Source organism: Brevibacterium daeguense, assembly GCF_021729135.1.
Classification (GTDB): Bacteria; Actinomycetota; Actinomycetes; order Actinomycetales; family Brevibacteriaceae; genus Brevibacterium; species Brevibacterium daeguense.
Map to the genome: position 1 here is coordinate 1 of NZ_JAJTWW010000005.1, position 56,910 is coordinate 56,910.

At 64.8% G+C, this 56,910-nt stretch carries 51 protein-coding genes (1 of these 51 only partly in view); 12 read left to right on the forward strand and 39 right to left on the reverse strand.

Annotated elements, in window-relative coordinates:
• Positions 1–82: 82 nt before the first annotated feature.
• Complete coding sequence (locus LXN01_RS06715) at positions 83–1,378, reverse strand: type 2 periplasmic-binding domain-containing protein (RefSeq protein WP_236863858.1); 1,296 nt, start codon at positions 1,376–1,378, stop codon at positions 83–85.
• 325 nt (positions 1,379–1,703) lie between these two features.
• On the opposite strand from LXN01_RS06715, the gene LXN01_RS06720 reads away from it, so the two are divergent.
• The 3 genes from LXN01_RS06720 to LXN01_RS06730 all read left to right on the forward strand — a co-directional run bounded on the left by LXN01_RS06720 (position 1,704) and on the right by LXN01_RS06730 (position 5,280).
• Positions 1,704–2,744, forward strand: coding sequence for an alpha/beta hydrolase (locus tag LXN01_RS06720; protein WP_236863859.1), 1,041 nt, complete (start codon positions 1,704–1,706; stop codon positions 2,742–2,744).
• The gene (locus LXN01_RS06725) at positions 2,741–4,420 is read left to right on the forward strand and encodes a flavin-containing monooxygenase (RefSeq protein WP_236863860.1); all 1,680 of its coding nucleotides are present in this window, start codon (positions 2,741–2,743) and stop codon (positions 4,418–4,420) included. The genes LXN01_RS06720 and LXN01_RS06725 overlap by 4 nt, the downstream gene beginning before the upstream one ends.
• Positions 4,421–4,578: 158 nt before the next feature.
• Positions 4,579–5,280 (forward strand): SOS response-associated peptidase, encoded by a 702-nt coding sequence (locus LXN01_RS06730; RefSeq protein WP_236863861.1) that lies wholly within the window; start codon positions 4,579–4,581, stop codon positions 5,278–5,280.
• Here LXN01_RS06730 and LXN01_RS06735 read toward each other — a convergent pair.
• From LXN01_RS06735 to LXN01_RS06745, 3 genes are all read right to left on the reverse strand, one after another.
• Positions 5,277–6,101 (reverse strand): alpha/beta fold hydrolase, encoded by an 825-nt coding sequence (locus LXN01_RS06735; protein ID WP_236863862.1) that lies wholly within the window; start codon positions 6,099–6,101, stop codon positions 5,277–5,279. The genes LXN01_RS06730 and LXN01_RS06735 overlap by 4 nt on opposite strands.
• Positions 6,102–6,231: 130 nt before the next feature.
• Positions 6,232–7,740, reverse strand: a complete 1,509-nt coding sequence (locus tag LXN01_RS06740; RefSeq protein ID WP_236863863.1) for a flavin-containing monooxygenase — start codon at positions 7,738–7,740, stop codon at positions 6,232–6,234.
• A gap of 312 nt (positions 7,741–8,052) precedes the next feature.
• Positions 8,053–9,033: a cytochrome b/b6 domain-containing protein gene (locus LXN01_RS06745; protein ID WP_236863864.1), complete on the reverse strand. Its 981-nt coding sequence runs from the start codon at positions 9,031–9,033 to the stop codon at positions 8,053–8,055.
• 451 nt (positions 9,034–9,484) lie between these two features.
• Between LXN01_RS06745 and LXN01_RS06750 the strand changes: the two genes are divergently transcribed.
• The gene (locus LXN01_RS06750) at positions 9,485–10,837 is read left to right on the forward strand and encodes a DEAD/DEAH box helicase (protein WP_236863865.1); all 1,353 of its coding nucleotides are present in this window, start codon (positions 9,485–9,487) and stop codon (positions 10,835–10,837) included.
• A 93-nt stretch (positions 10,838–10,930) separates the two neighbouring features.
• Here LXN01_RS06750 and LXN01_RS06755 read toward each other — a convergent pair whose 3' ends face one another.
• Positions 10,931–12,436 (reverse strand): AMP-binding protein, encoded by a 1,506-nt coding sequence (locus LXN01_RS06755; protein WP_236863866.1) that lies wholly within the window; start codon positions 12,434–12,436, stop codon positions 10,931–10,933.
• Positions 12,437–12,687: 251 nt separating this feature from the next.
• On the opposite strand from LXN01_RS06755, the gene LXN01_RS06760 reads away from it, so the two are divergent.
• Positions 12,688–14,001, forward strand: a complete 1,314-nt coding sequence (locus LXN01_RS06760; protein ID WP_236863867.1) for a type 2 periplasmic-binding domain-containing protein — start codon at positions 12,688–12,690, stop codon at positions 13,999–14,001.
• A 133-nt stretch (positions 14,002–14,134) separates the two neighbouring features.
• Complete coding sequence (locus LXN01_RS06765; RefSeq protein ID WP_236863868.1) at positions 14,135–14,413, forward strand: DUF2277 domain-containing protein; 279 nt, start codon at positions 14,135–14,137, stop codon at positions 14,411–14,413.
• Between the two features lie 109 nt (positions 14,414–14,522).
• On the opposite strand, the gene LXN01_RS06770 is transcribed toward LXN01_RS06765, so the two are convergent.
• From LXN01_RS06770 to LXN01_RS06780, 3 genes are read right to left on the reverse strand one after another with little or no spacing between them, the layout of a single operon-like run.
• Positions 14,523–14,756 carry a biotin/lipoyl-containing protein gene (locus LXN01_RS06770; protein ID WP_236863869.1) on the reverse strand — a complete coding sequence of 78 codons (234 nt, stop codon included), beginning with the start codon at positions 14,754–14,756 and terminating at the stop codon, positions 14,523–14,525.
• On the reverse strand, positions 14,753–15,793 hold the full coding sequence (locus tag LXN01_RS06775) for an alpha-ketoacid dehydrogenase subunit beta (RefSeq protein WP_236863870.1): 1,041 nt from the start codon (positions 15,791–15,793) through the stop codon (positions 14,753–14,755). The genes LXN01_RS06770 and LXN01_RS06775 overlap by 4 nt, the downstream gene beginning before the upstream one ends.
• Positions 15,790–16,902, reverse strand: a complete 1,113-nt coding sequence (locus tag LXN01_RS06780) for a thiamine pyrophosphate-dependent dehydrogenase E1 component subunit alpha (protein ID WP_236863871.1) — start codon at positions 16,900–16,902, stop codon at positions 15,790–15,792. Before LXN01_RS06780 ends, LXN01_RS06775 begins: the two co-directional genes overlap by 4 nt.
• Before the next feature lie 207 nt (positions 16,903–17,109).
• On the opposite strand from LXN01_RS06780, the gene LXN01_RS06785 reads away from it, so the two are divergent.
• Positions 17,110–17,730, forward strand: a complete 621-nt coding sequence (locus LXN01_RS06785; protein ID WP_336885241.1) for an NADPH-dependent F420 reductase — start codon at positions 17,110–17,112, stop codon at positions 17,728–17,730.
• Between the two features lie 70 nt (positions 17,731–17,800).
• On the opposite strand, the gene LXN01_RS06790 is transcribed toward LXN01_RS06785, so the two are convergent.
• On the reverse strand, positions 17,801–18,118 hold the full coding sequence (locus LXN01_RS06790) for a putative quinol monooxygenase (RefSeq protein ID WP_236863872.1): 318 nt from the start codon (positions 18,116–18,118) through the stop codon (positions 17,801–17,803).
• 232 nt (positions 18,119–18,350) lie between these two features.
• Here LXN01_RS06790 and LXN01_RS06795 point away from each other — a divergent pair, with 232 nt between their 5' ends.
• The gene (locus LXN01_RS06795) at positions 18,351–19,259 is read left to right on the forward strand and encodes an SMP-30/gluconolactonase/LRE family protein (protein ID WP_236863873.1); all 909 of its coding nucleotides are present in this window, start codon (positions 18,351–18,353) and stop codon (positions 19,257–19,259) included.
• 42 nt (positions 19,260–19,301) lie between these two features.
• Here LXN01_RS06795 and LXN01_RS06800 read toward each other — a convergent pair whose 3' ends face one another.
• Complete coding sequence (locus tag LXN01_RS06800) at positions 19,302–20,390, reverse strand: NAD(P)-dependent alcohol dehydrogenase (protein ID WP_236863874.1); 1,089 nt, start codon at positions 20,388–20,390, stop codon at positions 19,302–19,304.
• A gap of 333 nt (positions 20,391–20,723) precedes the next feature.
• Between LXN01_RS06800 and LXN01_RS06805 the strand changes: the two genes are divergently transcribed.
• Entirely contained in the window at positions 20,724–22,172 is a 1,449-nt protein-coding gene (locus tag LXN01_RS06805) for an MFS transporter (RefSeq protein ID WP_236863875.1), read from the forward strand.
• Between the two features lie 239 nt (positions 22,173–22,411).
• Complete coding sequence (locus LXN01_RS06810; protein ID WP_236863907.1) at positions 22,412–22,639, forward strand: hypothetical protein; 228 nt, start codon at positions 22,412–22,414, stop codon at positions 22,637–22,639.
• Between the two features lie 28 nt (positions 22,640–22,667).
• Here the strand turns inward: LXN01_RS06810 and LXN01_RS06815 are convergent, their stop codons facing one another.
• Positions 22,668–23,510 carry a sigma-70 family RNA polymerase sigma factor gene (locus LXN01_RS06815; protein WP_236863876.1) on the reverse strand — a complete coding sequence of 281 codons (843 nt, stop codon included), beginning with the start codon at positions 23,508–23,510 and terminating at the stop codon, positions 22,668–22,670.
• Between the two features lie 79 nt (positions 23,511–23,589).
• Here LXN01_RS06815 and LXN01_RS06820 point away from each other — a divergent pair, with 79 nt between their 5' ends.
• Positions 23,590–23,988: a DUF1801 domain-containing protein gene (locus LXN01_RS06820; protein ID WP_236863877.1), complete on the forward strand. Its 399-nt coding sequence runs from the start codon at positions 23,590–23,592 to the stop codon at positions 23,986–23,988.
• A gap of 80 nt (positions 23,989–24,068) precedes the next feature.
• Here LXN01_RS06820 and LXN01_RS06825 read toward each other — a convergent pair whose 3' ends face one another.
• The 4 genes from LXN01_RS06825 to dctP all read right to left on the reverse strand — a co-directional run bounded on the left by LXN01_RS06825 (position 24,069) and on the right by dctP (position 29,235).
• Positions 24,069–25,133 carry a 2,3-butanediol dehydrogenase gene (locus LXN01_RS06825; protein WP_236863878.1) on the reverse strand — a complete coding sequence of 355 codons (1,065 nt, stop codon included), beginning with the start codon at positions 25,131–25,133 and terminating at the stop codon, positions 24,069–24,071.
• Positions 25,130–26,005, reverse strand: a complete 876-nt coding sequence (budC, locus tag LXN01_RS06830) for a meso-2,3-butanediol dehydrogenase (protein WP_236863879.1) — start codon at positions 26,003–26,005, stop codon at positions 25,130–25,132. The genes LXN01_RS06825 and budC overlap by 4 nt, the downstream gene beginning before the upstream one ends.
• The gene (locus LXN01_RS06835; protein ID WP_236863880.1) at positions 26,002–27,777 is read right to left on the reverse strand and encodes a thiamine pyrophosphate-binding protein; all 1,776 of its coding nucleotides are present in this window, start codon (positions 27,775–27,777) and stop codon (positions 26,002–26,004) included. The genes budC and LXN01_RS06835 overlap by 4 nt, the downstream gene beginning before the upstream one ends.
• A gap of 63 nt (positions 27,778–27,840) precedes the next feature.
• Entirely contained in the window at positions 27,841–29,235 is a 1,395-nt protein-coding gene (dctP, locus tag LXN01_RS06840; protein ID WP_236863881.1) for a TRAP transporter substrate-binding protein DctP, read from the reverse strand.
• Positions 29,236–29,279: 44 nt separating this feature from the next.
• Between dctP and LXN01_RS06845 the strand changes: the two genes are divergently transcribed.
• A complete protein-coding gene (locus LXN01_RS06845; protein ID WP_236863882.1) occupies positions 29,280–30,182 on the forward strand; it encodes an IclR family transcriptional regulator in 903 nt (300 codons plus the stop codon).
• A gap of 126 nt (positions 30,183–30,308) precedes the next feature.
• Here the strand turns inward: LXN01_RS06845 and LXN01_RS06850 are convergent, their stop codons facing one another.
• From LXN01_RS06850 to LXN01_RS06965, 24 genes are all read right to left on the reverse strand, one after another.
• Positions 30,309–30,710 carry an 8-oxoguanine DNA glycosylase OGG fold protein gene (locus LXN01_RS06850; protein WP_336885242.1) on the reverse strand — a complete coding sequence of 134 codons (402 nt, stop codon included), beginning with the start codon at positions 30,708–30,710 and terminating at the stop codon, positions 30,309–30,311.
• Between the two features lie 77 nt (positions 30,711–30,787).
• The gene (locus tag LXN01_RS06855; RefSeq protein WP_236863884.1) at positions 30,788–31,300 is read right to left on the reverse strand and encodes a hypothetical protein; all 513 of its coding nucleotides are present in this window, start codon (positions 31,298–31,300) and stop codon (positions 30,788–30,790) included.
• Between the two features lie 638 nt (positions 31,301–31,938).
• The gene (locus LXN01_RS06860; RefSeq protein WP_236863885.1) at positions 31,939–32,685 is read right to left on the reverse strand and encodes an SDR family NAD(P)-dependent oxidoreductase; all 747 of its coding nucleotides are present in this window, start codon (positions 32,683–32,685) and stop codon (positions 31,939–31,941) included.
• A gap of 56 nt (positions 32,686–32,741) precedes the next feature.
• Positions 32,742–33,545 carry an SDR family NAD(P)-dependent oxidoreductase gene (locus tag LXN01_RS06865; RefSeq protein WP_236863886.1) on the reverse strand — a complete coding sequence of 268 codons (804 nt, stop codon included), beginning with the start codon at positions 33,543–33,545 and terminating at the stop codon, positions 32,742–32,744.
• A 797-nt stretch (positions 33,546–34,342) separates the two neighbouring features.
• Positions 34,343–36,682, reverse strand: coding sequence for a hydantoinase B/oxoprolinase family protein (locus tag LXN01_RS06870; protein WP_236863887.1), 2,340 nt, complete (start codon positions 36,680–36,682; stop codon positions 34,343–34,345).
• A complete protein-coding gene (locus tag LXN01_RS06875) occupies positions 36,682–38,823 on the reverse strand; it encodes a hydantoinase/oxoprolinase family protein (RefSeq protein ID WP_236863888.1) in 2,142 nt (713 codons plus the stop codon). Before LXN01_RS06875 ends, LXN01_RS06870 begins: the two co-directional genes overlap by 1 nt.
• A gap of 605 nt (positions 38,824–39,428) precedes the next feature.
• Positions 39,429–40,874 carry an aldehyde dehydrogenase gene (locus LXN01_RS06880; RefSeq protein WP_236863889.1) on the reverse strand — a complete coding sequence of 482 codons (1,446 nt, stop codon included), beginning with the start codon at positions 40,872–40,874 and terminating at the stop codon, positions 39,429–39,431.
• 7 nt (positions 40,875–40,881) lie between these two features.
• Positions 40,882–41,580 (reverse strand): TetR/AcrR family transcriptional regulator, encoded by a 699-nt coding sequence (locus LXN01_RS06885; protein ID WP_236863890.1) that lies wholly within the window; start codon positions 41,578–41,580, stop codon positions 40,882–40,884.
• Between the two features lie 75 nt (positions 41,581–41,655).
• On the reverse strand, positions 41,656–43,347 hold the full coding sequence (locus LXN01_RS06890) for a class I adenylate-forming enzyme family protein (RefSeq protein WP_236863891.1): 1,692 nt from the start codon (positions 43,345–43,347) through the stop codon (positions 41,656–41,658).
• Positions 43,348–43,687: 340 nt separating this feature from the next.
• On the reverse strand, positions 43,688–44,284 hold the full coding sequence (locus tag LXN01_RS06895; RefSeq protein ID WP_236863892.1) for a PilN family protein: 597 nt from the start codon (positions 44,282–44,284) through the stop codon (positions 43,688–43,690).
• 439 nt (positions 44,285–44,723) lie between these two features.
• Complete coding sequence (locus tag LXN01_RS06900) at positions 44,724–45,533, reverse strand: AAA family ATPase (RefSeq protein ID WP_188551922.1); 810 nt, start codon at positions 45,531–45,533, stop codon at positions 44,724–44,726.
• Positions 45,533–46,915: a TnsB C-terminal domain-containing protein gene (locus LXN01_RS06905; RefSeq protein ID WP_236863893.1), complete on the reverse strand. Its 1,383-nt coding sequence runs from the start codon at positions 46,913–46,915 to the stop codon at positions 45,533–45,535. The genes LXN01_RS06900 and LXN01_RS06905 overlap by 1 nt, the downstream gene beginning before the upstream one ends.
• Position 46,916: 1 nt before the next feature.
• Complete coding sequence (locus LXN01_RS06910) at positions 46,917–47,519, reverse strand: recombinase family protein (RefSeq protein WP_236863894.1); 603 nt, start codon at positions 47,517–47,519, stop codon at positions 46,917–46,919.
• A gap of 196 nt (positions 47,520–47,715) precedes the next feature.
• Complete coding sequence (locus tag LXN01_RS06915; protein WP_236863895.1) at positions 47,716–47,874, reverse strand: hypothetical protein; 159 nt, start codon at positions 47,872–47,874, stop codon at positions 47,716–47,718.
• Positions 47,875–48,023: 149 nt separating this feature from the next.
• Positions 48,024–48,260, reverse strand: coding sequence for a hypothetical protein (locus tag LXN01_RS06920; RefSeq protein WP_236863896.1), 237 nt, complete (start codon positions 48,258–48,260; stop codon positions 48,024–48,026).
• Positions 48,257–48,709 (reverse strand): hypothetical protein, encoded by a 453-nt coding sequence (locus tag LXN01_RS06925; RefSeq protein WP_236863897.1) that lies wholly within the window; start codon positions 48,707–48,709, stop codon positions 48,257–48,259. The genes LXN01_RS06920 and LXN01_RS06925 overlap by 4 nt, the downstream gene beginning before the upstream one ends.
• Positions 48,706–49,056, reverse strand: coding sequence for a hypothetical protein (locus LXN01_RS06930; protein WP_236863898.1), 351 nt, complete (start codon positions 49,054–49,056; stop codon positions 48,706–48,708). The genes LXN01_RS06925 and LXN01_RS06930 overlap by 4 nt, the downstream gene beginning before the upstream one ends.
• Positions 49,053–49,916, reverse strand: coding sequence for a slipin family protein (locus tag LXN01_RS06935; RefSeq protein WP_236863899.1), 864 nt, complete (start codon positions 49,914–49,916; stop codon positions 49,053–49,055). The genes LXN01_RS06930 and LXN01_RS06935 overlap by 4 nt, the downstream gene beginning before the upstream one ends.
• The gene (locus LXN01_RS06940; protein ID WP_236863900.1) at positions 49,909–50,610 is read right to left on the reverse strand and encodes a hypothetical protein; all 702 of its coding nucleotides are present in this window, start codon (positions 50,608–50,610) and stop codon (positions 49,909–49,911) included. The genes LXN01_RS06935 and LXN01_RS06940 overlap by 8 nt, the downstream gene beginning before the upstream one ends.
• Positions 50,607–53,042, reverse strand: a complete 2,436-nt coding sequence (locus tag LXN01_RS06945) for a nitric-oxide reductase large subunit (RefSeq protein ID WP_425547656.1) — start codon at positions 53,040–53,042, stop codon at positions 50,607–50,609. The genes LXN01_RS06940 and LXN01_RS06945 overlap by 4 nt, the downstream gene beginning before the upstream one ends.
• 315 nt (positions 53,043–53,357) lie before the next feature.
• Positions 53,358–55,280, reverse strand: coding sequence for a heavy metal translocating P-type ATPase (locus tag LXN01_RS06950; RefSeq protein WP_236863902.1), 1,923 nt, complete (start codon positions 55,278–55,280; stop codon positions 53,358–53,360).
• Positions 55,281–55,486: 206 nt separating this feature from the next.
• On the reverse strand, positions 55,487–55,726 hold the full coding sequence (locus tag LXN01_RS06955) for a heavy-metal-associated domain-containing protein (protein ID WP_007633811.1): 240 nt from the start codon (positions 55,724–55,726) through the stop codon (positions 55,487–55,489).
• A gap of 195 nt (positions 55,727–55,921) precedes the next feature.
• Positions 55,922–56,641: a VIT1/CCC1 transporter family protein gene (locus LXN01_RS06960; RefSeq protein WP_236863903.1), complete on the reverse strand. Its 720-nt coding sequence runs from the start codon at positions 56,639–56,641 to the stop codon at positions 55,922–55,924.
• An 82-nt stretch (positions 56,642–56,723) separates the two neighbouring features.
• Positions 56,724–56,910: the 3' portion of a cytochrome P450 gene (locus LXN01_RS06965; RefSeq protein WP_236863904.1), read on the reverse strand. Its footprint extends 1,046 nt past the window's final position; 187 of the gene's 1,233 nt are visible here — the last part of the coding sequence; the start codon falls outside the window, past its right edge; the stop codon is at positions 56,724–56,726.

Consider the following 56,910-nt stretch of genomic DNA (forward strand, 5'->3'; position numbering starts at 1 on the left):
GGTGCCCGGGCCGGCCGGCCCGGGCACCTCTTCACTGCTTCGTCGGCGCAGTCATCGACTCAGCGTCGGCCTGCTCGCCGCCTCAGTTCGGCCGGTGATCCAGCGCTCCGGAGTTCTCGAAGACGTCCCACGCGTAGTCCGACCAATCCGAGTCCGGGTCGTACCACTCGTTCATCTCGGACATGTCGCCGCCGTCCTCGTAACCGAGGTCCGCGACGCGCTGCTCCCAGGTGCCGGCCAGCTCCTGCACCTGCTCGATGATGTCGTCGGGGAGGTGGCCCTCCTCGATCGACGCCCGCTGCTGCTCCTTGACGAATTCACCGAGCTCGTCCTGGAAGGCATCATCAAATTCCTTGATCGTGCCGTCGACGCTGGCCAGGTCCTCCACGTGGACCGCGTTGGAGTCGACATAGCTCTGGGCGGAGCCGCTGAGCGCGATCGCGCTGCTGTCGAAGATGATCTGCTGGTACTCCAGCGGGAGCGCATCGAAGCTCGGACCCGCGATGTAGGTCGCCGAGAACCGCGGCCAGTTCGCGGTCGTCGAGTACGCCAGGTGGGGTGCGGCCTGGTAGATTCCGCTGATCTCCTTGGCGCTCATCGGCGACAGGTCGCAGTCGACCGTGCCGCGCTGCAGCGCCTCGAACGCCTCGGTGAACTCCAGGCTGGTCGGCACTGCTCCGAAGTGGTCCAGAGCCTCGCTCTGGGGCGCGCTGCCGGCGCGCACCTGCTTGCCCTTGAGCTGCTCTGCGGTGGCGATGTCGGAGTTGCAGTTCAGCGAGTAGGCCCCGTTCGCGAGGATCGGGTTCAGGGTGGTGACGCCCTCGCTCTCGTAGCGGTCCAGCAGTGCCTGGTCGTTCCAGCCGACCGCGGCACCGACCGCGTTGGCCACCATCTCACCGACCATCGGCGAGTACTCCACGTTGCCCAGCGCGGTTCCGATCGCGCTGGCCTCGGGGAAGCGCTGCGGCTCGTAGGAGATCAGGTGATAGGAGATGTCGACGCGGCCGTCGACCACGGCGTCGACCGCCTCGGGGTAGCCCGCGACAGCCATGCCCCAGATGATCTCGACCTCGATCTTGCCGTTGGACCGCTTCTCGATCTCTTCCTTGACCTGCATCGAACGGCGTCCGGACACCGAGTTCTCGGCCGGGGCGCCCACCTGGTAGGTGATCTTCACCGGATCGAGGTCTGCGATGGCCGCGTCGACCTCCTCCTGGCTGGCGCCGTACTCGAAGCCGCCACCGCCCTCCTGCGCGGAGTCGGACGATCCCGCGCTGCCGGCGCATCCCGCGACCGTCAGCATGGCCACGGCAGCGACGCCGCCGGCCAGGGCTTTCGCGCCGCGCGGCACTGTCCGCGAACGTGTAGAAATTTTCACCAAGACCCCTTTGTCGTCGGAAGAAGCTGCGGCTCGGAACTGCTGAGCCGCTCCCAACCGGTGACGGCTGCGTCACCGGAACGGCGCGGGCGGTGCTGCGATGCACCCCACCGCGCCGGCGGAAGTGGACTTATCGAACCACGGCCCGGGGCACTTTTACCAGCACCTTCTCGAAAGATCGTTAAGTTGTTATCAATCAAGCCGTTTCGACTGGTGGTGACGTGCCGTCGGGTGCCTCGCTTCTCCGCAGGGTTGGCGAGGCGATCGGGAGAATCATCGGCTCCAACCATTGACAGAGCGACCGAATGATCGGTAGATGTGATTCATGCCACTTGATGCAACGACGCAGCAGTTCCTGGCAACGATGGCCGAAGCCCGTGCCGTTCCCGTCCACGAATCCACCCCAGCGATCGCCCGCATGTCCGGACCGGCCTTCGCGAGGATGAGCGGCCCCGGTCCTGCCGTCGGCTCCGTGCGTGAGCTCGAGCTCGACGGGGAGGGCGGCACCTTCCGAGTCCGCGTGCTCGCCCCCGAGGCGCCCGCCCGCGCCATCCTCGTGTACTACCACGGAGGCGGCTGGGTGATCGGGGACATCGACCTCCAGTACGACACCCTCGGCCGCGAGCTCGTCACGGCAACGGACAGCACCGTGGTCATGGTCAACTACCGCAAGGCCCCCGAGCACCCCTTCCCCACCGCCATCGAGGACTCCTACACCGCCCTCGAATGGGTCGACGCCCACCGCGCGGAGCTGGCGCCGGAAGGCGTGCCGCTGATCGTCGGCGGGGACAGCGCAGGCGGCAACATCGCCGCGGTCATGACGCATCGTGCCCGTGACCGGAAGGGCCCGATCATCGACTATCAGGTCCTCGTCTACCCGGTCACCGACTGCGACTTCTCCCGCCCGTCCTACAACGCCCCGGAGAACCAGCTGCTGCTGTCGCGGCCCACGATGGAGTGGTTCTGGAACCACTACGCCCCCGCCGCGGAGGACCGCACCCATCCGGACGCCTCTCCCCTGCGCCACGACGACCTCAGCGGTCTCCCGCCGGCATTCGTCTACCTGGCCGAGCACGACCCGCTCCACGACGAAGGCCGCGAGTACGCCGAGCGGCTCGCGCAGGCGGGCACCGAGGTCGAACTCCTCGTCGCCGAAGGGCAGATGCACGCCTTCTTCCAGATGATCAACGTGCTCCCGGGCTGCCGCACGGGACTCGACCTCATCGCCGACCGGATCAACGCTCTGACCAGCGCGGATTCCTCGGAGTCGGCCTCACCGATTTCGCATGCTTGCGCGAACGGGGCACCCACCCCGGGCGCGGCTTCCTCCGACTCCGCACAGCTCACGAAGGGACAGCCGGCATGACGACGGTGACGAACCAGCCCGCAACCGCCTCGGCCGCCGCCGGCGCCCCGGAGACGCAGACGCCCGACTACGACGCCGTCATCGTGGGCGCCGGGTTCTCCGGGATGTACCAGCTGCACCGGCTCCGGCAGCTGGGGATGCGCGTGCGCGTGATCGAGGCCGGCGACGACGTGGGCGGCACCTGGTACTGGAACCGCTATCCCGGCGCCCGCGTCGACATCGAGTCCCGCCACTACTCCTACAGCTTCGATGACGAGCTGCAGCAGGAGTGGGACTGGTCCGAGCGCTACGCCGCCCAGCCCGAGCTGCTCGACTACGCCCGGCACGTCGCCGACCGCTTCGACCTGCACCGGGACATCACCTTCGGCACCCGCGTGAGCGCGCTCGACTGGCAGGACCGGCAGCATGCCTGGACGGTCACCACCGACAGCGGCGAGCGGCTGAGCAGCCGGTTCGTCATCCTCGCCACCGGCTGCCTGTCCGTGCCGCAGGAGCCGACGTTCGACGGGCTGGACGAGTTCCGGGGCGAGGTGCTCTACACCTCCCGCTGGCCGCACGAGGGAGTCGACCTCAGCGGCAAGCGAGTGGCGGTGATCGGCACCGGCTCCTCCGGCCTGCAGACGATCACCGCGATCGCACCCGAGGTCGCCTCGCTCACCGTCCTCCAGCGCACCCCCAACTTCGCGATCCCGGCGCACAACCACCCGCTCACCGATGACGACAGGGCGTGGATCAAGGAGAACTACCCGCAGCTGCGCGGCCAGGACTTCGAGTCCGCGCTCGACTTCTACGTCGACGACAGCCAGGTGCTGTTCGCCGAGCACGACGAAGCCGAGATCGACGCCGTCCTCGAGGAGCGCTGGCGCCGAGGCGGGCTCGGCTACACCCGCGCCTTCGCCGACAGTCTGCTGAGTGCCGAGGCGAACGCGCGGCTGGCCGACTTCGCCCGGGCGAAGATCCGGGAGCGAGTCGCGGACGAGAAGCTCGCGCAGAAGCTCATGCCGTTCGACTACCCGGTCGGCGCCAAGCGGATGTGCGTGGACACCGGCTACTTCGAGGTCTACAACCGGGACAACGTCCGCCTCATCGACATCGGCGAGCAGCCGATCGAAGGCTTCACCGCCTCGGGAATCGTGGTCCGTGCGCCGGAGGGCCGAGGCGGTCGCGAGGAGATCGACGTCGATGTCGTCGTCATGGCGACCGGGTTCGATGCGATGACCGGCGCCGTCGACGCCATCGACATCACCTCGGACGCGGGATCGCTGCGGGACAAGTGGCAGGACGGGCCGCGCACCTACCTGGGCCTGATGACCGCGGACTACCCGAACCTGTTCACCATCACCGGCCCGCAGAGCCCCTCGGTCCTGACGAACATGATGACCTCGATCGAATACCACGTCGACTTCATCTCCCGGATGCTGGAGAAGATGACTGCCGAGGGAACGACCCAGGTGGCGCCGCGACCCGAGGCCGAGGAGCACTGGGTCAACCTCACGAACGACCTCGGCGCGCTGACGCTGATGCCGAAGGCGCAGTCCTGGTACATGGGCGCCAACATCCCCGGCAAGCCGCAGGCGCTGATGCCATTCGTGGGCGGCTCGCACGTCTACATCAACTACTGCGAAGGCATCGTGGTGGGCAACTACCACGGCTTCGCATTCGGGAAGGTGTCATAGCGGGCTGGTGGTTGCGGCGCGGCTCGTGGTCGCGGCGCGGCTCGTGGTCGTGACGGGATTCCCGCCGGGTTCGCCGCGGCGTTCGGCACGGGGCGGTTCCGCGGCTCGCTGACCTCGTGGTGCTTCCGCCGGCGCCGGTTTCGGGTGATGCTTGAGGCATGTGCGGACGTTTCACACTCACGGTCGACGCGGCGAGCCTGGCGCGGATGTACTCCAACGACATCGGCGAGCTCGCCGAATGGCAGCCCACCTTCAGCATCGCGCCGACGGAGCGTGTTCCCGTGGTCCGCGAGCGCCTGGACAAGGACACCGGCACGGTCCACCGGGAGATCTCACCGATGGAGTGGGGCCTGCGACCGTCGTGGGCGACGACCCCGGGGCCCAAGCCGATCAACGCCCGACTGGAGACCGCCGCCACGAAGCGCATGTTCCAGCAGGCGTTCAACCGGCACCGGGCCATCGTGCCGATGAGCGGGTACTTCGAGTGGGTTCCCGAGGACGGCAAGAAGCAGCCCTACTACCTGTTCAGCGAGGACCACCCGATCCTGCACGCGGCAGGCCTGTATGCCATGCGCAAGGACGAGCACGGCGAGTGGCAGCTCACCTTCGCGATCATCACCACCGACGCCACCGACGCCGCCGGCCGCGTCCACGATCGGATGCCGGTGCTGATGCCCGATGAGCTCGCGGCCGACTGGGTCGATCCTGCGCGGCTCGCCTCGGGTGAGGAGATGACGGCCCGGCTGGCCGCGGCTGCCGAGGCGAGCGCGAAGACGCTGCAGGTCAGGAAGGTGTCGCGCCGGGTCAACAGCGTGCAGACCGCGGACCCGCACGACGCCTCCCTGCTCGATCCGGTCTAGCGGCTCATCACGGACACCGACTGGGAATCGAGGAAGCCGGACACGATCCGCAGGAGGTCGTCGAGGCGCTCGACATGCAGCGCATGGCTCGACCCGGGTCCGGTGAGGAGCTCGAAGCGAGCGCCGGGAATCGCATCCGCGACCTTCTTGGCCTGCCGCGGCGGCGTGAGCAGATCCTGCTCCCCCACGACGACGAGGGCCGGCGCGGAGATCGCCCCGATTCTGTCGAGCGAGTCGAATTCCAGATCCGCGTCCCACTGCTCGACGGTCACCTGCATCTGGGCTTCCGTCTGCGGCATCGCCGGGAGCATCGGCGCCATCAGCTCCTCCAGGTCGGGACGGTCGAGGAACTCCGGCGAGTACACGATCCCGGACGCCGCCATCGCCGCTTCCAGGTCCCGATGCACGTAGGGGTAGCGCAGGGCGGCGAGGACCGAACGCTGGAAGCCGTCGCAGCCGGCCCAGGTCGAGTACAGCACCGCCGAGGCCACCTGATCGGGGTGGGCGAGTGCCAGCTCCTGTGCGATGGCTGAGCCGAGCGACCACCCGAGGACATGGGCGGAGGGAATCTCGAGCGCCTCGAGCAGGGCGGAGGCGTCCTCGGCCAGCGAGGCGACGCTGATCGGGCCCTCGCCCCGCTCACTGCCGCCCAGGCCGCGGTTGTCGAAGGCGATCACCTGGTAGTCCTCGCTCAGGCGTGGCGCCAGCTCACCCCACAACGGGATCGACCCCGTTGTCCCCATGATCAGGAGGAGAGGCTCACCGCTGCCGGTGATCTCGTAGTTGAGGGAAACGCCGGTGCGGACTGGAATCTGCGGCATGACTGCTCCTTTGCAGGTCGTGGCTGTGGGGTGGTTCTGTCTGATGGGGTGGATCTGTCTGGTGGGGTGGTGCCGTCTGAGGTGTGCGGGTGGCGTGCCGGGTCGGATCGGCGGTGCTTACGATCGCTGATCAGCTGAACCGCAGCCCGTCGTCGAGGTCGACGATCGGGAACAGCTCTCGCTCGTAGTCGTACTCGAACATCTGCCGCCAGGGATCGCGGTCGCTCTGCTTGTACAGCCGGTCGAGCGCCCGGACCATGTAGCCGGCGCTGACATTCTCCGGGTCGACCCACGGGCGCATGGCCATGCCGTCGTCCTCCGGGTTCACCGTCGGCGTGACGACGTCGGCACCCGCCTCGGCCATCCGCCCAAGGATTCGCGTGACGAGGTCGTTGACGATGTCCACACGCAGGGTCCAGCTGTAGCGGAAGTACCCGAGCGCGAACGCCATATTCGGGATGCCGCTGATCATGATCCCGCGCCACGTGATCCGGTTGCTGAAGTCGACGGGCTCTCCGTCGACGCAGAACGGGATGTTCGCGAACGAGGCCATGTTGAGACCGGTTGCCGCGACGACGATGTCCGCGTCGAGCACCTCGCCCGAGGAGATCTGCACCCCGCTTTCCGTGAAGCGCTCGATCGTGTCGGTCTCGACCGAGAGGTTCCCGGCCTGCATCTGCTCGAAGAAGTCGCCGTCGGGAATCGAGACGACGCGCTGCTGCCACGGGCGGTAGCGGGGGCTGAAATGCCTGTCGAAGTCGACGTCCGCGGGAACGTGAGGACGAATGCTCTCGATCACCAGCTCGCGCGCCTCCTCCGGATTCTCCCGGCACAGAGTGACGATCGCGTCGGTCTGGTGGATGTACTGCCGCCGCAGAATCTCGTGCATCCAGTCATCGGGAAGCTTGAGCGGCGCCAGCGCCTCGGCGAGCTCGTGGACTTTCGGCGCGATGTAGTAGTACGAGGGGGAGCGCTGGAGCATCGTGACGTGCTCGGCGTCCCGGGCCAGCGCCGGCGCGAGGGTGGTGGCGGTCGACCCCGAGCCGATGATCAGGACGCGCTTGCCGGCGTAGTCGAGGTCCTCGGGCCAGTGCTGCGGGTGCAGCAGCACTCCCTCGTAGCGGTCCTCGTCCGGCCAGTGCGGACGGTACGAGGTCTCGTGGTCGTAGTATCCGTGGCACATCCAGAGGAAGCTCGCTGTGATGCGCAGCGTCTGCCCGGTGTCACCGCGGACGACGGTGGCGGTCCAGGTCGAGGTCGGTGAGGACCACTCCAGTCCTGTCACCCGGTGCCCGTAGCGGATGTGGTCGGCCAGACCGTCCTCGTCGATCACCGATTCCAGGTACTCCCGGATCGAGGCGCCGTCGGCGATCGAGGGACCGGTCCAGGGCTTATGCCGGTAGCCGTAGGTGAACAGGTCGCTGTCGGAGCGCGCGCCCGGGTAGCGATGGGTCAGCCAGGTTCCGCCGAACGATTCCTGGGCCTCGAGCATGGCGAACGTGCGGTCCGGGAAGTTGGTGCGGAGGTGGTGAGCGGCACCGATGCCGGAGACTCCGGCACCGACGATGAGCACGTCGAAGTGTTCGGTTGCGGGGCCGTCGGCATCCCTCTGCAACTCCATGGTCGGATTCTGCGTCATTGCATACTCCTGATGAGGTTCACGGCCGATTGCACAGCGACACTGCCGTGGATCGGTGAGCTCACTATATCCACATCGGTTTCCTCCTCGGAAGAGCCGATGTCGACCCATGCCGCTTTCGCAGTGCTTCACCCGAGCGCTCGATGGTGCCTTGCTGAGCGGCCCGTCCGCCCGCCATGCTGACATGCCGCTGAATCACCGAGCGGGCAGCCGGTGCGCCCGGCTGCCCGCTCTGCGGCATGCGATGCTGCCGCGGTGAGGATGACTCCGCCTCAGCGAGGGATCCCCCGCCTCAGCAGCTGAATTCGTGACTCAGCGGCTGGTCACCTTTCCGGTGAGCTGGGCCGCGGAGCGCATGAAGATCGGCCGGGCCAGGATCCAGCCGGCGACCACCACGAGGAGCGCGAGAGCGAACATCACGAAGCCCCACCAGCTGTCGGAGCCCTCGGGCATCCAGCTGAACATGTGGTTGAGGTTGTGACGCATGCCCGTGGTGAACACCAGGACGACGTGGAAGAAGATGAACACCACGAAGTAGAACATCACCGGCAGGTGGATGGCGCGGGCCAGCGGCGCCGGGTAGAACCTGCTGATCTTCCAGTCGTTGTTCCACACCGGGGACATCCGCAGACCGGTGATCGCGGCCAGCGGCGCGGCGATGAAGATCGTCACGAAGTAGGCCAGGACCTGCAGCGCGTTGTAGTTGACCCACGCCATCTCCGCCGGCCAGTCGAGCGAGAGGTACTGCAGCCCGGCTGAGACGGCATTCGGGAAGATGTCCCAGCTGGTCGGCACCACGCGCGCCCAGCGTCCGGAGGCGAACAGCAGGATCACGAAGATCAGGCCGTGGAGCACCCATAGGACGTCCAGGGTCAGGTGCAGCCACAGGTAGAGGCTCATCTTGGTCGGTGGCCTCTTGGTGGTGAACCGGCCGGTGTTGTTGCGGGTCCAGAACGCCTCGGGCTTCCGCTGGGTACGCACCAGCCAGCCCGAGCGGATGATCAGGACGATGAGGAAGAAGTTGAAGAAGTGCTGCCACTGCGCCCACCACGGAAAGCCCTCCGGGGTGCCTTCAGGCAGCTCGGAGTGTCCGGGGTAGTTCGCCAGGAACTCCGCACCGGTCGGGGTCCCCACGAACCAGCGCGCCGCGACCACGGCAATAGCCAGCACCGCGATGAGAATCGGAGCGACCCAGACCACCGTGAACCACGGTGTCTGGCGGAACGGCGTCCGCTTGCCCTTCTTCTTTTTCTTCTTCTTGGTGCTCGCCTTGGTCTTCGTGTCCGTCACCATGGTGCTCGACGGTCTCCTATCTGCTGCGACGCCGGCGACTGCTGTCGACGACGGTTGCGGGTCAGAACCTCGTCAATCGTAGTCGGCGGGCCGGACCGTCTCAGCTGCGGGTCGGCTTTCGAGACGCGCCTCCCAACCAGAGGCGATTCTGCCTCCAGCGGCTTTGCACGTTAGACTGGTGGAACTTGTGAACCCGTTCTCGGGTTCCCTGCGTCGTCAGGACTCCTCGTCATGGGAACCGCGTCATATCCCGGTTCGTGTTTCTGAAGCCACATCCTCGCGGCGATCGAGAGCACCGTCCGGTGCTCCCGCCCTTTGCCAGGACAGGTTCCTTCGCTCAGAACGCGATGCGCTGTGCACTGGCACGTTGAAAGGCACTCTTATCACTGCCACCCAGACTGTTTCACCCGCCTCCCCTTCGACTGCGGCCACCACTTTCGCCTCGCTCGGCGTGCCCGCCCCGATCCTCCGGGCACTCGCGGCCGACGGCAAGACCGATGCATTCCCCATCCAGCAGGACACTCTGCCGGACACCCTTGCTGGCCGCGATGTGCTCGGCCGCGGCAAGACGGGCTCCGGCAAGACGCTGGCCTTCTCCATCCCGATGGTCGCGCGCCTCGGCGAGTCGGCCGGTCGCGGCGCTCGCCGTCCGCGGAGCCCGCGCGGCCTGATCCTCGCCCCGACTCGCGAGCTGGCGACCCAGATCGAAGCCGTGCTCTCCCCGCTGGCCGCTGCGTACGGGATGAAGACCACCACCATCTTCGGCGGCGTCAGCGCGAACCGTCAGATCACCGCGCTGAAGGCCGGCGTCGACATCGTCGTGGCCTGCCCCGGGCGGCTGGAGGACCTGCTCCAGCAGCGGGCCCTGACTCTCGACGCGATCGAGGTCACCGTCCTCGACGAAGCCGATCACATGGCTGACCTGGGATTCCTTCCCGGAGTCACGCGCCTGCTGCAGAAGACCCCGCCCAAGGGCCAGCGGCTGTTCTTCTCCGCCACCCTCGACAACGGCGTGGACAAGCTGGTCCGACGGTTCCTGCACAACGAGGTCCTGCACTCGGTCGACGACCCGACCTCGCACGTGTCGGCCATGACCCACCACGTGTTCCAGGTTGACCGCGACGAGAAGAAGCAGCTCATCGAGAAGCTCTCCTCCGGCACCGGACGCCGCATCCTCTTCACCCGCACCAAGCACCAGGCGAAGAGGCTCGCCCGCCAGCTCACCGGGCAGGGGATTCCCGCCGTCGACCTGCACGGCGATCTCAACCAGTCGCAGCGGAACCGCAACCTCGCCTCGTTCGGCGGAGGGGACGTCCGCGTCCTGGTGGCCACCGACGTCGCGGCCCGCGGCGTGCACGTGGACTCCGTCGAGCTGGTCGTCCACGTCGACCCGCCGGCAGAGCACAAGGCCTACCTGCACCGCTCCGGCCGGACCGCCCGCGCCGGGAGCGCCGGCGACGTCGTCACGGTGATGCTGCCGGAGGAGCGCCGGGACACCCAGGTGCTGCTGCGCAAGGCCGCCGTCAAGGTGACGCCGGTCACCGTGACGGCCGAGTCCTCCGAGGTGTCCGACCTGGTGGGGCCCGAGGCGCCCTACGTCGAGCCGCAGCCCCGCGCCCCCCAGCAGCAGCAGCCGGCTCGTCAGCGCCCGCAGGGCCAGGGCGGCGGCAACGGTGGCGGTCGACGTCGCCGAGGCGGCAGCCCGTCCGGCCGGACCGGCCAGGCAGCCCCGTCCGGGCAGCCCCGCCGCGGCGGCCAGGGAGGACGAAGCGCGTCCGGCAGGTCGCGCAGCGACCGCTTCTGAGGCACCGACCGCTTCTGAGCTCAGATCCAAGGCCGTCCCGGTCACCCCGGGACGGCCGTTCTGCGCTGTGCTCGCCGGGGAGGAGCTGAGAACTCAGCCGCCGAGGAGCTCGGTCTTGATCTCCCGCTTGCGGATCTTGCCGGCGGCGTCGCGCAGCGGTCGGGTGGTCCCGACGACCCTCCTGGGCCGCTTCACCCGGGACAGGTGCTCGGTGAGGAAGTCGTCGAGATCGTCGGGCACCTCGCCGTCGGCCGTCTCCACCACGAGCGCGGGCACCTTGCCGAGCTCGGGATCCTCAAGCCCCACACAGCAGGAGGCGAGGACGGCGGGATGCCGGTCGACCGCCGCCTCGATCTCGGCCGGGTACACGTTGACACCGCCGACCAGCAGCATGTCCGCCCGCCGGTCGGTGAGGTAGAGATACCCGTCCTCGTCCAGCCGTCCGATGTCGCCGACGGTCTCCCACCCATCGTCGGCCGACTCTGCCCGGGCGCCCAGGTAGTGGTAGGACGGCGGTTCGCCGGCGCCTCGGCGCAGCCACACCTCGCCGATCTCACCGACCGGCAGCTCGCGGCCGGATTCGTCGCGGATGCTGACCTCGCCGACCTTCGCCGTCCCGACGGACCCCGGGTGCTCCAGCCATTCGGTTCCGGTGATCGTGGTCGCGGCCTGGCCCTCGGTGGGCCCGTAGAGCTCGTAGATCACCTCGGGGCCCAGCCAGTCGATCCACTCGCGCTTGAGCCACTGCGGGCAGGGAGCCGCCACGTGGAAGAAGGTCTCCACGGATGAGAGGTCGTAGCCGAACTTGACCTCGTCCGGGAGCTTCCAGATCCGCTGCATCATGGCGGGCACCGCGTAGACCCAGGTCGCGCGGTGCTGCTCGATCATCTGCAGCGCGGTCTCCGCGTCGAAGCGCTCCATGAGCACCGTGGTGCTGCCCAGCGTGAGCGCCGCGAGCGCGTCGCTGAAGGGCGCATTGTGGGACAGCGCGGCGGTGATCAGGCAGATGCCGTGCTCGGGCACGCCCATGGCCAGTCCGAGCTGGGCGATGCTCGCAGGATCAGCGGGTGCTCCGGAGAGGATGAGCTTGGGCCGGCCGGTGCTGCCGCCGGAGGTCGGAACCTTGAGCTGCGGGGCGACGACGGCAGGCAGGGGCGCGTCGGAGAGCCGTTCGGCGCCTCGGACGTCGGTGAGGCGCGGCACCGCAATGCTGCGGTCCGTGGTGTCGACGGCGAGCGCGGGGCGCCCCAGCTCGACGATCGCGTTGAGCTCGCCCTGCACCATCCGGTCCGACACCGGCATGGGCACGGCGCCGATCTTCCACGCCGCGATCGCCGAGAGCATCATGAGCGACCCGACCGGCGTGGAGATGAGCACGAAGTCGCCCTCGCCGACCCCCTCCTGAGCGAACAGGCGCGCGAGCTGGTTGGTGCGCGATTCGAGCTCGGCGAAGGCGATCACTCCGGTGGCGTCGATGATCGCGTCGACGTCTCCGCGCTCGGCCGCGTGGTGCGCGAACTGCTCGTGGAAGGTCGGACGAACGTCCGCCTCGATCTCCGGGGAGCTCGGTCCGGGAGTCGCTTCTGCACTCGGTGACATGGGGAACTGAGCCTCCTTGGCCCGGCAGCGGAGGGCCTCCCGAGGCGCCACGCAGCGTCGTCGATGACGCATGCCATTGCGGAGCCCCGGGCAGCATCGGTGCCGCCGTAGTGAACAGTTGAAGTCGACCTCAGAGTAGATTCCGCGGCATGGCGCGTCAATGAGCGGCTCGATCGTTGTTAGTGTCGGAATGCGCGCTTCAATGCCGAGCCGCGCGGAACCCCGCCAACTTCTGATTCAAAGGTGAAGACATGAATAGGCCTGCCCCTCGGACGACCCGGCGAACCCCACGTCGATCGGCCCGCCGCCCCCGGCTCCTCGCGGCTGCCGCCTCGGCCGCTGCCCTCGGACTGACTCTGAGCGCCTGCGCCGGCAGCGCCGGCAGCAGCGGCGGTGATGAAGGCGGCGGTGAGGGCTACGAGTACGGCGCCTCGCAGGAGGAGATCGACGCCGCGATCGCCGACCTCGAGCCGGTGACCATCAAGTACCAGATCCCGGCGACGTCCCAGAACTCCCCGCAGGAGCCCCTGGGCAGCGTGTTCAAGGAGACGGTCGAGGAGCGCTCGGGCGGCAAGATCACGGTGGAGCTGGCCTGGAACCAGTCGATCGCCACCTATGAGGATCTGCACGACGCTCTGGCCGACGGGCGCGTGGACATGGCCTTCACCCTGCCGTCGTACGACCCCGCGCAATTCCCCGCCTTCAACGCCCTCAACGAGCTGCTCGGCGGTGACCCGTCCTCCCCGATGCTCGGCGAGCTCCTGATCAACACCGTTGCCGCCGACGTCAGCTGGCAGACCCCGGAGATCCTGGAGGAGTACGAGGCGATCGACGTCACCCCCCTCGTCCCGGTGATGGCCTCCGGCAACTACTACTCGATCTGCACCGAACCCGCCCCGGAGCTCGAGGACTGGCAGGGCCTGCAGGTGCGGGTCGGCTCCCCGGCGGCCAGCGACATGGTCGAGCACGTGGGCGGTTCCCCGGTGTCGATCGCCGGCGTCGAGGCGTACGAGGCGCTGCAGCGCGGCACGATCGACTGCTCGCTCGCCGTGCTCTCGGACGTGGTGCAGGGCGGCTTCTTCGAGGTCGCGCCCAGCCTGGGCTATCCGACGACGACCAGCTTCCCGCGGGTGTCCGGGGCGATCCTCACCGGCACGACGGTCGAGCAGCTCCCGCTGGCGTACCAGCAGATCATCTTCGACTCCTTCGACGGCTACTACCAGGGCGGAATGGAGGCGACGATCGGCAGCAAGGTCGACGCGATCAGCCAGGCGAAGGAGACAGGAGTCGCCATCGACGAGGCGTCCGAGGATCTGCAGGAGCAGATCAAGTCGTTCGCCGACGGCCGGCGCCAGGAGATCGCGGAGTCCGGGATCATCGGCGAGGACATCCTCGACCGGCTCGACGCGTCGCGAGAGAAGTGGACGACGAAGATCGAGGAGCTCGGCTATTCCGAGGACGGCGGACTGGAGGACTTCGACGAGTGGTACGACCCGGAGACCGACTACCGGCCGGTCGCCCAGGAGCTGCTCAAGGAGACGATGCTGGAGCACCGCCCGAGCTGAGCCTGAGCCGGAACCTGAGCCACGGGACAGGCCTCCGTGCCAGGGCTGAAAACCGTGCCAGGGCTGACAGCTCAAGAGCCGATTCCTCCGGGATCCTCTTGGCGCGGCCCTGGCGCGGTGCCAGACTTGAAGCATGTGCAGGAACATCCGCCCGTTGCACAACTTCGAACCGCACGCCACCTCGGAGGAGGTCCACGCGGCGGCTCTGCAGTATGTGCGCAAAGTTGCGGGCATGACGAAGCCATCGGCCAGGAACGCGGCTGTGTTCGATCGTGCTGTCGCCGAGGTCGCCGAGGCCACCGAACGGCTCCTGGCCGACCTGGTGACCTCGGCACCGCCGAAGGACCGCGACGTGGAAGCCGCAAAGGCGAAGGAACGCTCGGCACGCCGCTTCGGGACGATGACGGCCTGACCTGCGTTTGGCGGGCAGCTCTCACGCCGCCGCCGAGGCGGTTCGCCGCGCGCATTCCGCCGAGGCGGACGACCGCTGGGACCGGGTGGCCGGTCCCAGCGGCCCCGCCTCAGGTGATCCGCGCGATGGGGCTGCCCTGAGCGACCGCCTCGTCCTCCGCGACGAGGAGTTCGATGACGCCGGCAGCCGGGGCGAACACCTCGGCGTCGACCTTGTCGACCTGGACCTCGCCGATCAGCTGGTCCACGTTGACGGTCTCCCCGTCGGCCACGTACCAGGTGGCGAGCACGCCCTCGGCGTCCGGCTTGTCCTCGCTCAGCTGCGGGAACACGATGTCGGTCATGACACCACCTCGCGCACAGCGGCCTCGATCCGGTCCCGCGTGGGCAGCGCCGCGTACTCCAAGTCGTGGGCGTACGGGATCGGCACATCCGGCATCGTCACCCGTTTGACCGGTGCCTTCAGGAGGCCGGGGTCGACGTCGGTGACGGTGGCGACCACCTCGCCGGACACGCCGAACGACAGGTAGTCCTCGTCGACTACGATCAACCGGCCGGTCTTGCGCACGGAGTCGAGGATCGCCTCCCGGTCCAGCGGGACGAGCGACCGCAGGTCGATCACCTCGACGTCGATGCCCTCGCCGGCGAGCGCCTCGGCGACGTCGAGCGAATGGTGCACCGACAGGGACAGCGTGACGATCGTGGCGTCCGAGCCCTCCCGCGCGACGCGCGCCTTGCCGATCGGCACGAGGTGCTCGCCCTCCGGCACGATGTCGATCGACCGCTTGTTCTTCGCCATCCACGGCAGCCCCATGATCCCCTTGTGGAACATGTACACGACGGGATTGTCGTCCCGGATCGCGGAGGTCATGAGACCCTTGGCGTCGGCGGGGTTGGACGGCACGACGACCTTCATGCCCGGCAGGTGGGCGAACGTGCCCCACAGGGTCTGGGAGTGCTGGCCGCCGTCGGAGTACCCGCCGCCCACGGCCGTCGTCAGCACCATGGGCACCTTGACGTTGCCGCCGGAGAAGTAGTGGATCTTGGCCATGTGGTTGTAGATCTGGTCCAGGCACACGCCCAGGAAGTCCGCGAACATCAGCTCGACGATCGGCCGCATGCCCTCGGTCGCTGCGCCGATCCCCAGCCCGATGAACGCGGTCTCCGAGATCGGGGTGTCGATGATCCGATCCTTCCCGAACCGCTCGAGCAAGCCCGTGGTCGAGGAGAAGATGCCGCCGTACTCGCCGACGTCCTCGCCGAGGTAGACGATCGAGTCGTCGCGCTCCATCTCCTGGGTGATCGCCTCGACCATCGCCTTCGAGGTGTTGAGCCGGCGGCGGGCCTGCTGGGTCGCCTGCGTGGTGTCGGTCGAGGTCATCGCTCCTCCTCGGCGAAGATGTACTTCATGAGATCGGCGGGGTCCGGGATGTCGCTGTCCTTGGCGAAGTCGATCGCCTCCTCGACCTGCGTGACGGCGCGCTCCCGGGCGGAATCGACCGCGGCGTCGTCGAGCACGCCGGCCTCGCGCAGCCGGGATTCGTAGCGCGGGATCGGGTCCAGGGCGGTGATGTCGTCGAGGTCGGTGCGGTAGCCCTGGGCGTCGCCCTCGAAGTGGCCCCAGAGCCGCAGGGTCGCCACTTCGATGAGGCTGGGTCCCTCGCCGGCGCGAGCGCGCTCGACGGCGCGTCCGGCCGCCTGGTAGACCGCCTCGACGTCGTTGTCCTCGATCCGCTCGCCGGGGATGCCGTAGCCGGCCGCCCGGACGGCGTTCGAGCTCACCGCGGTCGAGGCGGTCCGGGCCACCGAGATGCCCCATTCGTTGTCCTCGACGATGAACACCACCGGCAGCTTCCACAGTGCCGCCAGGTTGAGGGATTCGTGGAACGCGCCCTGGTTGGCGGCGCCCTCGCCGGCGACCGCAACGGCGATCGCATCAGTGCCCCGCCGCTTGAAGGCGAAGGCCATGCCCAGCGCCGGCGGATAGCCCTCGGCGACGATGCCCGAGCACGAGAAGTGGACGTCGGGGTCGAACAGGTGCATGTGCCCGCCCCTGCCCCGCCCGAGCCCGGTGGTGCGGCCGAAGATCTCCGCCGTCATCTTCTTCATGTCCACGCCGTGCGCGACCGCGAAGTGGTGCGGCCGGTGGGTGGCGGTGACGGCGTCCTCGGCGGTCAGGTGCGCGCAGACGCCCGCCGCCACGGGTTCCTGCCCGGCGGAGAGGTGCATCTCGCCGGGGATCAGGCCCTTGCCGATGTCGAAGCCGGGCCCCTTGTCGGCGTGGTACTCCCGGAGGATCGCCTCCTCATAGGTCCGGGAGAGGACCATGGTCGAATAGAGCCCGAGGCGGGTGTCGTCGGAGAGATCGCGTCCGGGCGCGGAGGTTTCGCGAGTATCCGGGACCGGCGCGTCTGCCGGTGCGGATCGAGTGGTGGTGGATGTGGTCGTGCATTCGGTCGTCGATTCCGATGCGTGCGTGGATTCGGTCATAGCTGCCCCCATTGGCCTCTGCTTCCGTACCGCGAATCCTAGTTCGCCTGACGGCAGCAGGCAATGATCACCGGAGCCGAACACGCCACCGAGAAGACCCCACTTTCGTCCCGAAGAAGCGTCGAAAGTCAAGCTCACTCGCTCTAGCATGGAATCATGATCCGGCGACTGATTCAGAAACTGTTCGGGCGCGACACCAGTCCCGCCATGACGACCACACAGCGCCAAGCCCACCGGGAAGGGGCCGCCATGACCACCTACACCATCTTCGGCACCGGCAACATGGGAACCGCGATCTCCGGCGTGCTCAGCAAGGGCGGCGCCTCCACCGACAACCTCTCCCACGGGGAGGCCACCACCGCGACTATCGAGGGCGAGGTCGTCATCCTCGCCGTTCCCTACCCGGCGGTCGATGAGATCATCACGCGGCACCGTGAGGCCCTCGCCGGCAAGACCGTCATCGACATCACCAACCCGTTGAACTTCGACACTTTCGACGAGCTGGTCGTTCCCGCCGGCTCCTCCGCTGCAGCCGAGATCCAGGGCAAGCTGCCCGACTCCACGGTTCTCAAGGCGTTCAACACCACCTTCGCCGCCACCCTGAACTCCGGGAAGACCGGCGACCTGACGACCACCGTGCTGGTCGCCGGCGACGACGAGGCCGCGAAGAGCGCCCTGATCACCGACATCAATGCCGGCGGTCTGGACGCGCTCGACGCCGGTTCCCTCAAGCGCGCCCACGAGCTGGAAGCCCTCGGCTTCCTGCAGCTGACCCTCGCCGGGGCGGAGAAGATCAGCTGGAGCGGCGGTTTCGGCCTGGTCAAGTAACGCCGCCACCTGCGGCGAGTCCGGCGTCGACCAGCCCGCCCTGAGCCGAGGCGGGTGCCGGCCAGCGTGGTCAGCCGGCGGGCTCCTCGGCCGGCGCCTCTCCGAACAGGGAGCGCGCCTCGGCGACGTCGTACTCCTCCACGGAGACCGAGAGCATCGCCGCGCGCTGCTCGGGGGCCGGTCCGCCCGTGCGGAAGGCGTCGAGCTCGGCCTGCGACTCCCAGCGCTCGAAGATGTTGATCCTGGCGGGATCGACGAGGTCGGCCGAGATCGACATGTCGAGGCAGCCGGACGCGTTGCGCGCCTGCTCGACGATGTTCACGCAGCTGGCGAGGTAGTCCTCGCGCTCCTCGGGCGCGACGGTGATGTGTCCTGCGACGATGATCATGACTGGGTGCTCCTTGTCGGGTTGGCGGGCTGGTCCCTTCGATAGTCCCAAGAGCCGGCACGCGGCGCTTCTCCGAACGTGCGCTCGTGCTGCAGCCTCGACTCGTCGCAAGGTCGGCGGGTTGGCGGACCGGTCGGCTGGTCCCCTTCCGCCGGACCAGCAGCCGTTGACCGGACCTCTGGGTTTCAATACAGTTCGAACATCTGCTCACCCCGCATCAAGGAGGATGTCCATGAGCACCGAACCGACGACTGCCGAGCCGACGATCGTCCTGGACCAGCTCTCGTTCCTCGAGGGCCCGCGCTGGCACGATGGCCGCGTCTGGGTCTCCGACTTCTACACGCATCAGGTCCTGTCCGCCCGCGAGGACGGCAGCGACCGTCGCGTGGAGGCCGAGGTCCCTCAGCAGCCCAGCGGCCTGGGGTGGCTGCCCGACGGCCGACTGCTCATCGTCTCCATGCGGGACCAGAAGATCCTCCGCCGGGAGGAGGACGGCTCGCTCGTCACCCACGCCGACCTGCAGGGCAAGCTCAATGACAAGCTCAACGACATGGTCGTCGACCGCGAGGGTCGGGCGTACGTGGGCGCGTTCGGCTTCGACCTCATGGGCGGCGCCTCGCTGACCTCGAGCAGCATCGTCCGCGTCGATCCGGACGGCACCGTCGAGGTCGCCGCAGAGGACCTGTGGTTCCCCAACGGCATGGTGCTCACCGACGACAACGTGCTGCTGGTGGCAGAGACCTTCGGCAATCGGATCTCGGCATTCGACGTCGCCGCCGACGGCAGTCTGGGGGCGCGGCGCGACTGGGCAAGCTTCGGTCCCGCGCCCAGCAGCGCGAACGTCAAGGAGGCGCTGCAGGCACTCACCGTCGCACCCGACGGCTGCAGCGGGGCGGCGGACGGCACGCTCTGGATCGCCGATGCCGACAGCGCGCGCGCGATCCGGGTGCGCGAGGGCGGCGAGATCGTCGAGGAGATCTCGGTCAGCCCCGGGGTGTACGCCTGCGCGCTGGGCGGCGAGGACGGGAAGACCCTGTTCCTCTGCACGGCGCCGGACTTCGCGGAAGGGCGGCGGAAGAACGCGCGCGAGGCGCAGCTGCAGTCGGTGCGGGTCTCGGTCGAGCACGGAGGACTGCCGTAGGGCCGTCCTCCGTGCTCAGCTCTGCGATCAGCAGTCGATCGGTCAGAAGATGATGATCGGCTTGATCGTCGAGCCGTTTGCTGAGTCTTCGAATGCCTGGTTGATGTCCTCGAGGCTGTAGGTCTTCACGAGTTTCTCGAAGGGGAACCGCCCCTGCTGCCACAGTTCGATCAGGCGTGGGATGAATACGTGGTACACCGAGCTGCCCTGGACGTTCATCTTGAACGTCCAGCCCTTGACCTGGGACTCGCCGATCTCGAATGGCGCTTCCGTGCCGAACTGCGTGTTGCCCACGGCCACGAGGGTGCCGCGGACGGCGAGCGCCTCGACGATCTGGCCCAGCACCGCGGGCACGGCAGTCGTGTCGACAGCGTAGTTCACGCCTTCGCCGCCGGTGATCCTCTTGATCTCCTCGACCATGTCCGTCTTGCCCGAGTTGATGGTATGAGTCGCGCCCAGCTCTCGGGCCAGCTCCAGCCGCGAATCGTGAAGGTCCACGGCGATCACCGTCGTGCACCCGGCAATCTTGGCGGCCATGATCGCCGCCGATCCGACCGCGCCAGTACCAATGACCACGAGAGCCGTCGCCGCTTCCGGTCGCAGATCGTTGAGCACAGCACCGGCCCCGGTCTGCAATCCACAGCCGAACGAGCCGAGCATCTCCAGGGGCGCCTCGGGATCAACCTTGACAACGCTGTTCTCCATCACGTTCGCGTATGTGGCGAAGGACGACTGCCCGAAGAAGTGCGACGCCACAGGTTCCCCGCCGGAGGACAGGGCAGTGTGCCGGCCGCTCAGGTTCAGATCGAGGTAGTGCTCGCAGTACGCCATCTCACCTCTGCGGCACTGCTTGCACGTGCCGCAGGAGGCAGGCGCCATGACGACGTGGTCTCCGGCCGCGACGCTGGTCACTGCGGCACCCACTTCCTCGACGACTCCAGCACCCTCGTGCCCGAGGACGCATGGTGCCGAGATCGGGTAGGCACCATCACGTGCCGTCGCATCGGTATGGCAGATTCCTGTCGCAACCATTCGCACCCGCACCTCGGTGGGCTGCAGGCCACCCAGCTCCAGCTCCTCGACCGATAGCGGTGCGCCGGTCTCCCGAACGACAGCTGCTTGGATCTTCATGATCTCCCCTTGGCGCGTGAGCGGTGCCAACAGCAGCACACGCCAGGACTGCTGCCAGCCTTCCCCCGCAACCATACAGATGCCATCAAGGTGGATTGCTCGAATTGAGCAAGAGGAGGTGTTGGCGACCGCGGAAGACGCATCACGCCCTGCTGTCTTGCATCTCACAGTGCGAAAACTTTGTCCGAATGGTGGTTAAGTCTTAAACTAGTGGGGTTGCTGAACCCGCCCGGCCTGTCCGGCACCGCGCGCGGCCCACTCCCCAAGGCCGGCGGCGCCGTCGGCCCCGCCCGTTCTGCCTCACCGCCATCATCGTCCGAGGAGAGCACTGTCATGTCCACTGACCAGTCCACGAGCAGTTCGACCCCGCCGGAGTCGGTCGACGTCGACGACGACGGCAGCAAGGAACTGGGCGTCCCGCGCTCGCGCGTGGTGGTCGCGTCCCTGATGGGCACGACGATCGAGTTCTACGACTTCTACGTCTACGCCACTGCAGCGGTGTCGGTGTTCCCCCTGATCTTCTTCCCCTCCGGCGACCAGGGCGCTGCCCTGCTGGCCTCGATGGCGACCTTCGGCGCCGCCTTCGTCGCACGCCCCGTCGGGTCGGTGCTGTTCGGCCACTTCGGCGACCGGATCGGCCGGAAGACCACGCTCATCGGCTCGCTACTGACCATGGGCATCGCGACGTTCCTCATCGGCCTGCTGCCGACCTACTTCCAGGTCGGCCTGTTCGCGCCCGCGCTGCTGACGATCCTGCGCTTCTGCCAGGGCCTCGGCCTGGGCGGCGAGTGGTCCGGAGCCGCTCTGCTGGCCACCGAGACCGCCAAGAAGGGCAAGCGCGCGTGGGCGGCCATGTGGCCGCAGCTGGGCGCCCCGTTCGGCTTCCTGCTCGCCAACGGCCTGTTCCTGATCCTCGCGCTGACGTTCAGCCACGACTCGACCAACCCGGACATGGACGGCCCGTTCCTCACCTGGGTGTGGCGACTGCCGTTCCTGCTGTCGCTGGTGATGGTCGCCGTCGGCCTGTACGTGCGCGTCCGCCTGGAGGAGACCCCGGTGTTCCGCCGCGCGGCCGCCAACGACGAGCGCGTCAAGGCCCCGCTGAGCGAGGTCTTCCGCAAGAGCTGGTGGCAGCTGATCCTGGGCACCTTCATCATGCTCGCCACGTACGTGCTGTTCTACCTGATGACCACGTGGATCCTGTCCTACGCGATCGGTGATCCGGAGCAGACCGGCGGGCTGGGTGTCCCGTACGACGACTTCCTCGTCCTGCAGCTGGTCGGCATCCTGTTCTTCGCCGCCTTCGTGCCCGTCGCCGGCTGGCTCGCCGACCGGTTCGGCCGCAAGCCCACCCTGATCGTCATCACCGGGCTGCTCCTCCTCTTCGGCCTGACCTTCGGGTGGTGGCTGAGCGCCGACTCGATCGGCCAGGGCACCGACCTGAACACCATGCAGATGATGCTGTTCCTCATCGTCGGCATGACGCTGATGGGCCTGACGTTCGGCCCGATGTCCGCCATCCTGCCGGAGCTGTTCCCGACGAACACCCGCTACACCGGCTCCGGCATCGCCTACAACGTGTCCTCGATCCTGGGCGCGGCGCTGACCCCGTTCGTCGCGACGTGGCTGGTGCAGAGCTACTCGGTGGCGCACGTCGGCTACTACCTGGCGTTCGCCTCGGTGCTGACCCTGATCGCGCTGGTGCTGTCGCCGGAGACCAAGTCGAAGTCGCTGGATTCCGACAGCGCCACGATCGCTGAGGAGATCGCCTCCGAGCCGTGATCGGCTGAGCCCGGAGCGCCGCTCCGGCACCCACCTCCGCGAGGCGGGGGTACCTCCCCAGGGAAGGTGCCCCCGCCTCGTCGTCTCCCGATGTCTCGCCCGCAGTCCGACGCCGAGGCGGGGGCCGGGTTCTCCAGGTCGGTCACGTTTTCCCGTCGCCGTTCGTCATCACAGTGAAAGGCGCTGAAGCCCATTCCGAGGGCGGCGCACTCGATGAGGGAGGAACAGACGTGAAGACGATGACCTGCAAGCAGCTCGGCGGACCGTGCGACCACGAGCTGCGCGGCGAGAACGCCGACACCGTGATCAAGGCCCAGGACCGCCACCTGCGGGAATCAGTGCGGACCGGGGACGCCGCGCACGAGCCGGCCCACGAGGAGATGAAGGGGCGGTGGCGCCGGCCGGTGGCCGCGATGGGCTGGTATCGCGACACGAAGAGGGCTTTCGCACAGCTGCCGGAGGACTGAGCCGACCCCGGCCGGGCGGGCGCCGCGGTCATTGAACCGCTGCGCCCGCTTTCCGGCGCCGCACCGAGGCCAGGATCTCCGGTGCCGCCCGGAAGGTGATGCCGGAGACCCGGCCGTCGACGATCGTGAAGTCGAAGGCGACGCGCGCCTCCCCGCGGTGGATCCACGCCGCACCGGGCCGGTCGCCGAGGAACACCCCGAAGGCGGCCTTCGCTGCACCGTTGAAGAACTCGGCCACCGGCTGGCGTCCGGTGATCCGCTCCGGGGTGCCCAGCGCCACCGCCGCCTGATCGCCGGTGACGACCACGTCGGGGGCGAGCAGATCGAGCAGGCGGCTGAAATCGCCCTCGCGGGCGGCGACGAGGAAGGCGTCGACGACTTCCCAGTCGGCGAGCTGCGCCTCGGGCGACGGTGGGGTGACCTTGGTTCGAGCTCGGGAGGCGAGCTTCCGGGCCGCGGGGACGCTGGTGTCCAGGATGGCGGCGATCGTCGCGAAGTCGAAGCCGAAGCTCTCGTGCAGGACGAAGGCCACCCGCTCCCGCGGGGTCAGGCTGTCGAGCACCACCTGCAGCGCGGCGCCGACCGCGCCGGCCAGCACCACCTCCTCGGCCGGGTCGGGGTAGGTCTCGGTGCTGTCATGGATCTCGTCGTCCGGGATGGGAGTCTTGGCCCGCAGCCGGTCCAGGCACAGCCGGGTCGTCACCGTGGTCAGCCAGGCCGGGACATTGTCGATCTCCTGGGCGGTGCCGGCCAGCCGCAGCCACGCCTGCTGGACGATGTCCTCGGCTTCCGCGTGGTCGGCCAGGATCCGCTCCGCCAGCCGGAGCAGCCGCACACGCTCGTCTTCGAAAACCGCAGTCAGCTCGTTCATCTCGTCACACTTTCGCCGATTACCCCGTCATAGTAGGTGACAGAACCCCTCGCCCAGGCGGCACACGGAGGAGACAGGCATGACGGAACCGCAGAAGGCTCAAATCAGCGCCCCGGAGAAGATCGACGCGCTCATCGCTTCGCTCGACGACTGGCGTGGAGAGCTGCTGGCCCGAATCCGTCGGCTCATCCGCGCCGAGCTTCCCGACGTGGAGGAGACCTGGAAGTGGATGGGCAGTCCGGTGTGGGAGCACAACGGGATTGTCGCCGTCGGCAACGCGCACAAGGCGAAGGTCAAGCTGACCTTTCCCCAGGGGGCACAGCTGGTGGACAGCGGCGGCGTATTCAATGCAGGTCTGGGTGGGAAGGCGTGGCGGGCGATCGACCTCGGCAAGGGCGATTCCCTCGACGAGGCGGCCTTCCGGGCCCTGGTGCGCGAGGCGGCTGAGTTCAATGCCGCTTCCAAGGGCCGCGGGTAGGAGCCAAGCCGTCCGCTCTCGTGCGGTGCGCCGTCGCCACACGGTGCGCACTCAGCATTCCGCCGCTCACTGGACCTGAGTCAGCTCATAGATGCGAGAATCTTCACCTCGCTGCCGCGATTAGCGATCAGGCGTTCGAAGCCCTTCTCCACAATTTCCTCAGCGCGAATCCGACTGGTGATGAAATCACCGAGGTGAACCCTACCGCTCCTGGCGAGTTCAATTGCCTCGGAGTGGTCGTTCGCATATGCCAATGAGCTGCCGATCTCCCGATCGTGACGCATCAGCTGGGCGGAGATGTCGAGCGGGAACGGCTCCTTGTGAACTGCAACGACTTCCAGCCGTCCCCGCGCGCTCAGCAGGTGGAACAACTGCGACAGCACAGCGCCAGACCCGACCGCGTCGAAGGCAACGTCAGCACCGGCGCCAGAGGTGGCCTCAAGGACCAGCTCACTCAAGTCATCCTGCGTGGGATCGACAACCTCGTCCGCAACACCGGTTGACGCAGCGACAGCGCGCCGTAGATCGGAGACTTCACTGACTATGGTCCTGACTCCATAGGCCTTGAGAACCGCGGCGGTGAGAAGGCCGATCGGCCCCGCCCCGCCGACTACTGCGGTTTGGCCCTCTTTAGCCCTGGCGTGCCTGACGGCATGTACTGCTACCGCCAGTGGTTCGATAAGCGCACCTTCGTCCAGTGGGACGTCACCAATCGGGTGCACCCACCGCACGGGCACCACGACCTGCTCGCTGAGGCCGCCCCCGCCACCCGAGATGCCGATGAATCCGAGTTGATGACACAGGTTGTAGGAGCCGCTTCGGCAGGCAGCGCACGTGTCGTCGACCAGCAGCGGCTCAACGGCAACAGCGTCCCCCGGTGCGAGTCCTTCGACATCTTCGCCGACTTCCGTGACGATCCCTGAGAACTCGTGTCCCAGCACGACCGGAAGCGTCTCACCGGAGAGCGGATGTGACACTTCGCCCGTCGGGGCGAGTGCGTTAGGACCATCGTGATAGAGGTGCAGGTCGCTCCCGCAAATCCCGTTATAAGCCGGCCGGATCCTGACGGAACCAGATAGCAGCGGGGGTGCCGGTACCTCTTCGACACGCACATCATGCTTGCCGTAGTACATCACGGCCTTCATGCTGTGGCTCCCGGGACCTCAGCGGCTTCAGTTGCTCGATCCGTCAACATTGTGCCCGCCGGTACGGCGAACGTCTCCGGGAAGTCGGCACTGCCGACGATATCGGGCTGCGCGGTCCAAGCGGTGAGTCCCCCATCGACTGGCAGTACCGCTCCGTTGATGAACGAGGCCCTTTCCGAGGCGAGAAACAGGATCACCTCGGCGATTTCATCCGGTTCGGCGATCCGACCCAGTGGAATCCGCTGCGCATAAGTCTCACTGAGCTCGGTGCTCCGATCCAGCGCGGGCCGAAGGATCGGGGTGGCTACGGGCCCCGGCGCCACCGAGTTCACACGAACTCCGCGCCTTCCGTAATCCACTGCCATGCTTCGGGTCAGATTGATGACTGCCCCTTTCGCCGCGGCGTAGGCGGCCATCCGCCGATCACCACCCAGTCCGGAGATCGAACTCGTCGTGACAATGCTGCCACCGGTGCTGACGAGGTGAGGCAGCGATGCTCGGCATAGATGGAAGACACCGTCAACCACCACGGACTGCACTGCCCGCCAAGAGGCGTCGTCCAGCTCAGCGACTCCACCAACTCCGCCGATCCCGGCGTTGGCCACCGCGATATCGAGCCGCCCGCTCTGCGCAGTGAAGTCGGCGACCGCCGCGTTCACAGCAGCGGAGTCGGAGACATCGACCTCGACGGCGAGCAGCTGATCAGCGCGCTGCGCGACCGATGCGGCGAACCGCGCGAGGTTCTCCGCCGAGTAGTCGAGTACAGCCACCTGCGCCCCACCCTCCAACAACCGCCGCGTCACGCTCGCGCCAATTCCCGACGCACCGCCGCTGACGATAGCGGCCCGGCCTGTGAAGTCGGCGTCGCTCATCGCCGCGGGAAGTTCGAGTAGTAGGGCACAACAATTTCGTCCGGATTGTTGACATCCCCCAGCAGACGCAGCGTTGTGGGATGGATGACTTCCGGATCGATTTCTAGATTGAGGCAAGCCGGAAGCCCGGAATCGAGGGCTCGTTGAACGGCGCCTGGAATATCTTCGAGAGCAGTGACCCGTTCGCCGTAGCCGCCGAACGCCTCGCACACCTTGTGGTAGTCGCTGTCCTCGAGCCGACTGACTACGACGCCTTCTTCACCGTAGACCGTCTGCTGGCCATGAATCGACATCCCCCACACCTTGTTGTTGTAGACAACAGTGATGATCGGAATGCGATGACGCACCATCGCCTCGAACTCCTGGATGTTGAAGCCCAAGGCGCCGTCACCGGTGAAAATTACGGTGGTCCGGGGATTAGCAGCATATGCTCCCATCGCGTAGCCCTGGCCCACTCCAAGGCAGCCGAGGTAGCCGATCCGCAACACGTCTCCTACGTTGCGGGCCTTGATGTGATAGGTCGCCCACGGAGCGTTTTCTCCGCCGTCCAGCACGTAAGTGACATCCTCTGGCAGCGACTCGATGACCGCCTTCGACGCATGATAGGGGTGCATCCGTCCGCTCTCGGTGCCCCTATCTGCGAACTGCACGGCATGGGAGTCACGGGCCGTGCGCACATCAGACAGCCACCCCTGACGAAGACTGCGGATCTCGCCGGCGGAAGCCTCGGATGCCATAGCGGAGCGCAATTGCTGCAGCACGTCGCGGCAGTCCCCGACAATTGGCACCTCGACGTCGAAGATCCGCCCCAGCTCGCTGCCGTCGATGTCGACCTGGATAATCGCGGCGTCCGGGAAGAAACCTTTGGCTCCACCGCTGAACATGCCCTGGCGCAAGCCCAACATGAGCACCACATCGGGGGCCTTTTCCTGCGTCGCAAGCACCCCCGCAGTACCGAGGCCTCCGCCCCATTCCGGGGAATCGTAGGCGATGATCCCCTCGGACTTGTTCGGCGCGCACACCGGCAGGCCGAGCCCCTCGGCCAGCGCCCGCAAGTCCTCCTGCGCGTGGGCGAACGTCACGCCTCCGCCCACGAACACCATCGGCCGTTCCGCCTCAGTAAGCAGCTCTGCAGCCTGAGCGACCTGTGCTTCAGTTGCTCCAGCAAATGAGCCGGGAGCAGCGTAGGACGGAAACCGGACCTCTGCTTCAGAAGCCTCGTCGAAGAGCACGTCGATCGGCACCTCTATGAGGACGGGGCCCGGAACACCCTCGGTTGCCTTCGCCTTGGCGAGGCCGACGATCTCGGGGATCCGCCAAGGATGGGTGACCTGGAAGGCGAACTTGGTGACGGGTTTGACCATGGCGATTTGGTCGATGCCCGCCTGCAGCAGATTGCGCTCGCTTTCACGCAGTGGCGGGGCTCCCGCTATCACGACCATCGGCACTCGGTCGAGGAAGGCGTCACCCACTGCGGTGATGACGTTGAGAAAACCCGGGCCCGAGGTGACCACGGCGACTGCCGGGCTCCCTGTGGCCTTTGCATAGCCCGCTGCAGCGTGCCCTGCACTCGCCTCGTGGCGAGTGTCAGTCAAAGCGATTCCGTGCTTCCGGCACTCGACGAAGAAGGCATCGAGGTGTCCACCGTGCAAAGTGAATACGGTGGTCAGCCCTGCGCGTTGGAGGGCTTCGGCCAGGTACGAGCCACCAGTCCGTACGCTCGGGGTCGGCGCAGTGGTCGGGGATTGATCCTGTGCGATCTGTGTTGTCATAGTGCTTTCACTCCATTGTGCTCGTGATCAAGTCATTACTCGTCTGGGGTTGACCCTGCCTCGCTACTCGGGACGTCTGGAACCTGCGGCGTCCTCGAATCCGGCAGCATAGAATTCAGCGAGGTAGTCTGCTGAAGCGCTCGACAGGTCTCCCTGATACCAGTCCCCGAAATCTGCGAAGCTTCCATCATCGGTGAATCCACTTGCCACCGCCTCTTCCTGCCACTGCTGGACCGCCGCCGTGTACCTTTCCGTGAAATCAGCGGCGTCGTAGAGATCGCTGGCCGTCTGCTCAGCAAGGATGTCCTCGTTGACGGTTCTGAGGGCTTCCGAAACGCTCCTGTCGAATACGCCGATCTCCCCTCCAGCCTGCGCGACGCCCTTGCTCGACTGGTCCAGATAGCGGAACGCGGCGTGGTTGGAGTCCCTGAGCCATTCGTAGATCTTGTCGTAGATCAGCTGTCGCACAGGCAGAGGCAGCGACTCCCAGCTGGAGCCGGCAAGAATAGCCGTCGGACCCGACTGGAAGTTCGTGTCCTCTGGGTAGTAGAAATACGGCGCGACTTCCGGCAGTCCCATTCCCTGGTAGACCGGCGGCACTGCCAGCGCACAGTCGACGATCCCTCTCTGGAAGGCCTCGTAGAGCTCGGTGTATTCCACGCTGGTGGCATTTCCGCCCAACGCCTTGACCTGCTCGGACTGGATCGTCGAATTCGAGAGGATCTGAAGCCCTTCGAAGTCAGCTACCGAAGACACCGGTTCCGAGCAAGCCATACCCGTGGTCCCGAAGTTGGCGATCGGCAGGAGCGGAGTAATGCCCTTCTCTGCATACTCCTCATACACTGCAGGGGTTTCGGTCGTCGCCTGGAGCATTCCCAGAGTCTGGGCGATCTCCCCGGACAACGGAGTCACAGCTCCTGCCACTGAGGCATCGTTCATGCTGTTGTTGACCGGGAATTCCTGTGGCTGGTAAGTAAAGCTCAGTTGCCCCAAGTCCAAGCGACCATCGGCCAGAGCGTCATCGACCTCAGTCAGAGCGGCGATCGAACCCGACCAGTTGAGTTCAATGGTGACCTTGTCGCCCGACCACTCTTTCACCTGATCAGCGAAGTTTTGGTAAGTCTGCCCCAGCGGGCCGTCCGGAGCCGAGGCGCCGGTCTGGAATGTCAAGGTAATCGGCTCAACATCAGCGAATGCCGCCTGCGTCTCCTCTAATGATGCTCCGTGGTCGAACGACTCACCCTGTCCGCCGCCGCTGGCCTGACCGGCGGAGCCGGCACACCCGGAAGCAACAAGTGCCAATCCAATTGCAGCCGCAACGGCAGACAGCGCGTTACGACGCCTTCTTCCAAAGGTAATCCCCATCAAAAACTCCTCATTGAGCTGTTCAGGACCGAAATGAGTAGAGCGCGCAGCCCTTCCTGCACTGACGGTAGAGGGTTGCACTGTGCTCGTCAAGAGTTGCACTATGCAACCTCGATTCCCGAGGTTACGATGAGTCAATGGCACGACCTTCACCCCAGACCGAGCGGCTGGTCGAGATTATCGAGATGTTGTCCGAGGTCGGAGGCTCCGGTCGCAGCCTTGCTGAGATCTCCACGCACCTCGGCGTCAATAAGGCGACCATCTATCCTATGCTCCGCGAACTCCTCAACGTCGGCTGGCTCGTGCGCGACCCCAGGACCAAGCTTTTTCGACTCGGGCCTAGGCTGGTCGAGGTCGGCCGCGCCGCAGAGGAATCCTTTGAACTCGTCGACATCGTTCGCCCGCACGCCCTGTCCCTTGCTCAGGTGCTTGATGCGACGTGCATGCTCGTTTCGGAGGGGCCGCAGGGCATTGTCGTTGTGGACGTCGCCACCGGCTCGGCTCGGGCCCGCCAGCGAGGATCGAATGGTTCAGCAATCGGCCTCAAGGCTGGTGACACCATTAGCTTCAAACCGCCGTTTGCCTCAGTAGTTGCCGCATGGGGTGCCGAGGACCTCCGCCAGAATTGGCTCTCTCACGCGCCGCCGGAAGACCGGCACGAACTTGAGGAGTGCCTCGCGATCATTCGTGAGCGCGGGTTCGCAGTGGAAGAGTTTCGTCCTTCCCCAGCGCCTCTCGGCGAGATCGTCCACGCCGCAATCGGAACGGCCCACGGCTCGCAGCGCGCTCGGATGCTTCAGCAGGGGATCAGCCCGGCAGGCCAGATCCAGCTCCTCGGAGAATTGGACAACGAGGTCGAGTACCACCCAGTCTCGATCAATGCACCGATATTCGACGCCGACGAGAGGGTTGCGCACATCCTGCTCGTCACCGATCTTGAGCTACCGGTGACCGGGGCCAGGGTCGCTGAGGTCGGGTTGGAAGTCGTAAACACGGCTCAGCGGATCGCTGCGGACGCCAACCGTGGTCGTTCAGATTGAACGATGGGGCGAAGGCTCAGCCTCGGACTACTTCCTCGCCATCTCTGCCCACTTCGAGAAGCGACTCAAGCTCGTTGATCAACTGGTGAGTTCGATCGAGGTCAGACCTCGAGCTGGCGAGATCTCTCAACTGGTCGAAGATGAGCGAAGGAGGAAGCGCGCGCTGTTCGGCGTCCCACGACTCTCTCCATCCGTTTCCTTCAAACCCGCTGCCATCCGCAAAATTAAGTACTCGACGTCGTCAAGGCCGATATCGTGGCTGAACTTCTGGCGAATATCCGCCGCCCATTCGGTCAGGCTCTCGAGGAACAGCTGGTAACTCGGCGTATGCCAGTAGTCCACAGTGAGAGGACGATCCGGGGCATGGATTTCAAACCAGCGATCGACGACCGCATCCATCACGGGCGCCGGTGGACGTTCTTGGTCCTTCGCCGTGAGGAAGTAGATGTACCCGGGAAGCTGCACACCACACCGCACCCATCGCGATCCCACCGTCGTGCACGCACGAGGATTCCCAAGCCTGGCCATCAGGAAGACTGATACAGCTGGTTGAGCACTAACGCGCCGGTTCAGGAGGACTTCCCTGATCAAGCAACCGAGCCGAACTAATCGACGTCAGTCAGTTCAATAGTGGTGCAGAAACCCGAGTCGATGTATGGGTCACAGAACTCAACGGCGGCAAGTTCAGAATCCGCCGGGATTTCAATGACGATGTCGCCCTGAGCCTCCGAGTGGGGGTTCTGTTGGCTCTGCCCGGCTGCAGGATCCCGGTTCAAAGTCAGGTTGTAGCCATAATCGTCGTCGTCGCCGGTAGGGGCGAACACCTCACCATCGGAGAAGATCACCGCGTAAGTGACAGGAAGCCCACCGGGTTCCATGCCGTCGTTGCGCGCCGTATAGACGACGTGCAACAGCTCCATGCCCTCTTTAGCCTCAGCCGTGATCCGTTCTGGCGCATCATAATTCTCCCCGGAGTAATACTCCGGGTTGTCTGCAGCACCCTCAATCGAGTCCGTCACTTCCGCCGAATCGATCCTCAGCGACCAGTCATGAATAATCGACTCGGAGTCGATGGTTCGGTACAGAACCCACTCCCCCCTGCACACCATCGAAGGCACTACCCTCCTCTGCCGACGCACCGGAACCCATGTCTTCGGTACACCGAGGACTGTCTGGGTCGGTCCCATCTGGCAAACACATCTCGGCCCACTCAGCCTGAGTCAGAGGGGTTGGTTCACTACTCGGAGATTGCTCTTGCTCCTTGGCCTCAACTTCAAGGCTTTCAGCGTCGGAACCAGTCGATCCACACCCGGACAGAACGATGGCTGCAGAGGCTGCAATTACAGCGAACACATGAGTTTTCATGTGCCGAATATAGTCGACCCCTCCGTAAATCGGAATGTCTCTCACCGCACTTATCTAGGACCACCGATCCTTGGCTCTCGTTGGACGCGCTGATCGAGCCCGAGCACCACCGTCAGGCGAATTGATAGTCGGCTGCATTAGAGGACGAGACGATCAGCGATCGCCAGTTCAGAAATCGTTCGTTCCTTGCGAGGGACGCGACGGTCCAAGTAAACGGTGGATTTTGAGACAGCTTGTAGCAGACGGTGGCGGAGCACGATGATGCGCTGTTTGTCGCTTAGCCGTAGGGACTGCTGAGTGCTTCGGCTGCCCTATTGACACAGGGCTCCCTTGTCATGCGCTCAGGACCGCCGAATCTCTGAACGGAGGCAGCCAATGTTTCTTTAAGGCACTACAAGCTGAGCTGGAGGGACCACCCGCCGTCGACCGTGAGCCCGGTGCCCGTCACGTAGGACGAGTCTTCCGAGGCGAGCCAGATTATTGCATTGGCCATGTCGGTGCCGCTGCCAGGCCTTCCCAACGGAACTACCCGCTTTGCCAACTCATGCGTGTCGTCTAGGGGAGAATTGGCAGAAAATCCGGCAATCACCGCGTTCGCCCGGACTCCGTGCTCGGCGTACTGAATCGCAATCGTCTTCAGAAGATTCATGGCCGCCGCGTTGCACGCGCTGTAATTTGGGGTGTTGTCGGTGGGATGGAGCGATGCCATCGATATCACGTTGATGATGGAGCCACCTCTTCCACCCTTGACCATCAGCGGCAGTACAGTCTTGGCTCCTAAGAAGGTGCCGTCGAGGTTGGCGGCGGTACAGCGACGCCAGTCTTCGATTGTGAGGTCCTCAACTTTGCCGACGCCAAATTGGCGCGCGCTGTTAATCAAGACATCGATTCCGCCTTCGGACTCCTCAATGCGATTGACGACGTCGGCCCAGTCGCCCTCCTCTCCGACATCCAGCTTCAGGTGCGTCACGTTTTCGGGATGTTCCGTGTGCTGCGCTACCTGATCCACCTTGGACACGTCCACATCAGTGACGTATACCTTGGCGCCTGCGCTGACGAGGAGTTGCGTCAAAGCCAACCCCTTGGTTCCGCCGGCCCCGGAAATAAGTACTACCTTCTCATCGAGCTTTGCAGGCATGATTGATTCCTTCGGTTACCGGTGTGGGCTGTCGGCAGTGGTATCGGGGGCTGACGTCAGAGGGTCATGGCGTTGGGAGGCGCGATTGCCTGGCCACCGTCAATGAGCAGTTCCGCTCCGGTGATGTATCGGTTGTCGTCGTGGGCCAGGAATAGCACCCCGTTCGCGATGTCGATCGGCTTTCCCGCATATTTGACAGGGGCCACCAAATTCGCGAACTTGTCGACGTCAGTCTGGCCTTCTTCATCATCGGTCAACGAACTTAACGAACCCCATGCTGGTGTCTGAATTATTCCAGGATGAATGGAATTGACCCGCACATTGTTCTTGTCGTAGGCGTTTTCGAGCGCCGCTACTTTGGTGAGCATCTTCAGGCCCGCTTTGGCAGCACAATATGCGGCGCTGTCTACCCAAGGGTTCATTCCCGCTTCGGAGGAGACGTTGACGATGCTGCCACCACCGCTCTCGGTAATTACCGGGGTCACGTACTTCATGCCTAGAAATGCTCCGTCAAGGTTGAGCGTGAGCTGAAACCTCCAGTCCTCAAAGCTCATGTCCACCAGTCTGCTTGGTCGATTGCCGCCAGCGTTGTTGACCAGGATATTGATGCCGCCGAATTCCGACTTAGTGGTAGCAATGGTCGCTATCCAGGAGTCTTCGCTCATCACGTCATGGCGAGCGAAGATCGCGCTCCCGCCCGCGGACCGGATCGACTTCGCAGCTTCTTCACCATTGATGTCATCGATGTCCGCCAGGACAACAGATGCTCCCTCGGCCGCGAACTGCCCCGCGATGCCCATGCCGATGCCACTCGCAGCGCCGGTAACAACCACGACTTTCCCATCAAAACGTGAACCCATTTTCAAACTCCTCATCGTGTCTATTGACTGGGGGAGAGAACGCGGGAGGCGGTAAATCCATCACCGATAGTCTCAGGAACTTCCCCTCGGCAATGCACCCTCGCCGGTTGCCGTTGGTTCTCACGCCCTCCGATAGTCTATTCGAACTATCTTTGCCGTCAATTGCACTACTTCAGTAGATCGCGTTCTCTGCCTCTCACGGGCTCACTGACTCAACACAACTACCTGCTCGTAACCCACCTTAGTGTTAGCATCATCAACCACCTCCCCACTCATGAGGGCGCTCAGAGCCCGTACCGTCATCGACGCCGAAACATCATCAGTTGCCGCCTCGCCGGCCTGATAGCGTCTCGAGCAGCGGCACAGCACGGCCACAACCTAAGCCCCCTTCAGGCGAACGGCTCGGGCTGGGCTCCAGTCCAGGTCATCAGTCGTTCCCGAGTGCACCAAAGTGATGGGCCACGGATCATGGAGCCCGTGTGGTCGCTTGGCGTACCTCAGACTAGGAGGGATCCGGGACGACAGCACGGGGGCAATCACATCGTGATCGCCCCCGTGTTTTTGCGTTTACCGCCGTGCTAGTCCCGCCGTCTGGCCACCTCCATTAGAGATGGTGGTGGAAATGGCCACGCTGCCGAGTCTCCAACTGGTCACCCACGGTGGGATTCAAGAACCCGCCTTCCCGATCGGCAGGGTGACCAGCGTCCGGGGGGCCGCTTAGATTCCTTTCTGATCGTGCATCTTCGGTGATTCCAGCAGTGCCGCGCGTGCGAGGCGCTGCCTATCAAGGGCATCGTTCACCCAAGTGCCACATCAGGCAGTGGATCGTCAGCCTTCCGCGCAATCTCGGTGACGAGCATTGTGAGGCATCCGGGGCAGCAGTAGCGTCGGAAAGCCATCGGTTCATCAATAAATTCGGTCGGATCTTCGACCAGTGGGATGGCAGTGACCGGTTGTTCGTCGACTAGCAGCCCGTACTTGTAGTTCGCCGTGCCAGCAGCGAGCCGATGCCCACAGGTGCATTGGAGAATTCGCTCCGATCCTGCGTCGACTGACATGATGCGCGGGTGGATGCTGAAGGCGGGTTCGCCGATGGCACCCGTCGTCTCGGATTCCCCTTCGGGCCAGATCTCTGCCACTGGCGTCCAGTCCCGTCGCTGACGCTTGTACTCGTCGCGGAGGGACTGGGTCGCTTGGAGATCGACTGTCTGATCCTCCCCGAGCACAACGCCGTAGACGTCGGTCGCCGCTTGGACCGACACCAACCCGTCGACAACGTCTTCGGCGACTCGTTGTGGATCACGGTTGAGGGGATCACCGACACCTCCACCACCGGGGACCCGAACGAGGACGACGTCTTCCTCCTTAAACGGCAGCGCCTCGGTCTTGCTCCCCAACCTCTGCTGAGAGCTCGGGTCGAAGTCGTCGGGGCGAACCGGTACCCGACCGCGTTCGTATAGCAGTCGAGCATTCGCACCCCGCAGTACACGGGTTTCGTTGGTCGGGGATGGGTAGCCGCCGAAGAGACCGGGAGCAGAATGAGTGGTCGCCGACTGCGCGGAACCGGCGGTCATGAGACCGAGAGTGTCGACGTCATACGATGCGAGGGCGAATCGGTTCCCGACCCCACCACGGAACTCCCCGGCACCGCCGCTGTCGATCTGCTGCTGCCGGTATAGGTACAGGATTGGATAGGACATCTCTGTTTCCTCTGTTGAGGGATAGAGAGACAGCGGGGAGTGCGAGGATCCAGCAGTGTCGATTCCGTCGCGATCGAGGTGTGCTCCCGCACCCGTTCCTAAGGCATCGGCGCTCGGCAAGGAAGGCGACACCGTCTCGGTAGCTCCGAAGAAGACGAGAACATTGGACGATCCGCTCTGAGCCTGCACGTCGTCCTCTCTTCCAGGGATGGACGTGAGCATCTTGGACATCGTTTCGAATGCTAGGTCGATCGAGCCGAGCTGTTGAGATGATCCCGCGCTGACCGCGGCTGGCCAATCGACGCAGTTGAGCAGGCCGGGTTGGACATCCCAGTCAATCTGTCTGTCCGCGCCGCCGGCGGCGAACAACTGCTCGTACAGTGTGGAAAGAGTGATCCCGCCGAGCACCGCGCCTTTGAAGCAGGCGAAGGTGAAGCCGATGGGACCGTCGACCTGCGCATCGGTTCCGTGATTATCGATCCGCAATCGGTCACCTTCCTTATGGAAGTTGACCTGCATCCGATGTGTACGGCGGTCGCCCGGGAGGTTCTCATCGAAATACCGGACCTGCGTCCACGTGCCGTCCGGGATTGTCTTCAGGAGTTCTGCAAAGTCCTGCTGAGCACTGTCGAGAATCCGCGCCATCGTCGAACGAACGGTTGCCGCTCCGAATTGCTCACAGGCGCGCAGTATCTCACTTCGGGCGAACTCAACGCCCGCGATCTGGCCGCGCAGATCGATGGCCACCATCGAGGGGGCGCGAGACTGCCTCAGGTAGGCCGCCTCGATGTCCTTCCGGAGCGTCCCTGCTTCAACGATCTTGACGGGCGTGAAGACGGTCGGGTCATGGAATACGTCGGGCGCATTCTGTGGGAAGCCGCCGGGGGCAGTGCCGCCCAGGTCAGCCTGATGGGCAGCGTTGGTCACCCACGCGACGATCTTGCCGTCGACGAACACGGGCATCCCGATAAAGACGTCCATCTGATGAACGGCACCGATCCACGGATCGTTGCATAGGAAGATGTCTCCGTCCTTGATGCCGGGTTCTCCGCCGAAGTTCTCGAGAATGTACTTGACGATGTACGGCGCACCAGAGTTGAGGTGCTGGAAGTACGGAGCGTTCATGACGATCTCGCCGTCGCCGGTGAGAATGCACATGTTGAAATCGAGGATCTGGAGGATGGGCGATCCGGAAATGCGCTGGATCGTCGTTCCGTGGGCCACGTTGATTGTCCACATCCGATAGCGCAGAACCTCCAAGACCACCGGATCCACGTCCATCGAGTCGGGTTCGAAGAACCTCACGGTGGGCGACACCTTCGATCGCCAGTCGTCGGTAGGCCGGTAGCTGTGAAACGAACCGTCCCAGACGATCTCTGGTTTCGGTGCAGCTTCGGATGCCTGGGTTGGGGCAGCGTGACTTGCGAGCTCAGTCATTAGTTGCTCTCCTCTGCGGTGATTTCGACCATGATGGAGCCGGTGGGTGTGATGCGCGCCGTTTGGTCGGCGCGGACAACGAGCGTGGTGTCGGGGTATTCGACGATGGCGGGACCGATGATTCGCATTCCGCGCAGGAAGTCCTCTCCGTGGTAAATGGGGGTCGGCCTGCGTTCCAGCCCCTCTTCGTACCAAATCACCCCGCGTTCTCCCTTGAGTGGTGGGTGCCCAGTACCGTTCTCGGATTCGCGCAGCACTCCGGCCGTTCCCGTCGGTGCGACGGCCTTGACCACAAGTGTGCTGACCTGGTGGCCGGCGTTTGCCATCACGCTGGTTTCACCGAACACCCGCGCGTACTCCTGCTCGAACTCAACGACCAGTTCATCGGCGGTCGATTGGGTGTATTCGCCAAGGGGTGCGGCCACGGGGACCTCGTGGACCTGCTGGGAGTATCGCATCTCTGCAATTCGTTCGAACTGCACCTCAGACGCATTGACTCCCTGCGCGACCATCCGCTCCAATGCGCTAGATTCCAGCCTGCTCCAGGTGGAGTTGAGCTTTTCGAGGTCGAACGGGTGCTGCGTCATCACGCTTGCCTCCTCAACGACTAGGAAGTCCGACGAGGCGACTCCCAGCGCTGAGAATCCTGCTGCCAGGTCGCCGAGCGGAATCACGACATTTCGGACACCGAGCTCTCGTGCGAATGCCGGTGCATGGACGGCGCCATTGCCGCCGTAGGCGAACATCGTGAAGTCGCGGGGGTCATGGCCCTCGTGGATGCTCAGCAGGCGGATCTCATCGGCCATATGGCTGTCGACGAGGCGTCCAGCAGCCGCAGCGACCTCCTCGGCTGTCATACCGAGCGGCTTGCCGACGGTCTCCAGCGCTGTGCGCGCGGCGGCGAGATCGAGTGGAATGCCGCCCTTGAGGAAATACTCCGGGTTCAGGTAGCCGAGGACGAGGTCCGCATCGGTGATCGTCGGCCGCGTGCCGCCCCTGCCGAACGCCGCCGGCCCGGGATTTGCACCCGCACTCTCGGGTCCTACCCGAATTGTTCCCGAGCTTTCGTGGTAGTGGATGATCGAACCCCCACCAGCGCCCACGGATCTGACGTCGATTGAGGGCACATAGTACGCGTACTGCCCAAACCAAGTCGTCGAGCGTGTACTCGGAATTCCCCGCGAGAGGATCCCGACATCGAGAGTCGTGCCACCCATATCGGTTGTGATGGTGTTGAGCGCTTTGTCCCCCTCGCGCTCACGCTCGTTGACATCTCCGATCCGTGCAAGGGTCTGCGAACCGACCACTCCCGCTACCGGCCCAGAACCGATCGTGAGAATAGGATGCTCCTGCGCAAGAGTCGAGCTCACCAGTCCACCCGAGCACGTCATGATGCCCAACTCGCGAGTGAATCCGGAGCCGGCCAATGCGTCGTGCATCCGGGACAGATACGACGTCATCTCCGGTCCAATCAGCGAGTTCACCACAGTGGCAACAGTGCGTTCGTACTCGCCGATCCGGTTGACCATGGCCGACCCCAGAGACACGAACGCGCGCGGTGCCATCTCCGCGATAATCCGCCCGACTTCCCGCTCGTGGGCATCATTGCTCACCGACCACAGCAGCGACACGGCGAATGCCTCCACTCCACTGTCGAGCAAGCTCTGAACAGCGGCCCTGACCTCGGCCTCATCCACTTTCGCCAGAACAGAGCCGTCTCGGGTCACCCTTTCGCCGATCTCCCGAACCAGCGACCGCGGAACCAAGGGCGCCGGCTTCTCATGCATGGAGACATGGGCAATATAGTCGGGCGTCTGGTTGGCCAGCCGACCGCCGCCTCGCATGATGAAGATGGAGTCAGCATGTCCCGCCGAGGTGATCAGTCCGACTTTTGCTGTGCGCCCTTCAACCAGTGCATTTGTGCCCACCGTGCACCCGTGAAGCAACGAATCGATGGAGGGGAGGAACTCCTCGAGCGATGTGCCCAGGTTGTTCGCGACCGCTTCAATCGCGTTCATGAACCCAACCTCGAAATTGGGCGGCGTCGACGGCGACTTCCCAATAGTGACTCTGCCGTTCGTATCAATGGCCACGCAGTCAGTGAACGTGCCACCGATGTCAATACCGACTCTGTACTTCATGCCTTCTCCTATTGATCGTGATATTTCGTCGGAGCAGCACCCATCGCCACGAGCAGGATGCCAACGCCGAAGAACCTAGTTGGGGTAAATCAGAACAGTGCATCGCATGATGGCAACTCCTTTGTTGGATGACTGCCGCCTACCTAGCGGTACGGTTTCGAGTGGATTAAGCGGCGAGGCAGCGAGATGTCGGCAGGGATGACTCTCCGTCCCGCCAATCGCTTGTCGCGGAAGGAGCACCCGCCGAGGTGGGCATAGAACAACATAGTCCTACCTCACTCAATCATGTGTCAAGTGCACTATTTGTTTGAGCGTCCGCCCCCCTGGAGCCGTTGCTGCGGTCAGCGAATCCAGCGATTTCCGCAGCGTTTTCCCAGCGTTGGAACGGGCTACATGCGATGGCGGCGGCATGCGGAGAGTTTCCTCGCGCCAGGCGCTGCTGGCCTGCATCCCCGCTACTCTGCCATCGCATTCACCGCGGTCGAGTTAGCACGACGGGCTCCGCTATCCGATGAAACGAAGCGCCTCTGTTCTGAGGCGAACTCTGGACCTCGTTCGCGACGAACCGAACGCCACTCGCCCGACAGTCTCCCTTGCAGTCCTGATCAAGCGAAGAAAATCGACTTCCTGTTGAAATAGGGTTCGATTCCCTCAGGACCGAGCTCGCGTCCGAGTCCTGAGGCCTTGACGCCACCGAAGGGCGCTGTGACGTCGAGCGCGTAGTGGTTTACGCCTATGCTCCCGGTCTCGATGCGTTGGGCGACTTCGCGACCGTAGTCCTCATCAGCCGTCCAGACCGTACCCCCAAGGCCATATTTCGAGTCGTTGGCGATCTGGATGGCGTCCTCGGTATCCGCATAAGGCGTGATAGTAAGAACTGGACCGAAAATCTCCTCCTGCGCGATCTCTGCGGAGTTGTCGACACCAACGAACACAGTAGGCTCAACAAACCACCCGGCAGGGAGGTCGTTAGGGGTTCCACCGCCCGTAGTCGCCGAATACCCCGCTGAGAGTCCGGATTCGATAAAAGTGAGTACCCGAGATTGGGCGCCCGCATTCACCAGCGGACCAATCTGGGTATTCGGGTCCAGGGGGTCGCCGAGCTTGTAGCTGCGAACGGTTTCGGTCACTGCTTCCACCACCTGGTCGTAGCGCGACCGCGGAGCCAGAATCCGCGTGCTCGCGTGGCAGGTCTGCCCATTGTTCGCCAGCGACACACCCAGCAGGTTGCGGGCGAATGCGTCGAGATCCGCATCCTCCGCGACGATGGCAGCAGACTTCCCTCCGAGCTCAAGGGTGACCGGGCGGAGCAGGCGACCGCACACCTCCCCGATCTCACGGCCAGCCCGGGTCGACCCGGTAAAGGCAACCTTGTCCACTCCGGGATGCTGGACCAGATAGGCGGACTCTTCACGATCGGCAGGAAGTACGTTGAGGACACCCGGCGGTAGTCCCGCCTCGAGCGCGGCATCGGCGAAAATGAAGGCATCTAGCGCGGTCTCCGGAGCCGGCTTGAGGACTACCGTGCAGCCTGCAGCCAGTGCCGGAGCGATCTTCATTCCAGCGAGCGGGTGTGGGTAATTCCACGGAGTGATCGCCGCGACGACGCCTACCGGCTCGCGGCGGACAATGGTTCGTCCCCCGCGCGAGGCCCGACGGACTTCGCCGACCTCGCTGTCACGGATCAAATCGGCGTAATACGAGAGCATCCGAGCGGCCCCATAGCCGTTGACGGTGGATGAGAGAGAAATCGGCATCCCGTTCTCTCGGCTCACCAGTTCTGCAGTCGATTCAGCACGAGCAGTCAGGGCGGCTGCAAACCTGTCGAGCAGATCAGCCCGGTGTGTCGGAGTCAGCCTTTTCCACGGGCCGGCCAGCGCCGCTCGAGCGGCTCCCACAGCCGCATCGATGTCGGCGCAATGCGCCAAAGGCGCGCATCCGATTACGAGCTCGGTCGACGCCTCTGTAACCTCGATCTTCGTATCGGTGTGCGGTTCGGTCCACTCGCCGCCAATGAAAAGGCGCGAACGGTTGTTCAATTCTGTGTTCATGTTGGTCCTATCGGGTGGGATCGCCGGACTCCGAATACAAGGCGTCGGGCGAGTGGCGTTCGGTTCGTCGCGAACGAGGTCCAGAGTTCGCCTCAGGACAGAGGCGCTTCGTTTCATCGGATAGCGGAGCTGCGATGATCGCTGCGACCACGTCGATCAATCGACTGACGAAGAGTCGGTTGTCGTCGTCTTGGGGTTCGGCTGCCCGTCGTGCTAACTCGACCGCGGGGAATGCGATGGCAGAGTAGCGGGGATGCAGGCCAGCAGCGCCTGGCGCGAGGAAACTCTCCGCATGCCGCCGCCATCGCATGTAGCCCGGTCCAACGCTGGGAAAACGCTGCGGAAATCGCTGGATTCGCTGAGCGTAGATCCGGAGGAAATACCTTCCTTCGGTGGTTTCGAGTTCGCTTGCAAGGGGTCGGACGAGGGCCGCAGCAATATCTCGGACATCGGCCGCACCAAGATCCGCTTCGAGGCTGTCGAGCATAGCCTCTCGGCGTGTATTGACGTGGGCAGCCCTCTCATCCGATATCGCAGCGATGAGGCCATCTCGATCACCGAAGTGATACTGAATCGCAGTCGCATGCTTAACATTGGCTTCGCGCACAATCTCCCGCAGGCTGACAGCGTCAATTCCTTTTTCAGCGAAGAGTCGTCTCCCTGCGACGATCAATTTCTCACGAGCACTCTCGCCATTCGCCTTCATCTGCCATTCACCTTTCGCAGTCACTCGTGCCACAGGCCGCATCGGTCGTCGCCTGCCCCGCGTCGAAGTGATCCGTCAGCACAAGGTCAGGCCCTGGTCATCGAGCCTACTGCGGAGGTCTGTTTTGAGGATTTTTCCAGCCGCTGAGGTCGGCAACTCATCAACAAAGTGCACTTCTCGGATTTTCTGATAGGGCAGGACCTGATCAGCGACCCAATCGATGAGGGCATCTGACGAGAGCGCCGCACCTGCACGGAGGACTACGAATGCAACCGGGACCTCACCGGCATCGCCGAATGCGCGACCGACGACCGCGACCTGTGCAACACCGGGATGGGCTGCGGCAATGCCTTCAAGCTCTCGGGGGTAGACGTTGTAGCCCTTGTAGATGAGCATGTCCTTGGCCCGGTCGTGGATCCGGACGTATCCGTCGGGACTTCTCGAGGCAATATCCCCGGTACACAACCAGCCGTCGACGAACTGGGCGGCTGTCTGCTCCGCGGCGTTGCTGTAGCCGTCAGTGACCTGCGGGCCTCTCACCCAGAGCTCGCCCTCTTCTCCGTCTTGCAGGATGGTTTTCCCATCGAGCGCGCGGATCTCAACCTCGGTGTCCGGGACCGGTACGCCTACGGAACCCACCTTCGGATCACTCCCTCGCTGAAAGGGGGTCGAGCACACCATGCACGTCGCCTCCGTCAAGCCATAGCCTTCACCGATGACGGCGTTGGGCATCGCCTTCCCAATCCGGTCGACCGCTGTCGAATCCAGCGGGGCGGCACCGGAGACTGCCATTCGGATACTCGGCATCGTTTCGCCAGTCTTGGCACAATGCGCGGCCAACGCCAGATACATCGGCGGATTTCCGGAGCAATAGACCACTCCCCACCGCTTCGCCAGCTCAACGAAGGACTCCGGACTGAACCGCCCGGAGAGCACGATTGTGATGCCCCCGAGAACGAACATGCCCATGTTGGTCAGTCCCTGCGCGTGGAACAGAGGTGACACCTGGAGCGCCGACGACCTGCCGGACTGCACGTAAGGCGGCCCGAGTTGCTCGATGGGTTCCAGGCAGAGGACTCCGTCGACGTTGCGTTTGACGATAGAGTTCAGCCGCCAGGCAGTCATCTGAGTTATGTTCGCGATGAGGTTCTTGTGGAGGACGCGTACCGCCTTCGACTCCCCCGTGGTTCCTCCGGTGAATGCGTAATGAGCAACCTGGTCCGCGTCCGGGACAGTCGGTATGAAGTCCGGCGCCGGCTCTGCTAGGACATCGGCCAAAGACCTGTACGGAGCGCGCCTCGTCAGTTCAGCCGCTCGCCGCAATTGATCATCGTCAGCCTTTGCTGCCCACGAGTCAGGGACGACGATGACGAGCGAGAGCGCCAATTCCGTTTCAGCGGCGACGATCGTGGACATGTGCGCCGGATGTGTGATCACTGCGTCCACCCCAATGCCTCGCAGCTGGCGGACCAGTGAGCGCTTCGGGAGCAGAGGATTGACGAGGGTGACCGCCGCCCCGGTCAGCAAAGCACCGTAGTAGGCAGTAAGGAAGTGGAGCCCGTTCGGTAGGTGGAGTCCCACCACGCTGTCTCTACCGATGCCTGCGGCCCTCAATGTTGCCGCAGTTGCCTTCGCATTATCGTGCAGCTCCTGGTAACTGAGCTGTTCCTCCCCGTCGACAACTGCAGTGCGATGGCGGTAGGTTCTAGCGGCCGAGATGAGAATTCCCGGGGTGGCCGCTCGTGGGTAACCCAGGGCCTTTGGCATGCCGGGGAGGAAGTATTGAGGCACTGATTATCGCTTTCTTCTACTGATGTACAGAGCGGTTCGGCACCGAAATCGGGAAGCGTCAAGCCCTCGGCGGTAGGATTTGACAGAGGGACTTGCCGAAACCTCTGCCTCCGGATCCCAGCGCGTTGCCGTCTCCTCCTCATCGACGCAAGGACGACGTAGACGACGCTTCATTCCGCGCGCTATGGGCTGACGCTCATGAAGGTCGCGAACGATTACAGCCTTCAAGAGCAGGCTTCATCGGTAAGCGCGTAGGACCGGAGACTCCCACTGTCAGGCTGACCGCGACCTTCTCAGGATCAACAGGGGAACGAGGCTACACCGCCGGTGTCGGTTCAAACGCTGGCAGCGGTCTCAGAAGCGGAAGAAGCTTCTCCCGAGCTTCCTGAAGAGTGATGAATTCTTCTTCTGGAACTTCTGTAATACGCGTGGACTCGCTGTGTTCGAAGATATGCTCCCCAAGAAGCTTAACGTCACTCGTATAATGCCAGATAACCGAGATCAACTTCTCTCGAATGTACAATTTATCCGGATCAGCCCCATACTTTGGGAGCACCTCAGAGCCCTTCATGAAGGTCTTATAGACCGCCTGTGAGGCGAAACCCCAATCGGACACTGCAAGCTTCTGGCCCTCAACCACAATAACTGTGGCCTCGCTGTCTTCAAGCGAACTATAGAAGTCCGCAACAGCAGCCTTTCCTTTGAGGGTTAAGCTCTTGCCTTCGATATCGATAAGGTAAACCGGCTCACTAACGGTCAACTCATCCATTAAGATCTCGTCTGTGTTGCCCGTGATCTCGAGGATGGTGTGACGGCGGTAATTCTCCATTATCTGCCGGTGCAGCGGATCGCTGAGTTTAGCGATAAATTCGTCAATCCGATGAATTTGCTTTGTAATGTCTAGCTTTGCCATGGCTTGTCGACACCTTTCTTTGAAGTGCTAGGCCTTTACTGCGCCCCAGTGACCCCTGGTCGCACAAAATATGATTCAACGCCTTTGTAGGGCGGCTCCGAATCGTCAAACTGATGGGCCGCATGCATATTAGTCTAGGTGCACTCATACACATGTCAAGTGAACTAAATTATTCCGGTTAGATCGGCACGCGAGAACACAATTGCCTACCGGTGGGTGAGTACCCCATCCACGTCGAGGACGCGCGTCGCCCACTGCCAGAAACGCTCGCCGCTCAACAGCATTCCAGCCCCCTCAGGAATCGTTCGTTAGATGAGACAACCTCAACTCGTTCGAGCACGCGCAACGCCGAACTTCACACTCGACCGTGATTTCGCCGATTCTTCCTTTGTGTGGATCTGATCGCTAGTTGGCGGTTTTCTGTGATCGCTTGGTGGCGTTAGTTGCCGATGACGAGGATGCTGGCGGCCGCTTCGATGACGTCGTCGGTGATGGTCTCGAGTTGGTTGATTTTGAGCACCCGTGTGATTTGAGGGAAGAGGCGTTCGAGAAGCCGGAAGTTGCCGCGCGTGATGCGCTCGATCGCGGCGATGGCTTGTGCGTCGGTGAAGTCATCGGGGTCGAGGGTGCGCCCGAGGCGTTTCCAGTGTCGGTCGAGGACGAACAGCAGTTCCTCGCGGCCCAGTGCCCGGTAGCGGTGTGAGAACCCGAGTCGGGAGTACAGCTGGGGGTAGTGACGGAAGCGCTGGTCAATGCCGGGCATGCCGATCAGGATGATCGCCAACTGGTGGCGGTCGTGGTGATCGCGGAGCAGTTCGAGCGCGGTCGGGGTCAGGCGCTCGGCCTCGTCGATGATCAGCAGCTCGACCCACCTGGTGATGTCGCCAACGTGGGCGCCGGTGACTTTGCCGATACTGCGCTGGTGTTCGTCGACGCAGCTCCCGAGCCTGATTTGGAAGTGCTCGATCTCGCGCATGAGTTGTCTGTGCCGAGGCAGGACCTCCGGGGTGTAGAACACGGTGCGGGTGCGATTGGCGGCGGCGTAGTGTTTTGCGTCGTCGTCGGTGCGGGGACCCCATTCGGTAATGAAGGGCTCCAGAGTGTCCCAGTGGGCGTAGCGGCGGGCCGATAGGGTCTTGCCGACTCCGGCGTCGCCGTGACAGATGCCGATCGTGTGTTCTTTGCGCACGGCGGTGGCGAATTCGATGAAGCGGCGGTGTTCCTTGGTGACGATGAAGTCCTTGGTCATCATTCATCCTCTTCGTAGGTGCGCAGCTTCGACCGCCGGATGGCAGGTGCGGTGGTGCGGGGTTTCTCGCGGTCGGCGATGCGGGGGATGCGGTCGTTGAGGTCCTTGCGCAGTTGCCGGCGGCGGGCCCGGCGTGCGGTCTCGATCTCGCGCAGGCTCAGCCGCTGGTTCGGGTGCGCTTCGTCGATGGCGACGCAGACGAAGGTGTCGTGGTCGTAGACGCGGATCTCGGAGACATCGCGCGGGTCGTAGCGGATCGTGACCGGGTGGCCGACGAACGGCGCCAGGGTCGGTGAGAGGTAGCGCTGGCCTTGGAAGTGGATGCCGTCGCGCTGGACCGTGCGATGTTTGGGCACCGTCAGCAGCAGTCCGTCGAGTTCGTCGAGAGTCTCGGGCATGCGCGGCAGCCACCCGTCTGCGATCCAGGCCGTTTTCGGGCTCGTCCCGATCTCTCGATGGGTTCGCTCGTTGTATACCGTGATGAACCCGCCGATCGCCTGATCAAGAGCAGCAAGATCCAGCGATGGTTTCGGCTTCGTCCCGGCTGCGAGGTAGCCGGGCAGGGTGGAGAGGAGCTCGGTGTTCAGTGTGCCGAAGAAGCGTTCGATCTTCCCCCGGCCCTGCGGGCGGCCGATGGTGGAGAAGATCATCCGGATCTTCAGGGCGGCGGCGGTGTATTCGAGATGGTGGCTGGTGAAGTCGCTGCCGTGGTCGATGTGGAGGACATCGGGGATGCCGCACATCGCCCACGCGGGCTCTTCCTTGCGCCAGATCGCCTGCCGCAGCGCCAGTGCCGTGTTCATCGCCGAGGGAGCGCCGGTGAAGACCATGTACCCGCAGATCGCGCGGGAGTAGTCGTCGATCACGGTGGTCAACCAGGGCCGCTCCGGTGTGCTGTTCGCGCCGGTGATGAGGATGTCGAGTTCGGTGTGGTCGGCCTGCCAGGTCGCGTTCGGTCGCTCGGCGCGGTGACGGAACACGAGTTCGTGGCGATCGCGGTAGGCAGTCGGCCCGTCCAGCGCGAGTGTCACCAGCGCTGGATCCAGCGCGCCGACGATGTTGCGCACTGTCGCGTAACTCGGGGCTGGATGGTCCAAGCGTTCAGCTTCGGCGACCGTGAGCCGGTGCAGCGCGGCGATGCTCGGACGGGGGCGGGTCAGCGCGAGGCGCTCGACGAATGCGACGAGTTCGGTCGGTGTACGCCGGGTGCCGGCGTCTGTCCGACGCTGTGGTTCGAGGGCGGCGATACCACCGGACTTGTAGAGGTGGTGCCAGCGTTCCAGGGTGCGCAGGGCGGTGCCGGTCTCCCTGGCCAGGGCTGTCAGCGGGATGTCGTCCTCGACGTGCAGTCGAAGGATCCTCCACCGGTCCAGCCCGTCCATCTCACACCTGTTCGGACACCGCGTCACGAATGCGGGCGGCCTGCTGGTGGCGATAGAGCGTCGCGCGGGACCAGCCGACCAAGCGGGCGGCGGCTTCGGCGGTCCGTCCTTTCGCACGAGCGTCTTCGGCGATCACGAGTTTCTCCGCGATCACGTCCGGGTCGACCGGAGGTCGACCGAAACGGGTGCCGTTCTGCTTCGCCGCGGCGATACCGGCATTGACTCTTTCGGTGATCAGCTCGCGCTCGTACTCGGCCAGGGTGGCGAGCATCCCGAGCATCATCCTGCCCGACGAGGTCTCCGGATCGATGCTGTCCGAGATCGACCGGATCTTCACCCCTCGCTCGCGCAGCAGGTTGACGGTGTTGAGGACATCGATCAGGGACCGACCGAGCCGGTCGATCCGCCACACCACCACGGTGTCACCGTCCTGGGCGTAGTCGAGGAGGCGCTTCATGCCGGGACGCTCCGCTGCGGTCCTGCTGCCCGAGGTCACATCGGAGAACACATCTCGCTTCTGCACTCCGGCACCGACCAGCGCGTCCACTTGCAACTGCGCGTCTTGACCGGCGGTGCTCACCCGCGTGTATCCCAACAACCTCATCTCTCAAGCATGACTCACAAACCCCTAGAAAGCACGGCACCGAGACGGTTTCCAGTGAGACGACTTTCCGAGGCGAACGCGAGAGCACAACGGCGCGGAAGGCATGCTTCATAGGACCACGGATTTGATGTCTCACAAAGCTGTTGTTTTCCAAGACGCTTCGGGTGGCGGCATTTCGCAACTTCGTTGGGTGGCTTCAGGTGATGCCGACGACCAGATCGAACGTTTTCCACGGCCCGTTGGTGATGAAGGTCACGTCCGCGGCGTTCGTAGCCAACGCGAACCACGGCTGACTCATCATCAGGGACGCCGATGTCGCTGTGAAAGCTGGGAATGCCGATCGGCGCGATGCCACGGTTCCTTCTTGCGCAACAGTATGAATGGATGGCCGTCTGCAGACGGGGCGTGGCTGACGATCTTGATTCGGTGGAAGTCACCGCACAAGTGGTTCGGTGAGACGCCCGCTCGTGGCACAGGGCTCGCCTCTCGCCGGTGCGGCGTTGTTCAGAAGAGGATGAAGCAGCCGACCCCGAAGAGGACGAGGAATCCGAACAGGGCGAAGCTCGTGAAGTTGTTCTCGGCCGCACTGGGTGGCCGGTCGTCGGGTATCCAGTCGTCAACGGGGGTCCAGTCGTCCGCCGATGTCGCGGTACCGGTCGGATCCTCCCCGCGCGCCAGCGGCACGGGCCGATTCGGATCGGGGCTGGTGCCGGCCGTTCTCGGGTTGTGCGTGGTGCTCATGGTGTCACTCCCAGTCTGCCGAGTTCGGTGATGGTCGAGACGGTCAGGATTGTGAACACTGCGCCGATGAATGCCGTGTACGTCCATCGGTGCGAGTGATCGGCGCGCCAGAAGCGTCGCAGGCTGATCACGCCGTTGATCGCTGCGATCGCACATAGCGCGATGCCGACAGGAGCGGCGACCCAGCCGGCCAGGCTCAGGATCGGGACGAGGACCGGGATCGCGACGTACGTGATGAGGCATCGGAGAGCCGAGATGACGACCGAGATCCGGAAGGTTCGGTGGGCCCCCTCGCCGGATCTCAGGTCGAGGCTCCGGACCCCGAGGATCCGGCGCATCAACCGGTCCGCGGCCCTGTTCGACCGGAAGCGGTGGGGTACGAGCGTCGGATCGACGAGATGCGAAGCCTGCGCGGTCACCGCCGGCAGCTGCGTGTGGGGGCTGCTCATGGCTCGTCCTCCCGGTTCCTCGCCCGCGAGTGTCGGATCAGTGCCCTGCCGCCGAGGCTTGCTGCGACCAGACCCAGGACGCCGATGAGCCCGCCGATGAAGAAGCCCCAGTACAGAGGATCCATCCTGCTGTCGCTGTCGGGAGCGCCCAGGGTGCTGCCGATGAGGATGCCGAAGAAGGGTGCGAGCAGCGCCAGGACACTGCCGAGCAGCAACCGCCAGAAGCCGGGAGGGGTGGGTTCCAGACGCACCCGTCGACCGGGAGGTGCGGGAGTGTCGTCGTAGACGAGATCGGTGTCGGCCGCGGAGCCGGGTCCCGGTCCGTGAGCGGGTTCAGTGTCCTTCATCGTGATCGCCCTTCTGCGGAGTCGTCGACAACGGCCAGACCGTGCGACTCGGTTGAGGTCCCGGTGGGTTCGGGCTCACGGCGACCGCCGTTGCCGGGTGCGAACTGATCCAAGGCACCCATCAAGGGCCCGATGATGTCCATCGGCAACGGGAAGACCACGGTGGAGTTCTGATCGGCGCCGAGCTCGAGCAGGGTCTGCAGGTAGCGCAGCTGCAAGGATGCAGGTGCCTCACTGAGTGTCTTCGCCGCGTCGCGCAGCTCCTCCGATGCCTCGAGCTCACCGTGGGCGCTGATCACCTTGGCCCGGCGCTCACGCTCGGCCTCGGCTTGGCGGGCCATCGCCCGTTGCATCATCTCAGGGATCTCCACGTCCTTGATCTCGACGACGGCGACATCCACGCCCCATGGCACGGCCTGCTGGGCGATCGATCGATAGAGGTCCTCGTTGAGATCTGCCCGGTGGGCCAGGAGGGTGTCCAGGTCGGCGCGCCCCACCACGGACCGGAGGGTGGTCTGGGCGAACTGGGAGGTGGCAACCGCGTGATTCTCCACCGCCATCACCGAGCGCACGGGGTCGGCCACTTTGAACATCACCACGGCATTCACGCGGGCGGTGACGTTGTCGCGGGTGATGACCTCCTGCGGCGGGATTGTCAACGTGACCACACGCTGGTCGACCCGCACCGAGCGGTCCAGGAACGGCAGCATGAGCACGAGGCCCGGTCCGAGCGGTCCGCGCAGACGGCCGAGGCGGAAGACGACCAGCCGCTCGTATTCGCGCACCACCTTCAGCGAGGCGATGAGCAGTGCGAGCAGGAGGACGACCACCACGATCGCGATGATCACTTGGCTAGGCATTCTCGTCGGCTTCCCTTCGTTCGGAGGCGTATCGGGTCTGCCCGAGCACCAGGGGAACACCAACGTCCGCGGCAGGCCGCCGGTCGGAGGCATAGCTGGTGCGGCGGCGCTCGATGGTCTCGATCGCCAGTTCTCGGTCCTCGAGGTTCTCATCCAGCGATTTGAACAGCACGCCCTCCGGATCGACGGGAGTGTGCCGCAGATGAGACCACAGCGGAAGCCCGGCGACCGCGATCGCGAGGGTAGCCACCAGCAGCATCACCTGGCTGGTCCAGTTCTCGACCGTGAACAGGGCGACCACCGGGAACACTACGGCGAGCACGGACACGGCACACGCGATCCCGCGGTGGAACCGGGCGGATTCCGACGCCGGCCAGGCATCGACAATCCGGCCCAGCTCACGACCGTCGTCGGAGGAGGTGCAGCTGTCCTTGACCGGACAGGAGTTGCAGACCGTGGGGCTGCCGCGATACCGCATCACCCGGTTCTCGGGGTCGAACGACTGCGGCCACAGCCACTGGTCCTCAGGGCACAGCCAGGCATCGTGGTCGTCGTGATACACGAATCCCCGGTTCTGCAGTCCTTCGTTGGCGGTGTGAGCACGCTTGGCGAGCAGGTCGATGCAGTAGGCGATCAGCAGGAGGGCCACCGCGTAGCCGCCGAAGAGCCATGCGGTGAGCTCGATGGCGCTCATGATGTTGTCCCCTCCCCGTCATCCTGTCGCCGGTCCGAGGCGTACCTGCTGGACGCTGTGTCCGCAGCGGTCGCGGAGCCTGCTGCGGGCGCATCAGCGTCTCCGGTGCGGTCCTCACGAGCTTCCGGGTGCTCCTCGACGAACAGGGTCTCCGGTTCCATCCGGGTGACTGTTGCCTTCACGCCGTGCCGCACTCCCAGCCAGGTGATGTACACGAACGGGAGGATGCCTCCGATGAGGAACAGCACGTCGCCGGGCATGCGCATCCACTCCAGGGCCGCATTTCCCGGTTGGGTGAGGTAGCCCAGTGTGCGAGCTTCGAAGTAGCCCTGGTTGACGGAAGCCCACAGCTGCAGCACGCCGAGCGGCAGCAAGGTTGCGAACATCATCCACGCGAGCCCGATGTTCAGCGACCAGAAGGACAGCCTGGCCAGCTTCTCGGGCCACCTCTGCGGTGGAATGATATATCGAAGCGCGAACAGCGCCAGGCCGACGGCCATCATCCCGTACACGCCCATCATGGAGCCGTGCGCGTGGTTCGCGGTCAGTGAGGTGCCGATCTGGTAGTAGGAGACGATGGGCAGGTTCACGAGGAAGCCGAAGACTCCCGCGCCCAGGAAGTTCCAGAAGCCGACGGCGACCAGGAACATCACCGCCCAGCGGTGCGGGAATGGTGCGCTGGTGCGCGATTCTTGGCGCGCTCCCAGCTGCAGGAACGTCCAGGCCTCGATGGTCAGGAAGGTCAGCGGGATCACCTCCAGGGCGGAGAAGACTGCGCCGAGCGCCATGTGCTCGACCGGGGTGCCCGAGAAGTACAGGTGGTGCATGGTGCCGATGACTCCACCTGCCGAGTAGAGGATGACGTCGAGGAAGATGATCTGGATCGCGATCTTGCGACGCACGACACCCAGCATCACGAAGAGGTAGGCCACCATCACCGTGGTGAACAGCTCGAGGAAGTCCTCGACCCACAGGTGCACCACCCAGAACCGCCAGAACTCGGCGACAGTCAGGTGCGTCTCGTTCGTCGCCAGCAGACCCACGCCGTAGAACGCAGGGATCGCCAGCGCCGCATAGACGAACAGCCACGGCATGTTGAACTTCGACTCGGTGCGCAGCCGCGAGCGAATGGCGCGGACGATGATGAGGAACCACAGGAACAGCCCGACCACCAGGAGCACCTGGAAGACGCGGGGCAGGTCCAGGTACTCCCACTGCTGTGAGAAGAGCGGGGAGCCGTCGGCCCAGTCCGGACCGTAGATGCTGATCGCGGTGCCGCCGAACATGCCGACGACCACAAGCGCAAGCGCGCCCAGCAGGCCGTACGACAGCAGGTGCTGCCCGCGCGGCTCGCGGCCGGCGATAATCGGGGCGAGGAAGATCGCGGCAGCGAGGAATGCGGCCGCGGTCCACAGCAGCGAGAGTTGCACGTGCCAAGTGCGTGCGAGGTTGAACGGGAAGATCTGCGCGAGATCGAAGCCGAAGAAGCCCTGGATCTCCACCCGGTAGTGCTCGACGGACGCTCCCACTGTGGCCTGGATCAGGAACAGCAGGGCGACCACGAGGAAGAACCACGCGGTGGATCGCTGGGCCTTGGTGATCCCCACCGCTCCGGGCTGAAGGAACCTCAGGCTGGAGGTGTCATTGCCCTTCCAGCCCAGATTGGAGCTCCATCGTCCGTAGACGGCGAACAGGATGCCCAAGCCGGCCAGCAGAGCGACCAGCGAGATCCCCGACCATACGAGGATGTCCGCGGTGGGGTGATTGTCGACCCGGGGCTCGGCCGGCCAGTTGTTCGTGTAGGAGTAGTCCAGTCCGGGTCGCTCCGCGGCACTTGCCCACGCCGTCCAGGCGTAGAAGGCGGTCAGGTCGTGGATGTCCTGCGGATCGGTGATCGCGTTGGGGATCAGGCCGTTCGCGGTGCTCGGCTCACCGAAGAAGTCGCCGTAGTACTGCTTCAGCTCCTCGAAGGCGCTGATCTGCTCAGCAGTGAGCACGAGGATGCCGGTCTCCTCGTCATACCTGTTGGTGCGCTGCATCTCGGCGGTGGCAGCCGCCGGCTCCTGCACGTTCTGCTGCTCCAGCGAATCGTTGATGTGCTCGCTGCTCAGGCGGAGGTACTCGGCCGTATAGTCCGGACCGAGGTAGGCACCGTGACCGACGACCGACCCGTACTGCTGGATCCCGCGGGTCAGGAAGACATTCTGGCCACTGGTGATCTCCTCGCCGGTGTAGACCACATCCCCTTGCTCGCTGACCACCTGCTCGGGCAGCGGCATCGAATGGGTGTAAGTCCGATACGCGAGAACCCCCATCACGAAGAACCCGAAGATGAGCACCAGCGCAACGCCCTGCACCCACCCTTTGGAGATCGCGATCTCCGACTTCGACTGCCGTTGCGCGCTCTTCTCACCTAGACTCACTGGCCTCATCCTCTACTGTCGAGCCCCGGCCCGGCGTCGCGCCGACCGTCAATCTCTCAGACACTATCCAGGGAGCTTTTATGGGGTCAACAGGGAACGTTAACTTTGGTTTAATGCAACGCGAGTTGTCGTGAATGCAGCATGATGCCCTAGTGACGTTCCAGGAGGATGGTCTTTAACTCGCCACGCGTCCTGTGTTCGTCGGACGGCGAACTGCCCCGCCGGGTGAGACCTGGAGAGCTCCGGCGGGGCATGTTCAGAGGGTGGTCGCGGGCGGTCGCCTCGGCCGTGCTCTGGGTAGTCCGAGCAGCCGAGGCGGCTGGTTCAGGCCACGGCCTTCTGCTCCTTCGCGCTGTCGATGATCTGCCGACGCTTGGCATCCCGGTTCTTCTCGCCTCTCAGGGTCGGGCGCAGCAGGAGCATCGCGATGGCGATGACCAGCAGCACCGACGCCTCGTGGACCAGCATGCCCAGCGACATCGTCACGCCTCCGAAGAGGACGCCGGCCAGCAGGAGCGCGACCGTGAGCAGGGCGATGGCGATGTTGACTCGCATGGTGCGCACCGTCCGCCGTGCCAGGCCGAGCGCGTGGGGCAGGCGCGGCAGCCGGTCGGCCATGAGCGCGATGTCGGCGGTCTCGATCGCGGCCGGTGAGCCGGCGGCTCCCATCGCCACGCCGATGTCGGCCTGCGCCAGGGCGGGGGTGTCGTTGACCCCGTCGCCGACCATCGCCACGGTGTGGCCCTGTGACTGCAGCTCCTTGACGATGATGAGCTTGTCCTCGGGCATGAGCTCGGCGCGGACCTCGTCGACGCCGAGGTCGGCGGCGACGTTGCGCGCAACGCGTTCGGCGTCGCCGGTCGCCATGATGACCTTGACTCCTCGGCCGTGGAGGGCCTTGATGGCCTCGGGCGCGTCGGCGCGGATGGTGTCCGCCACGGCCACGATTCCGATCGCTCTGCCGTCGACTCCCACGAACATCGCGGTCTTGCCCTGTTCGTTGAGCTCCAGGATCCGGTCGCGGCCGGCGCCAAGCTCGGACACGGAGTCCGCGGCGGTGTCGGAGGCTGCGTCTCCAGCGGAGCCGAGCAGGTCGGCAGAGCCGACGGCTACGGTGCGGCCGTCCACCTGAGCGCGGATGCCCTTGCCGGCGACCGGCTCGGCGTGCTCAACGTGGTCGACTCGCAGGCCCCGCCCCTGGGCTCCCTGGATGATCGCCTCGGCGAGCGGGTGCTCCGAGGCGGTCTCCGCGCGGGCGGCCAAGGTGAGGACCTCCTCGGCGGTGTAGGAGTCGTCGAGGACGTCGACGTCGGTCAGCTCGGGACGGCCGTTGGTCAGCGTCCCGGTCTTGTCGACGACGATGGTGTCGACCTTCGCGGAGGTCTCCAGGTATTCGCCGCCCTTGATGAGGACGCCGTCCTTGGCCGAGCGGCCGATGCCGGCCACGATCGACACCGGGATGGAGATGACCAGCGCGCCGGGGCAGCCGATGACGAGCAGGGTCAGCGCGAGTTCGACGTTCCAGGACAGCAGGCCGACAGCGAGCGCGGCGAGCATGACGCCGGGGGTGTAGTACTTGGAGAACCGCTCCATGAAGGTCTGGGTCTTGGCCTTGTCGTCCTGGGCGTCCTCCACTCGGTGGATGATCTTCGCCAGTGTCGAGTCGGAGCCGATCCCCACGGCTTCGACGCGCAGCACGCCGGAACGCAGCCAGGTGCCGGCGTAGACCTCGGAGCCCTGGGACTTCTCGGCCGGCACGGATTCGCCGGTGATGGTGGCCTCGTCGACTCCCCCGTTGCCGGTGATGACCCGACCGTCGACGGGCACCTGCTCACCGTTCTTCACCAGCACCACTTCGCCGGGGACGAGCTCCCAGATCTCGACGGTTTCCGGCTCACCGTCGCGCAGCACGGTGGCGGTCTCCGGGGCCGCCTCGACCAGGTCGGACAGTGCCTTGCGGGTCCGGTTCAGGGTGGCCTTCTCCAGCGCCTTGCCGAGCGCGAAGAGGAAGGTGACGGCGGCCGACTCCCAGTAGTTGTGGATGAACAGGGCACCGACGGCGGCCACCACGACCAGCAGGTCGATGGAGATCCTCTTGATGCGCAGCGCCTGCCACGCGGAGACGGCGATCGGCCAGCCGGCGACGACGGCTGCCGCGATCATGAGGACGTCCCAGCCGGTGAGGAGGGCAAGGACGATCAGCACGCCCGAGGCGGCGACCACGCCCCAGGTCTTCCAGGTCTTCATGGTTCTTCCTTCCGTTGAAAGCGGTCCTTTCGGGATCACTTCCAAGCTACGGTCGGGCGACTCCTCGCGCCTTGACACGGATCAAGTCTTCATGGCTTTATCCGACTCAGCTCCAGACAACTGCGGATACAGAGCGCGACCCGCCGACACCGGAAGCGTCAGCGGGTCACTGGCTCTGAAGCAGTAGGCCGGTCAGATGATGTATGTCAGATGGCGGATGGTTTGGCGGTGTAGCCGACTTCCGCAACAGCCTCCACCAGGTCACGCACCGAGACCTTCTGCGGGTCGTGCTGGGCGATGATCCGGCCGGAGGAGAATTTCACCTCGGCCGACTCGACGCCGTCGAGCCCGGTCAGCTTGGTCTCGATCTTCTGGATGCACGACGGGCAGGAGAACTCGTCCGAGCGGAGGGTGGTGGTCTTCAGGGTGGGGGCCGAGGCAGTCATTGGGCTGCTCGTCTCCTTTCGTTTCGGTTCTGGTTCCTTGGACATCTCTTAAGTTACGCAGAACCGAGCGAACTTCCCTTGACGTGGATCAAGAACCACGGAGAATCTCCGTTGCGGCGGCCAGGCCCTGGTGATGCACGGCAATTTCCAGGACCAGAGACTGGATGCACGGCGAAGGAAGCGACCTGGGGAGTGTCAAACAGCAAGCCCGAATAGGGATCCGACAACGTATGTCAGCGCCAGTCCGAGAGCGCCGCCGATGACCAGGCGCAGGCTCGACCTGAGCGGTGAAGTGCCCGACAGTCTCGCGGAGATGTGACCGGTCAGGGCCAGAACGATGAGAGTCACGACTGTGACCACAACGGCGTCAGTCCCCGAGGGGGCGAAGAAGACCGAGATCATGGGCAGCAGGGCTCCGAGCACGAATGCCACCGCCGACGACAGCGCCGCCGTGATCGGGTTCGTCAAGTCCTCCGCATCGAGGCCGAGCTCAAGTTGCAGGTGAGCGGCCAGGGGGTCGCTGGCACCGATCTCGGTAGCAGCCTTATCAGCGGTGTCCCTGGTGATGCCATACCCCTGGAGGATGCCGGACAGCTCGGCGTGTTCGGCCTGCGGATCATCGGCGAGCTCGGCGCGCTCCTTGTTGATCAAGACCTTCTCGGTGTCCCGCTGGGCGGAGACGGAAACGTACTCACCCAACGCCATCGAGACCGCACCGGCAACGGTCGAGGCCAACCCGGCGACGAAGACCGCAGTGTCACCGGCGCCGCTGGCGATCACTCCCAGCAACAAGGCGGCAACGGAGACGATGCCATCGTTGGCGCCGAGCACTCCGGCGCGCAGTGCGTTGAGTTTGGCGTGGTGGCTTGGTGCGTGCGGTTCACCGCTGTGCCCGGACTCAGGCGGGACAGTCATTCGACGATCCTCCTCCCAATGTCGGTCAGCTTCCAACCCCACGTCCTCATCCTGGCCATGATGGCCACGGCCGGTTGTGTCGTCACCGCAGGCGCAGCGGAGCGGCGGCAAAGCCACCGACGGGCGGCAGCGCGCGCTGTCGGCGCCTGTCCGGATTGGGTTCGATCGTGACCGTCGTCTCGAGGACGGCCCGGGTCAGTGCCCGCAGTTCGAGGGTCGCGAGCGGGCGACCAGGACAGACGTGTTTCCCGATACCGTACACGAGGTTG

Excerpts from the sequence above, each read along its gene's own strand:
- LXN01_RS06875 (WP_236863888.1), bottom strand. The coding sequence starts at position 38,823 with ATGAAGTACAGAGTCGGTATTGACATCGGTGGCACGTTCACTGACTGC.
- LXN01_RS06780 (WP_236863871.1), bottom strand. The coding sequence starts at position 16,902 with ATGACCGAATCCACGCACGCATCGGAATCGACGACCGAATGCACGACC.
- LXN01_RS06950 (WP_236863902.1), bottom strand. The coding sequence starts at position 55,280 with ATGAAGACCTGGAAGACCTGGGGCGTGGTCGCCGCCTCGGGCGTGCTG.
- LXN01_RS06945 (WP_425547656.1), bottom strand. The coding sequence starts at position 53,042 with ATGAGGCCAGTGAGTCTAGGTGAGAAGAGCGCGCAACGGCAGTCGAAG.
- LXN01_RS06775 (WP_236863870.1), bottom strand. The coding sequence starts at position 15,793 with ATGACCTCGACCGACACCACGCAGGCGACCCAGCAGGCCCGCCGCCGG.
- LXN01_RS06895 (WP_236863892.1), bottom strand. The coding sequence starts at position 44,284 with ATGGCAAAGCTAGACATTACAAAGCAAATTCATCGGATTGACGAATTT.
- LXN01_RS06815 (WP_236863876.1), bottom strand. The coding sequence starts at position 23,510 with ATGAACGAGCTGACTGCGGTTTTCGAAGACGAGCGTGTGCGGCTGCTC.
- LXN01_RS06865 (WP_236863886.1), bottom strand. The coding sequence starts at position 33,545 with ATGGGTTCACGTTTTGATGGGAAAGTCGTGGTTGTTACCGGCGCTGCG.
- LXN01_RS06905 (WP_236863893.1), bottom strand. The coding sequence starts at position 46,915 with ATGGACGGGCTGGACCGGTGGAGGATCCTTCGACTGCACGTCGAGGAC.
- LXN01_RS06880 (WP_236863889.1), bottom strand. The coding sequence starts at position 40,874 with ATGAACACAGAATTGAACAACCGTTCGCGCCTTTTCATTGGCGGCGAG.
- LXN01_RS06890 (WP_236863891.1), bottom strand. The coding sequence starts at position 43,347 with ATGCCAAAGGCCCTGGGTTACCCACGAGCGGCCACCCCGGGAATTCTC.
- LXN01_RS06800 (WP_236863874.1), bottom strand. The coding sequence starts at position 20,390 with ATGAAGATCCAAGCAGCTGTCGTTCGGGAGACCGGCGCACCGCTATCG.
- LXN01_RS06755 (WP_236863866.1), bottom strand. The coding sequence starts at position 12,436 with ATGTCACCGAGTGCAGAAGCGACTCCCGGACCGAGCTCCCCGGAGATC.
- LXN01_RS06765 (WP_236863868.1), top strand. The coding sequence starts at position 14,135 with ATGTGCAGGAACATCCGCCCGTTGCACAACTTCGAACCGCACGCCACC.
- LXN01_RS06735 (WP_236863862.1), bottom strand. The coding sequence starts at position 6,101 with ATGCCGCAGATTCCAGTCCGCACCGGCGTTTCCCTCAACTACGAGATC.
- LXN01_RS06745 (WP_236863864.1), bottom strand. The coding sequence starts at position 9,033 with ATGGTGACGGACACGAAGACCAAGGCGAGCACCAAGAAGAAGAAAAAG.
- LXN01_RS06720 (WP_236863859.1), top strand. The coding sequence starts at position 1,704 with ATGCCACTTGATGCAACGACGCAGCAGTTCCTGGCAACGATGGCCGAA.
- LXN01_RS06930 (WP_236863898.1), bottom strand. The coding sequence starts at position 49,056 with ATGAAGGACACTGAACCCGCTCACGGACCGGGACCCGGCTCCGCGGCC.
- budC (WP_236863879.1), bottom strand. The coding sequence starts at position 26,005 with ATGAGCGACGCCGACTTCACAGGCCGGGCCGCTATCGTCAGCGGCGGT.
- LXN01_RS06835 (WP_236863880.1), bottom strand. The coding sequence starts at position 27,777 with ATGACAACACAGATCGCACAGGATCAATCCCCGACCACTGCGCCGACC.
- LXN01_RS06850 (WP_336885242.1), bottom strand. The coding sequence starts at position 30,710 with ATGGCCAGGCTTGGGAATCCTCGTGCGTGCACGACGGTGGGATCGCGA.
- LXN01_RS06925 (WP_236863897.1), bottom strand. The coding sequence starts at position 48,709 with ATGAGCAGCCCCCACACGCAGCTGCCGGCGGTGACCGCGCAGGCTTCG.
- LXN01_RS06885 (WP_236863890.1), bottom strand. The coding sequence starts at position 41,580 with ATGAAGGCGAATGGCGAGAGTGCTCGTGAGAAATTGATCGTCGCAGGG.
- LXN01_RS06770 (WP_236863869.1), bottom strand. The coding sequence starts at position 14,756 with ATGACCGACATCGTGTTCCCGCAGCTGAGCGAGGACAAGCCGGACGCC.
- LXN01_RS06935 (WP_236863899.1), bottom strand. The coding sequence starts at position 49,916 with ATGCCTAGCCAAGTGATCATCGCGATCGTGGTGGTCGTCCTCCTGCTC.
- LXN01_RS06785 (WP_336885241.1), top strand. The coding sequence starts at position 17,110 with ATGACGACCACACAGCGCCAAGCCCACCGGGAAGGGGCCGCCATGACC.
- LXN01_RS06920 (WP_236863896.1), bottom strand. The coding sequence starts at position 48,260 with ATGAGCACCACGCACAACCCGAGAACGGCCGGCACCAGCCCCGATCCG.
- LXN01_RS06860 (WP_236863885.1), bottom strand. The coding sequence starts at position 32,685 with ATGCCTGCAAAGCTCGATGAGAAGGTAGTACTTATTTCCGGGGCCGGC.
- LXN01_RS06825 (WP_236863878.1), bottom strand. The coding sequence starts at position 25,133 with ATGAAGGCCGTGATGTACTACGGCAAGCATGATGTGCGTGTCGAAGAG.
- LXN01_RS06725 (WP_236863860.1), top strand. The coding sequence starts at position 2,741 with ATGACGACGGTGACGAACCAGCCCGCAACCGCCTCGGCCGCCGCCGGC.
- LXN01_RS06790 (WP_236863872.1), bottom strand. The coding sequence starts at position 18,118 with ATGATCATCGTCGCAGGACACATCACCGTCGCGCCCGAGGAGCGCGAG.
- LXN01_RS06870 (WP_236863887.1), bottom strand. The coding sequence starts at position 36,682 with ATGACTGAGCTCGCAAGTCACGCTGCCCCAACCCAGGCATCCGAAGCT.
- LXN01_RS06910 (WP_236863894.1), bottom strand. The coding sequence starts at position 47,519 with ATGAGGTTGTTGGGATACACGCGGGTGAGCACCGCCGGTCAAGACGCG.
- LXN01_RS06960 (WP_236863903.1), bottom strand. The coding sequence starts at position 56,641 with ATGACTGTCCCGCCTGAGTCCGGGCACAGCGGTGAACCGCACGCACCA.
- LXN01_RS06795 (WP_236863873.1), top strand. The coding sequence starts at position 18,351 with ATGAGCACCGAACCGACGACTGCCGAGCCGACGATCGTCCTGGACCAG.
- LXN01_RS06730 (WP_236863861.1), top strand. The coding sequence starts at position 4,579 with ATGTGCGGACGTTTCACACTCACGGTCGACGCGGCGAGCCTGGCGCGG.
- LXN01_RS06955 (WP_007633811.1), bottom strand. The coding sequence starts at position 55,726 with ATGACTGCCTCGGCCCCCACCCTGAAGACCACCACCCTCCGCTCGGAC.
- LXN01_RS06740 (WP_236863863.1), bottom strand. The coding sequence starts at position 7,740 with ATGACGCAGAATCCGACCATGGAGTTGCAGAGGGATGCCGACGGCCCC.
- LXN01_RS06810 (WP_236863907.1), top strand. The coding sequence starts at position 22,412 with ATGACCTGCAAGCAGCTCGGCGGACCGTGCGACCACGAGCTGCGCGGC.
- LXN01_RS06940 (WP_236863900.1), bottom strand. The coding sequence starts at position 50,610 with ATGAGCGCCATCGAGCTCACCGCATGGCTCTTCGGCGGCTACGCGGTG.
- LXN01_RS06900 (WP_188551922.1), bottom strand. The coding sequence starts at position 45,533 with ATGACCAAGGACTTCATCGTCACCAAGGAACACCGCCGCTTCATCGAA.
- LXN01_RS06820 (WP_236863877.1), top strand. The coding sequence starts at position 23,590 with ATGACGGAACCGCAGAAGGCTCAAATCAGCGCCCCGGAGAAGATCGAC.
- LXN01_RS06805 (WP_236863875.1), top strand. The coding sequence starts at position 20,724 with ATGTCCACTGACCAGTCCACGAGCAGTTCGACCCCGCCGGAGTCGGTC.
- LXN01_RS06845 (WP_236863882.1), top strand. The coding sequence starts at position 29,280 with ATGGCACGACCTTCACCCCAGACCGAGCGGCTGGTCGAGATTATCGAG.
- LXN01_RS06760 (WP_236863867.1), top strand. The coding sequence starts at position 12,688 with ATGAATAGGCCTGCCCCTCGGACGACCCGGCGAACCCCACGTCGATCG.